General features: G+C 65.6%; 50 protein-coding genes and 1 pseudogene (2 of these 51 running past the window's edge). 13 read left to right on the forward strand and 38 right to left on the reverse strand.

What is annotated here, in order from left to right:
- The 5 genes from WJ542_RS21690 to WJ542_RS21710 form a co-directional block, all read left to right on the forward strand.
- A protein-coding gene (locus tag WJ542_RS21690) for a TonB-dependent receptor (RefSeq protein ID WP_411191543.1) crosses the window boundary here: on the forward strand, nucleotides 1–1,503 show its 3' portion. The gene continues 843 nt to the left of window position 1, outside the view; the window shows 1,503 of its 2,346 coding nt (coding positions 844–2,346); the start codon falls outside the window, past its left edge; its stop codon occupies nucleotides 1,501–1,503.
- Between the two features lie 24 nt (nucleotides 1,504–1,527).
- Complete coding sequence (locus tag WJ542_RS21695; protein WP_411191544.1) at nucleotides 1,528–2,175, forward strand: MotA/TolQ/ExbB proton channel family protein; 648 nt, start codon at nucleotides 1,528–1,530, stop codon at nucleotides 2,173–2,175.
- Complete coding sequence (locus WJ542_RS21700; RefSeq protein ID WP_411191545.1) at nucleotides 2,172–2,570, forward strand: ExbD/TolR family protein; 399 nt, start codon at nucleotides 2,172–2,174, stop codon at nucleotides 2,568–2,570. Before WJ542_RS21695 ends, WJ542_RS21700 begins: the two co-directional genes overlap by 4 nt.
- On the forward strand, nucleotides 2,563–3,324 hold the full coding sequence (locus tag WJ542_RS21705) for an energy transducer TonB (RefSeq protein WP_411191546.1): 762 nt from the start codon (nucleotides 2,563–2,565) through the stop codon (nucleotides 3,322–3,324). The genes WJ542_RS21700 and WJ542_RS21705 overlap by 8 nt, the downstream gene beginning before the upstream one ends.
- A 126-nt stretch (nucleotides 3,325–3,450) precedes the next feature.
- Nucleotides 3,451–4,407 (forward strand): substrate-binding domain-containing protein, encoded by a 957-nt coding sequence (locus WJ542_RS21710; protein ID WP_411191547.1) that lies wholly within the window; start codon nucleotides 3,451–3,453, stop codon nucleotides 4,405–4,407.
- A 41-nt stretch (nucleotides 4,408–4,448) separates the two neighbouring features.
- Here WJ542_RS21710 and WJ542_RS21715 read toward each other — a convergent pair whose 3' ends face one another.
- The 4 genes from WJ542_RS21715 to WJ542_RS21730 all read right to left on the reverse strand — a co-directional run bounded on the left by WJ542_RS21715 (nucleotide 4,449) and on the right by WJ542_RS21730 (nucleotide 9,553).
- Nucleotides 4,449–5,966, reverse strand: a complete 1,518-nt coding sequence (locus WJ542_RS21715; protein ID WP_411191549.1) for an SH3 domain-containing protein — start codon at nucleotides 5,964–5,966, stop codon at nucleotides 4,449–4,451.
- Between the two features lie 427 nt (nucleotides 5,967–6,393).
- The gene (locus WJ542_RS21720) at nucleotides 6,394–7,590 is read right to left on the reverse strand and encodes a hypothetical protein (RefSeq protein ID WP_411191551.1); all 1,197 of its coding nucleotides are present in this window, start codon (nucleotides 7,588–7,590) and stop codon (nucleotides 6,394–6,396) included.
- A 27-nt stretch (nucleotides 7,591–7,617) separates the two neighbouring features.
- The gene (locus tag WJ542_RS21725; protein WP_411191552.1) at nucleotides 7,618–8,763 is read right to left on the reverse strand and encodes a transporter substrate-binding and LysM peptidoglycan-binding domain-containing protein; all 1,146 of its coding nucleotides are present in this window, start codon (nucleotides 8,761–8,763) and stop codon (nucleotides 7,618–7,620) included.
- A 31-nt stretch (nucleotides 8,764–8,794) separates the two neighbouring features.
- The gene (locus tag WJ542_RS21730; protein WP_411191554.1) at nucleotides 8,795–9,553 is read right to left on the reverse strand and encodes a hypothetical protein; all 759 of its coding nucleotides are present in this window, start codon (nucleotides 9,551–9,553) and stop codon (nucleotides 8,795–8,797) included.
- 190 nt (nucleotides 9,554–9,743) lie between these two features.
- Here WJ542_RS21730 and WJ542_RS21735 point away from each other — a divergent pair, with 190 nt between their 5' ends.
- Nucleotides 9,744–9,926, forward strand: a complete 183-nt coding sequence (locus WJ542_RS21735) for a hypothetical protein (RefSeq protein WP_411191555.1) — start codon at nucleotides 9,744–9,746, stop codon at nucleotides 9,924–9,926.
- 242 nt (nucleotides 9,927–10,168) lie between these two features.
- Nucleotides 10,169–10,825 carry a polysaccharide deacetylase family protein gene (locus tag WJ542_RS21740; RefSeq protein WP_411191556.1) on the forward strand — a complete coding sequence of 219 codons (657 nt, stop codon included), beginning with the start codon at nucleotides 10,169–10,171 and terminating at the stop codon, nucleotides 10,823–10,825.
- Here the strand turns inward: WJ542_RS21740 and WJ542_RS21745 are convergent.
- A complete protein-coding gene (locus WJ542_RS21745) occupies nucleotides 10,796–11,776 on the reverse strand; it encodes a phosphotransferase enzyme family protein (RefSeq protein WP_411191557.1) in 981 nt (326 codons plus the stop codon). The genes WJ542_RS21740 and WJ542_RS21745 overlap by 30 nt on opposite strands.
- 10 nt (nucleotides 11,777–11,786) lie before the next feature.
- Here WJ542_RS21745 and WJ542_RS21750 point away from each other — a divergent pair, with 10 nt between their 5' ends.
- Entirely contained in the window at nucleotides 11,787–12,476 is a 690-nt protein-coding gene (locus WJ542_RS21750) for a cephalosporin hydroxylase family protein (RefSeq protein WP_411191559.1), read from the forward strand.
- Here the strand turns inward: WJ542_RS21750 and WJ542_RS21755 are convergent.
- From WJ542_RS21755 to WJ542_RS21790, 8 genes and pseudogenes are all read right to left on the reverse strand, one after another.
- Entirely contained in the window at nucleotides 12,433–13,638 is a 1,206-nt protein-coding gene (locus WJ542_RS21755; RefSeq protein ID WP_411191560.1) for a glycosyltransferase, read from the reverse strand. The two genes, WJ542_RS21750 and WJ542_RS21755, sit on opposite strands and share 44 nt — an antisense overlap.
- Nucleotides 13,639–13,645: 7 nt before the next feature.
- Nucleotides 13,646–14,698, reverse strand: a complete 1,053-nt coding sequence (locus WJ542_RS21760; RefSeq protein WP_411191562.1) for an asparagine synthase-related protein — start codon at nucleotides 14,696–14,698, stop codon at nucleotides 13,646–13,648.
- The gene (locus tag WJ542_RS21765; protein WP_411191563.1) at nucleotides 14,695–15,579 is read right to left on the reverse strand and encodes a radical SAM protein; all 885 of its coding nucleotides are present in this window, start codon (nucleotides 15,577–15,579) and stop codon (nucleotides 14,695–14,697) included. The genes WJ542_RS21760 and WJ542_RS21765 overlap by 4 nt, the downstream gene beginning before the upstream one ends.
- The gene (locus WJ542_RS21770; protein ID WP_411191565.1) at nucleotides 15,569–16,579 is read right to left on the reverse strand and encodes a phosphotransferase enzyme family protein; all 1,011 of its coding nucleotides are present in this window, start codon (nucleotides 16,577–16,579) and stop codon (nucleotides 15,569–15,571) included. The genes WJ542_RS21765 and WJ542_RS21770 overlap by 11 nt, the downstream gene beginning before the upstream one ends.
- Nucleotides 16,580–17,329 carry an FkbM family methyltransferase gene (locus tag WJ542_RS21775; RefSeq protein ID WP_411191567.1) on the reverse strand — a complete coding sequence of 250 codons (750 nt, stop codon included), beginning with the start codon at nucleotides 17,327–17,329 and terminating at the stop codon, nucleotides 16,580–16,582.
- Nucleotides 17,330–17,411: 82 nt separating this feature from the next.
- Nucleotides 17,412–17,534 (reverse strand): annotated as a pseudogene (locus WJ542_RS21780) (hypothetical protein); the annotation flags it as partial.
- Between the two features lie 27 nt (nucleotides 17,535–17,561).
- Nucleotides 17,562–18,323 carry an ABC transporter permease gene (locus WJ542_RS21785; protein ID WP_411191568.1) on the reverse strand — a complete coding sequence of 254 codons (762 nt, stop codon included), beginning with the start codon at nucleotides 18,321–18,323 and terminating at the stop codon, nucleotides 17,562–17,564.
- Nucleotides 18,320–19,324: an ABC transporter ATP-binding protein gene (locus WJ542_RS21790; protein ID WP_411191570.1), complete on the reverse strand. Its 1,005-nt coding sequence runs from the start codon at nucleotides 19,322–19,324 to the stop codon at nucleotides 18,320–18,322. Before WJ542_RS21790 ends, WJ542_RS21785 begins: the two co-directional genes overlap by 4 nt.
- Before the next feature lie 210 nt (nucleotides 19,325–19,534).
- Here WJ542_RS21790 and WJ542_RS21795 point away from each other — a divergent pair, with 210 nt between their 5' ends.
- Nucleotides 19,535–21,439 (forward strand): putative bifunctional diguanylate cyclase/phosphodiesterase, encoded by a 1,905-nt coding sequence (locus WJ542_RS21795; RefSeq protein ID WP_411191571.1) that lies wholly within the window; start codon nucleotides 19,535–19,537, stop codon nucleotides 21,437–21,439.
- A 132-nt stretch (nucleotides 21,440–21,571) separates the two neighbouring features.
- Here WJ542_RS21795 and WJ542_RS21800 read toward each other — a convergent pair whose 3' ends face one another.
- The 14 genes from WJ542_RS21800 to WJ542_RS21865 form a co-directional block, all read right to left on the reverse strand.
- Entirely contained in the window at nucleotides 21,572–23,101 is a 1,530-nt protein-coding gene (locus tag WJ542_RS21800) for a diguanylate cyclase domain-containing protein (protein ID WP_411192517.1), read from the reverse strand.
- A gap of 106 nt (nucleotides 23,102–23,207) precedes the next feature.
- A complete protein-coding gene (locus WJ542_RS21805) occupies nucleotides 23,208–25,547 on the reverse strand; it encodes a putative bifunctional diguanylate cyclase/phosphodiesterase (protein WP_411191572.1) in 2,340 nt (779 codons plus the stop codon).
- A gap of 112 nt (nucleotides 25,548–25,659) precedes the next feature.
- Complete coding sequence (locus WJ542_RS21810) at nucleotides 25,660–26,025, reverse strand: response regulator (RefSeq protein WP_411192518.1); 366 nt, start codon at nucleotides 26,023–26,025, stop codon at nucleotides 25,660–25,662.
- 28 nt (nucleotides 26,026–26,053) lie between these two features.
- A complete protein-coding gene (locus WJ542_RS21815) occupies nucleotides 26,054–26,593 on the reverse strand; it encodes a hypothetical protein (protein WP_411191573.1) in 540 nt (179 codons plus the stop codon).
- Nucleotides 26,590–27,324: a methyl-accepting chemotaxis protein gene (locus WJ542_RS21820; protein WP_411191574.1), complete on the reverse strand. Its 735-nt coding sequence runs from the start codon at nucleotides 27,322–27,324 to the stop codon at nucleotides 26,590–26,592. The genes WJ542_RS21815 and WJ542_RS21820 overlap by 4 nt, the downstream gene beginning before the upstream one ends.
- Nucleotides 27,325–27,342: 18 nt before the next feature.
- On the reverse strand, nucleotides 27,343–29,742 hold the full coding sequence (locus tag WJ542_RS21825) for a Tar ligand binding domain-containing protein (protein ID WP_411191575.1): 2,400 nt from the start codon (nucleotides 29,740–29,742) through the stop codon (nucleotides 27,343–27,345).
- Nucleotides 29,743–30,146: 404 nt separating this feature from the next.
- On the reverse strand, nucleotides 30,147–31,721 hold the full coding sequence (locus WJ542_RS21830) for a methyl-accepting chemotaxis protein (protein ID WP_411191576.1): 1,575 nt from the start codon (nucleotides 31,719–31,721) through the stop codon (nucleotides 30,147–30,149).
- A gap of 51 nt (nucleotides 31,722–31,772) precedes the next feature.
- Entirely contained in the window at nucleotides 31,773–32,705 is a 933-nt protein-coding gene (locus WJ542_RS21835) for an SMP-30/gluconolactonase/LRE family protein (RefSeq protein WP_411192519.1), read from the reverse strand.
- A gap of 46 nt (nucleotides 32,706–32,751) precedes the next feature.
- Nucleotides 32,752–33,825, reverse strand: a complete 1,074-nt coding sequence (locus tag WJ542_RS21840; RefSeq protein WP_411191577.1) for an aldose epimerase family protein — start codon at nucleotides 33,823–33,825, stop codon at nucleotides 32,752–32,754.
- A 48-nt stretch (nucleotides 33,826–33,873) separates the two neighbouring features.
- Nucleotides 33,874–34,866: an aldose epimerase family protein gene (locus WJ542_RS21845; protein ID WP_411191578.1), complete on the reverse strand. Its 993-nt coding sequence runs from the start codon at nucleotides 34,864–34,866 to the stop codon at nucleotides 33,874–33,876.
- A 47-nt stretch (nucleotides 34,867–34,913) separates the two neighbouring features.
- Entirely contained in the window at nucleotides 34,914–35,993 is a 1,080-nt protein-coding gene (gene yjfF / locus WJ542_RS21850; RefSeq protein ID WP_411191579.1) for a galactofuranose ABC transporter, permease protein YjfF, read from the reverse strand.
- Nucleotides 35,990–37,030, reverse strand: a complete 1,041-nt coding sequence (locus tag WJ542_RS21855) for an ABC transporter permease (protein ID WP_411191580.1) — start codon at nucleotides 37,028–37,030, stop codon at nucleotides 35,990–35,992. Before WJ542_RS21855 ends, yjfF begins: the two co-directional genes overlap by 4 nt.
- Nucleotides 37,027–38,541 carry a sugar ABC transporter ATP-binding protein gene (locus WJ542_RS21860; RefSeq protein ID WP_411191581.1) on the reverse strand — a complete coding sequence of 505 codons (1,515 nt, stop codon included), beginning with the start codon at nucleotides 38,539–38,541 and terminating at the stop codon, nucleotides 37,027–37,029. Before WJ542_RS21860 ends, WJ542_RS21855 begins: the two co-directional genes overlap by 4 nt.
- 120 nt (nucleotides 38,542–38,661) lie before the next feature.
- Nucleotides 38,662–39,597, reverse strand: coding sequence for an ABC transporter substrate-binding protein (locus tag WJ542_RS21865; RefSeq protein ID WP_411192520.1), 936 nt, complete (start codon nucleotides 39,595–39,597; stop codon nucleotides 38,662–38,664).
- Nucleotides 39,598–40,013: 416 nt separating this feature from the next.
- Here WJ542_RS21865 and WJ542_RS21870 point away from each other — a divergent pair, with 416 nt between their 5' ends.
- Together WJ542_RS21870 and WJ542_RS21875 are read left to right on the forward strand one after the other, a co-directional pair.
- The gene (locus WJ542_RS21870; RefSeq protein ID WP_411191582.1) at nucleotides 40,014–40,976 is read left to right on the forward strand and encodes a LysR substrate-binding domain-containing protein; all 963 of its coding nucleotides are present in this window, start codon (nucleotides 40,014–40,016) and stop codon (nucleotides 40,974–40,976) included.
- Between the two features lie 216 nt (nucleotides 40,977–41,192).
- Nucleotides 41,193–41,858 carry a DUF3455 domain-containing protein gene (locus WJ542_RS21875; protein ID WP_411191583.1) on the forward strand — a complete coding sequence of 222 codons (666 nt, stop codon included), beginning with the start codon at nucleotides 41,193–41,195 and terminating at the stop codon, nucleotides 41,856–41,858.
- A gap of 50 nt (nucleotides 41,859–41,908) precedes the next feature.
- On the opposite strand, the gene WJ542_RS21880 is transcribed toward WJ542_RS21875, so the two are convergent.
- The 3 genes from WJ542_RS21880 to WJ542_RS21890 are packed head-to-tail and all read right to left on the reverse strand — an operon-like array spanning nucleotide 41,909 to nucleotide 46,361.
- Nucleotides 41,909–43,276: a polysaccharide pyruvyl transferase family protein gene (locus WJ542_RS21880; RefSeq protein ID WP_411191584.1), complete on the reverse strand. Its 1,368-nt coding sequence runs from the start codon at nucleotides 43,274–43,276 to the stop codon at nucleotides 41,909–41,911.
- An 11-nt stretch (nucleotides 43,277–43,287) separates the two neighbouring features.
- The gene (locus tag WJ542_RS21885) at nucleotides 43,288–45,285 is read right to left on the reverse strand and encodes a thiamine pyrophosphate-binding protein (protein ID WP_411191585.1); all 1,998 of its coding nucleotides are present in this window, start codon (nucleotides 45,283–45,285) and stop codon (nucleotides 43,288–43,290) included.
- Entirely contained in the window at nucleotides 45,282–46,361 is a 1,080-nt protein-coding gene (locus tag WJ542_RS21890) for an aromatic ring-hydroxylating dioxygenase subunit alpha (RefSeq protein WP_411191586.1), read from the reverse strand. Before WJ542_RS21890 ends, WJ542_RS21885 begins: the two co-directional genes overlap by 4 nt.
- Before the next feature lie 586 nt (nucleotides 46,362–46,947).
- Here WJ542_RS21890 and WJ542_RS21895 point away from each other — a divergent pair.
- A complete protein-coding gene (locus WJ542_RS21895; RefSeq protein WP_411191587.1) occupies nucleotides 46,948–48,003 on the forward strand; it encodes a response regulator transcription factor in 1,056 nt (351 codons plus the stop codon).
- A gap of 37 nt (nucleotides 48,004–48,040) precedes the next feature.
- On the opposite strand, the gene WJ542_RS21900 is transcribed toward WJ542_RS21895, so the two are convergent.
- Together WJ542_RS21900 and WJ542_RS21905 are read right to left on the reverse strand one after the other, a co-directional pair.
- Nucleotides 48,041–48,511, reverse strand: coding sequence for a hypothetical protein (locus WJ542_RS21900; RefSeq protein ID WP_411191588.1), 471 nt, complete (start codon nucleotides 48,509–48,511; stop codon nucleotides 48,041–48,043).
- A gap of 4 nt (nucleotides 48,512–48,515) precedes the next feature.
- A complete protein-coding gene (locus WJ542_RS21905) occupies nucleotides 48,516–49,709 on the reverse strand; it encodes a cupin-like domain-containing protein (protein ID WP_411191589.1) in 1,194 nt (397 codons plus the stop codon).
- A 279-nt stretch (nucleotides 49,710–49,988) separates the two neighbouring features.
- Between WJ542_RS21905 and WJ542_RS21910 the strand changes: the two genes are divergently transcribed.
- Nucleotides 49,989–50,657, forward strand: a complete 669-nt coding sequence (locus WJ542_RS21910; protein ID WP_411191590.1) for a DUF3455 domain-containing protein — start codon at nucleotides 49,989–49,991, stop codon at nucleotides 50,655–50,657.
- A gap of 684 nt (nucleotides 50,658–51,341) precedes the next feature.
- Here WJ542_RS21910 and sctC read toward each other — a convergent pair.
- The 6 genes from sctC to sctL all read right to left on the reverse strand — a co-directional run.
- Nucleotides 51,342–53,183 (reverse strand): type III secretion system outer membrane ring subunit SctC, encoded by a 1,842-nt coding sequence (sctC, locus tag WJ542_RS21915; protein WP_411191591.1) that lies wholly within the window; start codon nucleotides 53,181–53,183, stop codon nucleotides 51,342–51,344.
- A gap of 78 nt (nucleotides 53,184–53,261) precedes the next feature.
- Entirely contained in the window at nucleotides 53,262–54,722 is a 1,461-nt protein-coding gene (locus tag WJ542_RS21920) for a helix-turn-helix domain-containing protein (protein ID WP_411191592.1), read from the reverse strand.
- A 133-nt stretch (nucleotides 54,723–54,855) separates the two neighbouring features.
- Complete coding sequence (gene sctT, locus WJ542_RS21925; RefSeq protein WP_411191593.1) at nucleotides 54,856–55,734, reverse strand: type III secretion system export apparatus subunit SctT; 879 nt, start codon at nucleotides 55,732–55,734, stop codon at nucleotides 54,856–54,858.
- Entirely contained in the window at nucleotides 55,731–56,237 is a 507-nt protein-coding gene (locus WJ542_RS21930) for a hypothetical protein (RefSeq protein WP_411191594.1), read from the reverse strand. The genes sctT and WJ542_RS21930 overlap by 4 nt, the downstream gene beginning before the upstream one ends.
- Nucleotides 56,234–57,598 (reverse strand): FliI/YscN family ATPase, encoded by a 1,365-nt coding sequence (locus tag WJ542_RS21935; protein WP_411191595.1) that lies wholly within the window; start codon nucleotides 57,596–57,598, stop codon nucleotides 56,234–56,236. Before WJ542_RS21935 ends, WJ542_RS21930 begins: the two co-directional genes overlap by 4 nt.
- A protein-coding gene (gene sctL / locus WJ542_RS21940; protein ID WP_411191596.1) for a type III secretion system stator protein SctL crosses the window boundary here: on the reverse strand, nucleotides 57,595–57,671 show its final stretch. Its footprint extends 784 nt past the window's final position; only the last 77 of its 861 coding nucleotides appear in the window; its start codon lies beyond the right edge, outside the window; its stop codon occupies nucleotides 57,595–57,597. Before sctL ends, WJ542_RS21935 begins: the two co-directional genes overlap by 4 nt.

The raw sequence follows: 57,671 nt of genomic DNA on the forward strand, positions 1-57,671 counted from the left end.
CTCGGCATCGAAGCGCCGACCTCGGACCCGGATCCGCTGCACGATCACACGCGCCAGGGCAACGGTTTCGGCTACCTGTCGTACCTCATCAATCCGCTCACGCGCCTGAGCGTGATGTTCGGCACGGCGGCGAACCAGTTCGAACTGCCGGACACCCCGGGCCTGCCGACCAATTACGCGCTCGCCGGCCACACCACCTTCAATTCCGCGAGCCTGAACGAAACGCAGTCGGAGCTGAACAACTTCGGCGTGGTCGCGCTGCAGGGCACGAACGGCGGCGCGCTCGACTATCAGGTCGCCTTCTTCACGCGCTATACGCGAACGCAGTTCAACCCCGACGAAGTCGGCGACCTGATGTTCAACGGCGTGGCGTCGGACGACTTCCGCAGCAACCAGGCGGAAGGCGTGCAGGTCGATACGACCTGGCGGCTCAACGACGCGCACACGCTGCGCGCCGGCCTGATGGCGCAGCAGGAACACGCGGTGTTCAACGACAGCGTTGCCGTGTTCCCGGCGGACGCGAACGGCAACCAGACTTCCGATGTCCCCTTCACCATCAACGACTCGGGGTCGCAGACCGGCTATCTGTACAGCGCCTATGTGCAGGACGAATGGAAGCTCACGCCGAAGCTCACGCTGAACTACGGCGTGCGCTATGACGGCATGAACGAGTATGTGACCGCCCACCAGTTGAGCCCGCGCGTCGGCCTCGTGTACCAGCCGACCAACGCGACCACGCTGCATGCCGGCTACGCGCGCTACTTCACGCCGCCCGACTTCGAGCTCGTCTCCGCCTCCACGATCACGCGCTTCAACGGCACGACCAACCAGAGCGAGGTCACGACGGACAGCCCGGTCCAGCCCGAGCGCGACCACTACTTCGACGTGGGCATCTCGCAGCGCCTCACGCCCGCGCTCACCGTGGGCGTCGACGCCTACTACAAGATCGCCTCGAACCTGCTCGACCTCGGCCAGTTCGGCACGGCGCTGATCTATACACCGTTCAACTACGCACGCGGCCGCGTCTACGGCATCGAATTCACCGGCAACTACAAGGCGGGCAACATCAGCGGTTACCTGAACGTCGCGCTGAGCCGGGCCCAGGGCGAAGATGTCACGTCCGCGCAGTTCAACTTCGGCGCTGACGAGCTTGCCTATATTTCGAACCACTGGGTATATCTGGACCACGATCAGCGCGTGACGGTCTCGATGGGCGGCGCCTACGACTTCGGCCAAAACACCGTCACCGCCGATGCGATTGTCGGCAGCGGCCTGCGCAGCGGCTTCGCGAACACCGACAAGCTGCCCTGGTACGGCCAGCTCAACCTGGCGCTCATCCGCCACTTCAACGAGCCGATCGTCGGCAAGTTCGATGCGCGCGTCGTATTGATCAACGCCTTCAACAGCGTGTACGAACTGCGCGACGGTTCGGGCATCGGCGTGGAAGCGCCGCAGTACGGGCCGCAACGCGCGGTCTACGCGGGCATCACGAAGCTGTTTTGATAGTGATCCTCAAGGAATCCGGACATGAACGACTGGACCGCCCTCTCCGACTCCGCGCGCCTTGGCGGCTGGGCCATCTACCCGCTCACCGTATTGGCGATCGCGGCTCTCGCCATCACACTCGATCGCGCCTACGCGTTCTGGCGTTTCGGCCGCATGCCGCGCTGGGCCGACGACGCGTCCGCAGCGCCGGCAGGCGTGGACCGCACCAACCGCGTCGCCCAGCTCGTCTCCGCGCTGCCGCCCCGTCACGCGCTGGGCCGCATCGGCCGCCTGCTGACCGACGCGCAAGGGCCGCTCTGGCGCATCGAAACGCGCGTCGAAGCGGCCGCGGCACAGATCGAGCGAGACATGAGCCGCGGCCTGTGGCTGCTCGAAACCATCGTCACCGCGGCGCCGTTACTCGGGCTGCTCGGCACGATCGCCGGCATGATGCACTCGTTCAGGCTATTTGGCGGCAACGGTCTCGTGAATCCCTCGGGCGTCACGGGCGGCGTAGCCCAGGCGCTGATCGCCACGGCGATCGGCCTCGTCATCGCACTCGTTGCGCTGTTCGCGTTCAACTTCTTCTCGCGGCGCATCGACCAGCTCATGGACGAGATCGAGTCGTTCGCCAACGAAGCGCTCAGCGACCTGCGCCTCGCCACCGAACGCGCCGGACTGCCGTCATGAAGCTGCGCCGTTCGCGCCGCTCGAAGCGTGGCCGCATCGAGATCATTCCGATGATCGACGTGATGTTCTTTCTGCTGGCCACCTTCATGCTGGCTTCGCTCGCGATGCAGCGGCTCGACGCCGTACGTCTCGACCTTCCGCAAGGCCACGCCGAAGCGCTCACGCAGGACGAGCCGCTCACGCTCTCGGTCGACCGGTCCAACCAGGTCTTCGTCGACCGGCAGCCGGTACGGCTCGACGAAGTCGCGCCCGCCATTGCGCGCCGTTTGCATCCCGACGGCAACGTGATCGTCGCCGCCGACGATCACGCCTCGCACGGCATCGTGATAGAGGCCATGCTGGCCGCGCGCCAGGCGGGCGCCGTGCACTTCCTCGTCGCCGTGCATCGTGAGTAGCGGTGCCCGCAAGCTGTTCGCGCTGGCCGACCGCGACGCTGCGCGCCTTGCCGCGGCCGTCGTGCTTGCCGCAGCGCTGTGTCTCGCGCTGCTGGCTCATGTGGCGGGCTGGCTCAGCGTGCGCGAACGGGTCGCGCCGAGTCCGGCGATAGAGATGCGCCTCGTGGAAATCGCGCCGCCAGCGCCGGCTCCTGCACCAGTAGCGCGTCCTGCGGCAGAGCCGCCCGCGGCCGTAGTGGCGAAGCATATCCCTGTCCCTACACCAACCCCACCAACGCATGCGGCTGCACCGCACGGCAATCCGCCGCCCGTCATGACCGCGCGCGAAGCAACCCGTGCGGCCAACGCACCCGCTGCGCAAGAAACGCCCGCAACCCCCAGCACAACGCCAACAACCCCGGCGGCGCAAACTGCACCGGCCATAGCGGCCACCGCGGCTTCGTCGAACGCCACCGTATCCGGCAACGCGTCGCCGGGACCGGCCGGCAGCGCGCGGGCCCGCGTGCTGGCGCAGCCCATGCCGGTCCTGCCCGACGATCTGCGCGAGCAGGGCTATGCGCTCACGGCCGTCGCCCACTTCAGGATCCATCCGGACGGCAGCTTCGACGTCGAGCTCGCGAAGCCCACGCAAAATCCGCGGCTCAACCAGATCCTGCTCGAAACCCTGCACCGTTGGCGCTTCTTCCCGGCCATGGAGAACGGGCATCCGGTCGAGAGCGAACAAGACGTGCGGGTGCACTTCGTGGTGAGCTGAGCGGCGTAATGGCCTCCCTGGCGGCGATGTCTGCCAGCGGGCAAGCAGGTATCGCGTGCCGGGGAGTAATCGCTTACACTTTTGGTTCTCCTGACTCTCCCCGCGCGCCCTTCGGGCGACCCCGCCATGCCTCAGCCCACGCGCCGCCGTCTCATGATCGCCAGCGCCCTGGCGGCGGTCGCCGCCGCGTGTCCGGCGGCGCGCGGCGACGAGCGAACCTACAAGATCGGCCTCGTGCTCAAGGGGCTCGACGACCCCTACACGACCGCGATGATTACGGCGGCCAACGTCTTTCAGGCTCACTCGCCCTACCCGTTCACGCTGGTCGTGCGCGGGACCGCAGGACAAACCGATGTCGACCGGCAGATCGCGCTCGTCGGCGCGCTGGCCAAAGCAGCCGTGAACGCCATCGTGCTCGCGCCGACCGATTCGCGAGCCCTCGTGCCCGCGGCCAGCCAGTGTATCAGGCGCGGCATTCTCGTCGTGACGATCGACAACCCGCTGGATACGGATGCGCAACGCACCGCCGGCGTAATCGTGCCGTTCATCGGCCCCGACAACCGCCGCGGCGCGCGACTTGCCGGCAACTATCTCGCCCGCCTCCTGCATCCGGGCGACGAGGTCGCCATCATCGGCGGCGTCTCGACGGACGGCAATGCGCTGCAACGCAACGCGGGCTTTCGCGACGCCATGCAGAGCGCCTCCGCGCGAATCGTGGCGGTCGAACCGGGAGACTGGGAGTACGGCGCCGGGCGGCTTGCGGCGGCAGCGATCCTCGCGAAATACCCGCGCCTGCGCGCCCTGCTCTGCGGCAACGACAACATGGCGCGCGGCGCGGTCGACGCGATCCGTGCAGCCCATCTGAAAGGCCGCGTGCTGGTCGTCGGCTATAACGACAGCGCCGCGATCAAGCCGATGCTCGCCGACGGACGCGTCCTCGCCACCGTCAACCAGTTCGAGGAAAAGCAGGCCGTATACGGAATAGACGTGGTATTGCAGGCGCTCGAAGAACAGCATACGCAGGCAGACCTGCCGGAATTCTTCGAAACGCCAACCGCGCTCGTCACGCGCAACGGGAAATAGCGGTACAGCCTTCCTGCGCAGGCATCGCGAGCACCGGTCTCTCAGCCTGCGGGATTCTCCTCTTCCAGATGCGGTGCCGCGCCTCCGGCGGGCATGCCGATAATGCTGATCTGGAACGTCGATGTGGCCGCGAGCGATTCGAGGCTCGTGTCTTCAGGATACCGAAGCAGCAGCGGCAGGAACACCGACCCGCCGATCACGGCGCGGCGGCTGTTGTCCGCAGGGCGCAGCCCCCAGACGTCCTGGTAGACAAGCGGTACGGTATGGCCGTCGCGCTGCGTGTTGCCGACATAGAGCATGACGTGGCCGCCGATGTAGATGAGCGTGCGCATCGGCTTGCCGTGCCGGGCCAGGTAGTCGAGCCGCGCCGCGGGCGTGAGCGACGAGAGGTCCGTCATGTTGCCGGCGCTCATCTGCGTCGACGAATGGCGCGGCAGCCACACGCCGAAGGCCGCGAAGAGGCTTTGCAGTTCCGCCGAGCAGTCGTTGTCGAAGTTCGTGTTGCCCCAGCCGTACGGACGCCCGATCAGCGCCTTGATGAGCCACGCGAGATGGCGCGGTGTTGCGGCAAGCGGCGCCGGCGCGATCGCCGTATCCGCCAGCGCCGCCAGGCGCACGGCGGCACGGCCGTCCGTATCGCGCACCGGCACCGCGGCAATGCGCGTGCCGGCCGGGGGCGAGCCTTGCAGCGGCAGCAGCGTACCCGCGGGCGCGTCGAAGCGAAACACGCCACCCGTATCCCGCACGCCTGCGAGCGCTGCGATGACGACACCGGGCGTCTGCCGCGTCATGGCGCGCCAGCGTGCGACGAATGCATCGTCGACAACAGCGAGGCCGTCGCTCTTCACCCAGCCCTGCACGTCGGGCGTCTGTACGTAGGACCAACTGCCGTCCGCGCTCGTGCCGAGCACGTAGAGCGGTGTGCCGGGGCGCGTAGCGCTCACCTGCAGGTTGTCGAAGGGATAACCCTCGCCGGCCAGGTGACGGCTATAGAACGACGGATCGAGCGTCGGCAGCTCGCGCACGAGCAGCGCGCTCGTCGCAATGGCGCGCTTCGACGCATCGTATGCCGCCGCGCGCTCGAACTGCGCCAGATCGATCTGCTGCGCGATGGCGTCGATCCATGCCTTCGTATGCGGCCGGAAATTCATGCCGTAGCCGATGCGGCGTGGCGACTGGCCGGTGTTGTCGTAGGCATCGAGCCGGCGTGTCTGCAACGCGGCGATGTCGCTGCCTCCCTCGCTGTACACGCGATTCCGGATATAGGCCGGATTCCACGGCGAAGGATCGTCCGGGCCGTTGCCGAAGTAGCGGGCGTAAAGCGCGTCGAACTGGGCGCGCTGCTCGTCGGACGACAGGAACGGCGTGTCGTAACCGGGGCTCGACGGATCGATCCAGTGGTCGACGTTCTGGTCGTAGTTTTCCAGCGGGAAAAGCGTGATCGGATCGACGGGCGGGGTCGCCGACGCTTGCGGCGCGGCAGCGGGACCTCCGGCGCAGCCGGTCAGCGCGCTGAAAATGACCAGCGCCGCGGCGAGTGCCCAGATTCCCGCGTGCAAGGAGGAGATGCGGCGCGCGGCATTTCCGGAAGAACGATCAGAGGAACGAAAAACGGCGTGCATGAATGACAGGATGTATCGACGAGGTGCCTGACCGCTAGTTTAAGTGGGAGATCGTGTACGGTGTTTCAGGAGGCTCCGGTCGGCCGTTCCGATGGGGTAGTCAAAGTATCCGTGAAGTGATCTCATCCGATGCGCAAAGCGGGCTGACCGGATACTCGTTCTTGTAGTCCGCTCAACGAGCATTCGTGACGTTTGAACTGTCGCCTGCTATCGGTTCGCCGAACGCAACTGAACTCATTCCTGCGCCGATAACCAGAAGCAGCATCCCCACTGGCAACGCACGAGACACGTCTCCCCTCTTTGATATGGGATGGCCAGCGAGGGCTTCAGAAAACCATGCGTAGCCGCGGGCGAGCCGGCGAATTCACGGCACGATCCCCGCCACCACGCCGGGGTGGGCGCGCAGCACCGACCACGGCAGTATCCACGTATTCGTGCATGACTCGATCGCATGCGGCAGCGTGGGCGTAACGCTCATTCCTTTGGGCGTCAGCAACCAGACCGGGAACGTCCAGGTATCCGCTTCGGCGAGCGGACAGTCATCGTCGGTCTTTTTGAAGGTGGCGGGATCGAGCGCGGTCAATTGCTGCAACAACCACGGCGCGAGATAGTGCTGGCGATAGGCGTCGAGCGCATCGAAATCCGAGCCCGGGTCGCCACCCGGTTCAGCAGAGTGGAAGCGCATCGGCTTTCCCGCGCCCACCCACAACACGTCCTCCAGCGTCAGCGCACGACCGTCGCGAACGTCGAGCGTAAGCGGTGCGCTGTCGACGTCCGGATGCGCGCCACCACAAAAACTGTCGGTCGTGATGTCGAGGCTGATGACGCGATCGTTCATGAGGCTCGGCGTGACGGTTTGCTCGACGCTGCCACCGGAGCTGAGCTTGCCCCCCGACATGCAGTCGAAATAGCCGCTGACCTCCTGCCAGAGTCGCGCGCGCAGCACCCGGTTGATCGTCTCGCGCTGCGCGTCGGGATAGCCGTCCTCGACGACGGGAAAGGTGATATGGGACACGGGCTCGACCCGCCATTGCAGCGTGTGCCCCATGAACACGACGCGCTTGCCGTCCTGCAACTTCAAGCCGGCAAGGCGCAGGTATTCGTAGAGATCCTTGTGCTCGAGCATCACGAGATAATCGTCGGCGGGCGCGGTGCCCGGCAACGTGGCCGGCGTCAGCACGACGGGCAGGACCTTGCCGTTGCCGCTCGTCCATTGACCGCGCAGGCTGCCGTCCCCCTGACGGTCAAGATCGATCTGCGATTGGTGCGTGCCGTCCTGATTGTCGTCTTCCGTGAGCGACACGTGACCGTTTTTTTCCTCGCGGCCGCTTAGCGGCAGATCGAACCGAAACTTCGCATAGAAGTACTGTCCCTGCAGCGTGGGCGCGTCGCCATCGTGCGTGAGCTTCATGACGACCGGCTGCTTGCCGATGGTGCCGGTGTAGACGTGTGTCGGTGCCGCGCCGCCCTCCGCGCGCACCGACAGCGGCAGCATCAGGGCCAGCAGGGCGATGCCGACCGTCATCCTCAGGCGGGGGAAAAGCGCGCTGGCGAGAAGCATGGTAAGTGCAGTACTGCAAACCATCCATCAATGAACCGGCAGAACCAGGGTCTGGCCAACGAGTATCAAATTCGGATTCGGAATGTTGTTTCGCTTCTGGATTTCGCGAAACAACTGGCCATTGCCAAGCTGCTTTGCGGCAATCAGATTCAGCGTGTCCCCCGAACGCACGACGTAGGTATGCTCGCCGGCGGTCGCCGTGAGGGTCACGGCCTGATTGCTGATGAAATACTTGCGCAGCAGATCAAGATACGCCGGCGACTCCTTGACCTTCGCGATAGCTGCGTTCAGGTAAATCAGCAGGCTTTGATCCTGTGCCCGTACGCCGATCTTGTAGGCAATGTTCGAGCCATCGAGCTTCGTGACGGCAAACTTCAGATCCGTGCCCTTGATCGAGTCCACCGCGAACGGATAGTCGTAGATGAACGCATCCACCGCGCCGCTATCGATGCTCTTCTGGATAAAGGCCGAATCGGAATCGTCCTCTTCCACGAAGGTTGCATTCGGGTACTGGCTCGTCACGAAGGCGCGCACGTCCGGATCGCCCTTGAGAATCCCCACGCGCTTGCCAGCGAGATCGGCCGTGGTGCGGATGGGAGACCCCGTTCGCACGATCAGTGCATAGCCGAAATCATCCACGTAGGGAATCGAGTAGACGACGCCGGACGGCGTGTTGTCCGGGAACGTGAGCCCATCCATCGCAATGTCGACGACCGGGTTGCCGCCCGAATCCGTCGCGAGCAGTTGCTTCGGTACGCCCGCGTAGGTGTCGACCTCGTGATGCATGTCGACCGTCATCGGCCTGCCGCCCTTGTTGAAGGACGGATCGGCGAACAGGAGCTTCGTGAACTCGACGTTGAAGCCGTGCGGCGGGGCGCCGTTCTCGTCGCTGTAGAACGGAGCACTCGGATTTTCGACCGACACCCGCACGACGCCGTTGTCCAGCATCGCCTTGAGCGTGTCCGCATCGGGCTTGCGATCGCTCGCAACCGCCGGAGTTGGAGTCTGAGCCGGCGCCACCGCATCGACGCCGGTGGAGCCGCTCGCGGCCGAAGCGGCAGCCGTTTGCGGGTTGCCGCCCAGTTTCGAAAAACCGCCCTGCTGCCAGACCCAGGCAGCGGCAATGATCAGAACGAATACGACTGCGCCGAGAAGCTTTCCGATGTTATTCAATTTTTTCCTCTCTATTTCGCCGGACACCGGCTCACTGCTGTTGACGCGGCGACGACGGCAGGCCGACTCGCGGGTCCGCTGCGATGGCGGCCTGCTGCGCCTGCTTGACCTCGGGGTTGTCGAGCAGCGCCGTTTCCATCTGGCTGAAAGCCATATTCACCGATTTCATGACGGAGTCGATCGACGCATCGGTCTTGATCTGCTCGAACGTGTCTCCCGATTGCTGCCCCGCCACCTTGTTCATGCGCTGCGCGGCTTGCGACATGTCCCACATCGCCTTCGCGCGATCGATCGCATGCGCGAAATTTTCGAGTTCCGCGTTCACCTGCTTGTATCGGTCCTCGCGGAAATGCAGCAGTTGCTGCATGGTCTGGAGTTGGGAACGGAAGCGAGGCGCGTCGTCCGGATATTGCTTCTCGAACAGCGAAACCTTATCCTGGAAGTTCTTGACCTCCGTGCGGAACTCCGTGATCCGATCGGCAAAATCGGCGGCGGCGCGGCGCTTGTCCGCCAGTTGATTGAGCAGCGTTTCGATGGGGTTGGACTGGGCTTCGGCAACGATCAGCTTGACCTTCGCATTGCGCAGCTTCATTTCGACGACGGGGCCGAGGTAGATGGCGGAGAGGCCGACCACGCCCGCCACGATCAGGGCCACCAGCCCCTTCAGCAACAACAGCGCCGCCGGGGCCGCCACCGCCACGCCGGCCGCGATGACGAGCCACTTCGCAATCTTCGCTTTTCGAATAGTTTCGGGACTTACGCTGGGAGTAACGGTATTCTGGAAGGTCATCTGTTACCTCGTCCGTGTGGATTCTGCACTTCGCCCCTCTCGTACGGGAGCGATTATCGGCGAAACATGCGAAGCCCGGTGTCTCTTAAAATCGGACCAGGCCGAATCAGGCGAATGCTCATTCTGTCAGCCCGTTTTACGATTTTATTTATGCCAATCCGGGCATGCCCGAAAACCCGCCAAGGATATCATGCCGAGGCGTCGGGTAAACTGGTCCGCCGGCGTGACAGGCGACGATCGCCACGACTACAGCAGCTTCGGCGCGGCCGGCTACATCCGGGAAGTGATTGCCGACGAGCCGGTCCGGATCGGGCGGCAGTGTTATGTCGGCAGGCTTCGCGAGGCAAACGAAGCGGAATCCGCGCAAATGTAATACACGACAGACATAATCGCAAAGACAACGAAACCGCTCACCTCGTGCGTCGCATTACCCCCTGGAATAAGCACATTAGCGCAATCGCTTTGCCCTTCGAATTATTAAAAATGGTTAGTATCGGTCATTCCATGCTGGATCGGATCGCCACCGGCCTCCTGGGATCATGCGCACCGAAAGTCGAGAGAGACAACGGCGCATAACCGCGTTTCTCCGGATCCCCCTTAAATCACCCGCAAAAAATGCATCCCGCCCCTTTCCCTTCCACCGCGAGCCGGATTCCCCCCGCGAGCCTGTCTTTCGACGACGGCCCCGGCCCCTCGACGCCGGCCTTGCTGGACGTATTGCATACCGCCTCGTGCCGGGCAACGTTCTTTCTGCTCGGCAAGAATCTGGAACGGGCGATGGAGATGGCCGCGAGGATGGTGCGCGAGGGCCACGTGCTCGGCAATCACACCTACTCGCACGCACGGCCGGGCGCGTTGTCGGGCGAGGAACTGATCGACGAAATCGAGGCGACGGACGCGTTGATCCGCAACGCCTGCCGGCTCGCCGGTTTCCCGGAGCCGGATACCATTCCCCTGCGCCTTCCGTATGGACTGGGCGCTTACGATAACCGCGAGCGCGTCCTCGCGCGCCTCGGGCGCCGCCATACGGGGTGGACTGCCCTGTTCGACGACTGGCGCCGACCCGCCCCGTCGCCGCAGGCGCTGTTCGAGGCCATGCGCAAGCATGTGGCCGCCGGGGCCGCGCAAGGACAACCCGTGCTGCTGTGCCTGCACGACAGTTCGCGTCATGCCGAAGCGCACCCGGCGACGGTCGACGCGGTGCAGCGGCTGCTGAACGATCCGGACTGCCGCGTCGGTCTGCTAGCGGCCGGACGAAACGCCCGCCCGTAGCTGGCGCAGGCACGCAAGGAATCCCATCCCCGGGCCTGGCGTCCACAGGCCGCGCTGCGCGGCTTCGAGATGAATCAGCGTCTGCTCGGCGCAGAACAGGTCCCTCAACGCGTCGCGGTTCGCGCTCATCCATCGGGGCACGTCGCCCGTTCCCGGCGCGGCGTACGCGGACAGCCCCGCGTCCCACAGCCGGACATCGAAAGCAAAATGATCTTCGACGGTCGTGTCGCGCGAAAGCGCGAACAGCGCAAAGGCCGCTTCGAGTTCATGCGAGCCCTGCCCGACGTCGTCGAAATCCAGCACGCCGCTCACCGTCCGGCCGACGAACAGCAGGTTGCCGGCGTGGTAGTCGCCGTGCAGCCATCGCGCGGACCCGGTCATCCACGCACGGGCCGCCGCGAGCTGTTCGCCGATACGCCGCAGCAGCGGTTCGTAGCACTCGCGCAAACCTGCGGACAACGGCGGAGCCGGGCGGGCAGCAACCCGCGCGTAGCGCTGCTCGATCCAGGCGAGCGGGCCGGATGCACTGGCGGGTATCGTCGCCAGCACCGCCAGCGCCGCGTGCAGGCACGCGAGCGTGCGCATGGCGTCGACGGCGCCCGACTCCGCGTCGCGAGGCAGGCCGGGGCTGCCGTCGATGTGCTCGAACAGATGCAGCCAGCGCCCTTCAGGAGTATTAACGAATGGCTGCGCGGCCAGGGTCGGCCGCAGTCGCGGCAGCGCGGGAAGGTTCGGCGTGGCGCCGAGGCCATCCAGCACCCAGGCCTCGCGCCAAACTTGCGCGGTGGATTTGCCGGGCCACGATACGCGCAGCACCGCGCGGCGCGCAGCGTCCTCGACGAGGTACGTTTTGTTAGTATGGCCCGACGACAACGCCTCGATTCGCGTCGGCCGGATGCCCCAGTGCTCGTGAAGCAGAGGTTCGAGCGTTTCCACGTTACTCCTGTTCATTGCATCGATCATGTCCGAGCGCATCGCAGCCCGCATGCGGGATGTCAATATCGAATGGCTGACCCGCGCGGCCGAATTCGATCACCTGTTTCAAACGCGCTGGCTGGGCGAGCGGTTCTTCCATCTGCCGGGCGACATGCTCGCGATCCAGGAACTGGTCTGGCGGGTGCGTCCCGAATGTATCGTGCAGACGGGCGTCGCGGCAGGCGGCGGCGCCGTGTTCTGTGCGTCGATGCTGGAACTGGCGGGCGGCGAAGGCCGCGTCGTCGCCATCGAACCGCGTCTGCGCGACGAGGTCCGGCAGCGTCTGCAAGCGCACCGCCTCGGCCACCGCATGACGCTGATCGAAGGCGACTCGTGCTCGGACACGACCCTCGCCGCAGTCCGGGAGCGAATCCGCGGCCGCGCTCCCGTGATGGTGATCCTCGACCTCACGCATACCCACGACCACGTCCTGCGCGAGCTGGAATGCTATGCCGGTCTGGCGACGCCGGGCAGCTACGTGATCGTCATGGACACCATCATGGAATACCTGCCCGCGCGGATGTTCGAGGGCAAGCCCTATGGAAGGGGCAACAACCCCGCGACCGCCGTGCAGGCTTTCCTCGCTCACGACGACCGTTTCGAGGTCGACGGCGACATCGAGGACCGCGTGCTCATGACGCTCTCGCCGGGCGGCTTCCTGAAGCGAGCTCGCTGATCCGGCGCGCGGCCTGCGCGGACCCGTCGCGCGCGTAGCTCGTGCGAATCCGCGCGACGCGCTCGCGCAGCGGCCCCGGCCGCAGCAATCCCTCCACCGCATCGGCAATCTCCCGCACGGACGCGCGCTGCAGATCCAGGCAATAGCCCGCGCCGGCCCGCTCGACGAAGTGGGCGGAATGAAACTGGTCGTTGCAGAACGGCGACAGCAGCATCGGCACGCCGCATGCCAGCGCCTCCATCACCGAGTTCGCTCCGCCGTGGCTGATGAACGCGTGCGTGCGGCGCAGCAGCGCCAGTTGCGGCGCGTAGCGCACCGCGACGACACGCTCGTCCGTCGCCGGCAGCAGGTCCGTATCGACCAGTTCGCCCACCGAGAGCACCAGTTGCGCGGACGTGGCGCGCGTGGCCTCGATGACCTTGGCGAACAGATCCGGATGGTAGTAAAGCTGACTGCCGAGCGACATGTAAACGAGCGGACGGTCCGCGTCGATACGCTCCCACGGGAACGGCGTCTCGTCGCCGCGAGGGCCTGCCGGCAGCGCGGGACCGACCAGCTCGACGCCCGGCGGCGGCGGGCCGACGAGATCCTCGGTGGCGAAAGCGAGCGTCAGATGCGGAGACAGGATGTCACAGCCGCGAAAGCGCGCCTCGAGTCCGTAGCGCGCGAACAGCCGGTCGCGTTCGGGCGCCAGCCACCGCACGGTGCGCAGCAGTTCCGAGTCGAGATCGTCCGGCAACACCGGATTCAGCGAGTTCGACATCGCGACCCACGGCAGTTGCTCCAGTTCCGCCGCGATGGCCGATGCGTAGAGCAGCGGATCGATCACCACTACGGCGGGTTGCCAGTCGCGCAGCACGGCGCGAATGCCGTCCACCTGCGCGGGCGTCTCGTCGATCAGCAGCGTGCGGATCCAGCGCCGCAGCCACGCGGCATCGCGAATGTTCGAGGCAAAGGCCGCGCCGCGCGACAGATCGTGGCGTTCGGGCGTGCCCCGCGGCCCGACGAATGCGAAAGCGCCGGCTACGTCGAGCTGCGCGCTGATGTCGGCGGGCGCGTAGAAAGCGATCTCGAAGCCCGCGGCCCGCAGGTGCTGCGCGGCGCCGATGCAGGGGTTGACGTGTCCCTTCTCGGGCACCACGCAGAACAGGATACGTTTCATGGTCGGGTCATGCCGGGCAAGGTGTTGCGCCCAGGTAGTCGAGGATCAGCGTCAGGGTCGTCCACAGCACGCGCTCGGTGTCGGCTTGCAGTGCGGGAGCGGGAAGGTTCAGCGCGCCGGCCAGCGCGCGGATGCGGTCGGGGTCCAGCAGCGGGCCGAGGTCCATCGCCGGAGCCAGCCGGCCGCGCTTGGGGCCGTGCACGAGCCGGTCGGGCAGGTTCAGGCGGGCGCCCAGGTCCCGCAGGCACTGCTTGTCGGGGTCCGGCGCGATCTGCGTCAGGTGCGCGACGACGGCCGCGTCGACGAACGGCGGATGGAGACGCACCGAAGCGGCGTCGAACAACGCATGGCACAGCGGCAGGTAGTTGGCCGACTGGTCGCGGCGTAGCACCTGATCCGCGCCATCCCCCGAGATCGCCAGCTCGATGCCGTCCCCGGCCATCGCTTCGGCAAGCAGCAGCTTGGCGACCGGGTGCAGGTTGAACATCGGTTCCTCGACCGCATGCGTGGTCCTCGGCAGCGCGGCCACGAAGTCGGCTTCGCACGCGCGTACGACTTTCACGCGAGCCTGCATCCGGTTCGCCAGTTCGAGTGCGGCGTCCTCCTCGCAGTAATCGGGCATTCCGGTTGCGAGGATGTACGAGGTCACGTGCTGCTGCGCCCCGAGCTCGCGCAACAGCGCAAGCAGGAGTGCGGAATCCAGTCCGCCGCTCAGCGCGAGCGCGACGCGCTTGCCGCTGTCGAGTGCGCGTTGCAGCGCATCGCGCAGCGCGGTCTCCAGATCGCTGCCCGCAAGCGGATCGCGCGCGGGCCGGACCTCCAGGCCCTGCGGCGAGCGGAACAACGCATGGCCGGGAGGCACGGCCCGGACCTCCCGCAACACCGTGCGGCCAACAAGACGCTCACCGCTCAGGTAGCCGGCGATAGCCTGCGCATCGGCCTCGCCCGCGGCCTGGCCGGCGGCCCTCAGCACGGACAGGATGCTGGTTGCCCACGCGCCGCTGCGCGGGTGATAGTGCAGACGCTCGAAGCCGAAGAGATCTCGTGTGCCTACGATCATGGATAGCGTGCCTTCAAGGTATCGACTTCGATGCGCCTCATGATCCGGTGCGGCGCCTGCGGCGCGCTGCCGCCGTGACAATGCAGGCAAGCCTCGAGCGGCGTTTCCCGCTGCAGGTAGGCGAGCAGCGCGTCGAGCATGCCGCCGTCGTCGCGCAGCGGCAGTCCGTCGGAATGGAAATTCCCGTCGCCGCCGTACAAGGTATGAAAGTGCGCCGGACGCGTGCAAGTGTAGAACATGCCGTCGCGGATCATGTGGCATCGCTCGCGAATCCAGCAGTCCTGATAGATCCGCCGCGCCTCGTCGAGGTCGGTACAGGGCTGCGCGCGGTTCATGACCGTGAACGTGTCCTGCGCCTTCCAGTTCACGCGCACCGAGAAGCGCGCCGCCTGCGTGTCGACGTAGGCGATCAGGTCGGGCGCGAGGCGCGGCTTCGGGTAGAGCGAAATCGTCAGCGCGTCGACGGCTTGCCAGAACGCGTCCGGCATTTCGCCGAGCTTCAGTCCGTTCGTCGTGACGGAGATGATGGGAGCGATGCCGGTGTCGCGCACGCACCCGATGATGTCGACGAGTTCGGGATGCAGCAGGGGCTCCCCGCCCACCAGCTTGAAGATACGCGGTTCCAGGACCTTGACGGCCTTGCTCAGATCGGCGGCCAGCGCATCGGGACTGGCGTGCCACGCGGGCAGCAACGGCGACAGCGAACAGCATTCGGCGCACGTCAGATTGCAGTGGTCGACGATATGCGCCTCCAGCGAACGGGTCTGCACGCGTCCGGCATGGACGCGGTAGCTGCGCTCCATCGGCGGCGGGAACACATGCCGCCGCTCGCCGGCCGGCGCGGCGTTCGAGGGAACGTCCAGGTTCGGATCACGATTCACAGGCACCTCGGCCAGCCGCTTCCATGCAGCGGGAAAAAAAGTCGATCATGCGCCGACGCGCCCCGACCATCGTCGACGCCATCTTCGCCGCCCCATGCAGATGCGACGCAAAGCGCTGCGGGTCGTCCAGCCAGCCCTGCACGACCCAGAGCTTGAGCGCGTGCTGCAGGCAGGCCGCATCGACCGCCCATGCGATGTGTCCGGCTCGAAGCGGCCGGACCCGCAGATACGCGAGCACGAAAACCTCGGCGAGGCCCGGCGCTTCCAGCGGCAGATGATTGAGACAACGAACGAGTTCGAACTCCCGCGGCGCGCCGATCGCCGCCTCCCAATCCAGGATGAGCGGCGGCAGCCTGCCGTCGAACAGGTAGTTGAACTGGTTGTAGTCGTTGTGGATCGGCCGCTGCGGATCGTCGGAGGGAAACGCTTCGACGCTGCCGGGATAGTATTCGTCGATCAGGCGCAGGCAGGCATCGACATAGGCGCGCAGGCACGACGTGTCGCTTGCCGACGGCGCGCGGCCGGGCGCTTCGATCAGACTGCGGCGCACGCGGTCCGCGTCCACGAGGGCGAGCCGCGCCCGGAGCGTGTCGAAGGCCGGTATGCGGAGCCCGTCCAGGCTCAGATGCAAAGCCGCGAGGCTCGCGCCGAGCGCGTCCCATTCGGCCGGAGCAAAGGTGTCGTAGGTCCTGCATCGTCCGGCTTCCCAGCGGGTCGCCATCGCGCAGACACCGTCGCCCGTCCACAGAAGTTCGCCGGCGGCCGTCCGCCGCAACGCCTGGACGCGAAAGCGCGCATCGCCGTGCGCTTGCAGATGCGCGAGCACGGCGGCTTCCTTGTTCGCCCGCTCATGCTGTTCGCTCGTGTAGAGCTTGACGGCCATGCCGCCGCAATCGGTCGGCAGGTGCCATACGCGCTCGCTGACCTGGCGCGGCGGCCCGTTTTGCGTGAGTGCGTAGGCGTCGCGGATCGCGGCAAGGGTGCCGTCCCGGTGGTCCATTCAGATATGCTCGGCAGGCCCGTGGCGATAGGGATGTCCGCTCACGAACGTGTTGTGGCCCACGTAGCGCAGCTTGTACATCGCCGGACGGAACAGGACGGAAGGGTCATTGTTCGCGATGCCGAGAAGCGGATACAGATCCCGTCTCACGAAGAATGCGTTGTTGCCCATGTCGTCGCAGCACACCAGTTCGTAACCCTTGCTCTGGCCGAGACGATGAAGCGACGCCAAGCTGGCGCCGTAATAGGTCGAACCGTCCCATTCGTGATCCGGATTGAAACACATGACCCAGCGCTCGGGCGGCGTGTAGTACGGGTTGTATTCGATGACCACGATCCGGGGCTGGAAGGCTTGCAGGCCGCGCCAGACCCAGTAGTCGTTCCCGTCGATATCGATGGAAAGCAAATCGGGCTCTTGCGGAACGCCGGCGGTGGCGAGCAGTTGGTCCACCGTATCGGGCTGCACGCGCTCGTGGCGCAGGCGCACGCATTGCGCGCCGCCGTAGTTCGCCTCGAGCTTTTCGTAGCGGTAGCGGCTGGCCTCGACCAGCAGGCCCTGCCAGCCGCGCTCGCGCAGCAGCAGCGCGGTATTGCTGTTGCGCAGGCCATCGCTCGCGCCGATGTCGACACAGAAGCGGTGGGCGGGCGCGATGCGCTCCATCACGCGCGACAGGATGCCTTCTTCGCTTCCCTGCGCGTACAGGCTTTGTGCGAGGCCGGACAGGTCGATCGGTGAGGGGGTGTCCTGCATGGCCGTTTGCGATTCAGGTCGAAGGGACGCCGGAGGAGCGTCATCGGACGGTAATTTACCTGAAATCCTGCCAATGCACGCATCACTGTCGCGCGCTCGCCAGCATCGCGTGCAGCCGCGCGTTGGCGCCGGCCTCGGCCCATTCGGGCGTGATCGCTTCGGCCTCGTTGTGGCTCGGCCCCTCCACGCACGGCACGAAGATCATTCTTCGCTATCCCGACCAACCTTTCACTCAGTTTTTCAGCCGGTAGCCGGTTTTGAAGACCCACGCGGTGATCCCGACAAACGCCGCGAGAAAGGCCGCCGTCATGGCGAGACTCACGCCGACATCGACGTCCGCGAGCCCGTAGAAACTCCAGCGAAAGCCGCTGATGAGATAGACGATCGGGTTGAATAGCGTGATCACCCTCCACACCGGCGGCAGCATGTCGACGGAGTAGAAACTGCCGCCGAGGAAAGTCAGCGGCGTGATGATCAAAAGCGGCACGAGTTGCAGCTTCTCGAAGTTGTCCGCCCAGATGCCGATGATGAAGCCGAGCAAGCTGAACGTTACCGCCGTCAGCAGCAGGAACAGCACCATCCACAGGGGGTGCTGGATCTGGACCGGCACGAAGAGCGTAGCGGTTGCGAGGATGATGAGCCCGAGCAGCGTCGACTTGGTCACCGCCGCGCCGACATAGCCAATCACGATTTCGAAATACGACACGGGCGCAGACAACAGCTCGTAGATCGTGCCCGTGAAGCGCGGGAAGTAGATGCCGAACGACGCGTTCGAAATGCTCTGGGAAAGCAGCGACAGCATGATCAGGCCCGGCACGATGAACGCGCCGTAGCTGATGCCGTTCACCTCGCGCACGCGCGAACCGATCGCGGAACCGAATACGATGAAGTAGAGCGAGGTCGAGATCACCGGCGCGATGATGCTCTGCATCAGCGTGCGCCTCGTGCGTGCCATTTCGAAGCGGTAGATGGCGCGAATCGCGTAGAGATTCATAGGGAAGTCACCTGCCCTTTGCCGTTGTCCGCGGCCGACGATGTGGCGGGCAGCGCGGCGGGCAGCAAAGCGGCCTTCGGATCCTTGCTGACGAGACTCACGAAAATGTCCTCCAGCGAACTCTGCCTCGTTTTCAGGTCCGTGAAGCCAATGCCGGCTTCGCTCAGGCTCTTGAGCAGCGCGATAACGTCGTTGCGTTCGCTTTCTGCGTCGTAGGTATAGATGAGCTCGGTGCCGCCGCCGGCCAGTTCCAGGCGCCAGTTGGCCAGCGCGGCCGGAATGTCGGTCAACGGCGCGTCGAGCTGCAGCGTCAGTTGTTTGCGGCCCAGCTTGCGCATCAGGACGTCCTTGCGTTCGACCAGCATGATCTCGCCGGCGTTGATCACGCCGATCCGGTCGGCCATCTGTTCCGCCTCGTCGATGTAATGGGTCGTCAGGATAATCGTTACGCCGTTTGCCTTGAGCCCGCGCATGAGTTCCCACATGTCGCGGCGGAGTTCGACGTCCACGCCCGCGGTCGGCTCGTCCAGAAACAGGACCTGGGGCTCGTGCGCAAGCGCCTTCGCGATCAGCACGCGGCGTTTCATACCGCCCGACAGCGTGAGGATCTTGTTGTTTCGCTTCTCCCACAGCGAGAGGTCGCGCAGCACGCGCTCGATATACGCGGGGTTGGGCGGCTTGCCGAACAGGCCGCGGCTAAACGATACGGTGCCCCAGACCGTTTCGAACGCGTCTGTCGTGAGCTCCTGAGGCACGAGGCCGATCAGGGAGCGCGTATGGCGGTAGTCTGTGACGATATCGTGACCGGCAACGCGTACGCGGCCGTCGCTCGCCTTGACGATGCCGCAGACGATGCTGATCAGCGTGGTCTTGCCGGCGCCGTTCGGTCCCAGCAGCGCGAAAATCTCGCCGCGCTGGATGTCCAGGCTGACGCTCGCGAGTGCGCGGAATCCCGACGCATAGACTTTCGAGAGATTCTCGATGGAAAGTATCGTTTGCATAGATGCGACATTACCAAAAGCGGGCCCATCGCGTGCCAGCGCGACCCGCCGACCCTGGCGCAGAAGCCCGCCGCGCCGCCAGTACCCTCCCCCGCCTGCCGCGTCGCGGCAGGTTTCCAGACCACGCCCTAATTTTTTTGGATTGGACTCGCACGATTAACCGTTCTGGTCTACTCTCGTTCAATCATACGAATAGATCGAGGGGACCCCGTGCTCACGTCCGTCAGGGGCGACAAGGTCTGGGCCACCGGCCTTGTCCGACGCATTTACGTGCTCAGAGCCCTCGGCTACGCGATAGGCTCCGTGCCCGTACTGTCCCTGCTGCATCTGCAGCACGCCTCGACGCTGCTTCTCGTCGGCGTTCTGGCCGTCTGCCTGATCTGGCCGCATGTCGCCTATGTGCACGTGCACCCGGTCGTCGCCCATGCGCCCGGCAGGGAACGGTGGAACCTGCTCTTCGATTCGGCATTCGGCGGCTGGCTCGTCGCGGCCGTTCATTTCGAGCCCGTCGCGGCGGTCGTCATCCTGCTGATGTTTGCGCTCGACACCATGGCGATCGGCGGGTGGCCCCTGTTCGTTGCCGGGATCGGCGCGAGCGCCGCCGGTCTGCTGGCCGGGACCGCCATTTTCGGTGTCGCCTTATATCCGCTGGATGGACGGATCGCCCCGGCATGGCTGCCCATCATCTTCGTCTATCCGCTCCTGTTCGCCAAAACGACCCACGACTTCTCCGTCAAGCTTCTCGATCGCTCGCGCCGCCTGCGCGAACTGAGCGAATGCGACAGCCTGACCGGGCTCCTGAACCGTACGGCGGTCCGCACGAGACTGCAGGCGCTGCTCGCCGACCCTAACCGGAAAGGCGGATCCGTCCATGTCGTTTTCCTCGACCTCGATGCCTTCAAGACCGTCAACGATGCGCTCGGGCACGGCGTCGGCGATCTGCTGCTCGTCGAAGTCGCCGCGCGTCTGCGGGCCTGCGCCCGTCCGGGCGACCTTGTCGGCCGCTACGGCGGCGACGAATTCGTCATCGTCGCGGCGGGAGGACCCGACGACACGGTGCGCTTCGACTTGCCCGACGCCGTGCTTGCGACGATGGCGACGCCGGCACTCGTCGGCGGGCACGAGCTCGTCGTCAGCGCGAGCGTTGGCGTCAGCGTGTATCCCGTGGACGGCAACGACGCGGGAACGCTGATCCCGTGCGCCGACATGGCCATGTACGCGGCCAAGAATCGCGGCCGCAACTGCTGGGAACGCTACCGGCCCGAGATGCGCGCGGACGCCGACGCGAAGCTCATCCTGTCGGCACGTCTGCGAAAAGCGATCGACGCCGGTGCGCTGCGACTGCATTACCAGCCGCAGGTCGACATGCGCAACGGTCGCGTGCTTGGCGTCGAAGCGCTGGTGCGCTGGTACGACGAGATTTACGGCGAGATCGCCCCGGCGGAATTCGTCCCGATTGCGGAAACGTCGGGATTCGTCGCGAGACTCGGCGAGTGGGTGCTACGCGAGGCTTGCCGCCAATCGGCCCTGTGGCGGCGCATGGGGATTCCGCCCGTGCGCATCTCGATCAATCTGTCGCCGCTGCAATTGCAGCGAGCGGATATTGTCGAGACGTTCCAGAGCATCTTGCGGGAGACGGGCGTCGATCCGAACCGCCTCGAACTCGAAGTCACCGAAACGGCGCTGATGCAGCAACCCGAGATCGCCGTGCGCCGCCTGCACGAGTTTCGGCGCGCCGGTATCAGCGTGGCGATCGACGATTTCGGCATGGGCTACTCGAGCCTCGGTCAATTGCGCACGCTGCCGGTCGACCGCATCAAGATCGACCGGGCGTTCATGCCGGGCGCCGCCGTGTATAGCGTCGGGGAAAGCGACACCGGTGCGATCGTGAGGGCGATCATCACGCTTGCCGGAGCGCTGGGCTTGTCCGTCATCGCGGAAGGCGTCGAGACGCTCGCGCAGCAGGAGTTTCTGCTGGCTCTGGGTTGCGTGGAAGCGCAGGGGTACCGTTTCAGCAGGCCGCTCGACGCCGAGAGCATTACGCGCGTGCTCGCCGACGGCGGCCCGCTGCCGCAACCGTCGCTCGCGGCACACGGCGACAAGGTCGTGGTCTGAGCGGCAGGCGGCAGGCGGCAGACGGCAGGAATGGCGGCCGAGTCGGATTCTTATGATGGCCGCGCAGGTCCGCCGCATCAATTATCGCTGCGGTTTCGCGCGGACGCGCGCGCATGCACGCGTCCGCTGCTTTTACAGCATAGCTGCGCCCCTGGAAACGCGATAAGTGCCCTTACCCGCCTGTTTGGCGCGGTACAACGCTTCGTCTGCACGACGAATGATCTGGTCCGAAGCTTCATTCCCGGCAGCGAAGGCAATGCCGATGCTGGTGCCGATCGCGACCGTCTTGCCGGCCGACAGGCGATAGGGGCGCTCCAGTTCGCGAATGAGGCGTTGTGCGGTTGCCGTGGCAGAGGTCAGATCCGTGTACTGGACAACGATGGCGAATTCGTCGCCGCCAAGGCGTGCCGCGAGTTCGTCATGCCGAAGCGCCCGGTTCAGGCGCGCCGCGACTTCCTTCAGTACCTCATCTCCGGCGCCATGGCCGAGTTTGTCGTTGACCTGCTTGAATCCGTCGAGGTCCAGATACATGACGGCTGGCGCGTTTTCGCGTGTGATCGTTGCATGGGCAAGGATCGTGTCGAGCTGGTCGCCGAATTCGCGATGGTTGGCAAGACCGGTGAGTGAATCGTGTCTCGCGAGGTAAAGAATGCTCGCCTCGTTCTGGCGGCGTTCCGTTACGTCTTCGATGATGATCACGGCGGTGCCGTCGGGCAGCGGGTTGCAGGTCATCTCGAGCTGGCGACCATCGCGGAGTTCGAGGTCCAGCGGACTGCGTCCTTCGAGGAGCCACGCAGCGCATCGCTCCGTGATCTGCGAGCGCAGCGTCTCGCCGAACTGCGCGAGCGCGACGTGGCCGATGAACTCGGGCAGCGGCACATTGAGTTTCAGCATTTCGACCGCGGCGCCGAACAGCTCCGCCGTCCGGCGGTTGGCAATGATGACCCTTCCCGCAACGTCAGTCGTACACAGGCCGTGCGGCATGTTGGCCAATGCCGCGTCGAACCGGGCCGCAATTTCCGCATGTTTCTGTTCCGCGCTCATCAACGCGACAAGCCCCTCGTAGTGGCGACGGACAACCGAGACCATGGCGGTGACGTAAGCCGCCAGGGGAGGCACGAGAATCCAGAATCCGCTCCGTGCCGCGAGCAGCGCACCCAGGCCGATCGGCAGCGCGCCCAGAAGAATCTGCGCGATCGCGAGGTAAGGCAGCGCGGCGTTGCGTGACGCGATGCCCCCCAGAACCCCGGCCGTCACCATGATGGCGAGGGCGGCCACCTCCGGATCCGCCGACATCACGCACGCCATCGTGCCGGTACCCAGCAACAGCGATGAGGCAAGCGCGAAAGGCACGTAGGAGATAGCCCACCGGTGCGGATCGACCCCGGCCGCGGGGTGGCGGGACGTGTAGACGTACACCATGCCGAGCCGGGCCGACGTCATGCCCAGATCGGCGGCAAACCATAGCGCGGCCCACCATTGGTGCAACCGCACGAACGCCGTCGCCGCCACGAACGCGCTGGCGATGCCCGCCATGAGCAGCGGACGGAAGTTGTCGAACAGCGTCGACAGCAGCGACGAGCGGATGGATGCGCCAACCGTTTCCCGCTCCAGCGCCGGCGTCGAGAGAGTCAGGTCGAAGGCGGAATATTTCGTGAACATGATGCGGCCGTGGTCGAGGCTCGGCATTCCTGAATTGTGCGGACAGACGATGATCCCGGTTTAACGGCCGCGCAGGCGTTGTGTTGATTGGTGTAAACACGTCCGGTCAAGACGGCGCCAGGTCCCTGAGTGGCGTTATCGACGGGGCATGCCGGTTGATCTGTTCTACCAGGGGCGCATCGCTTTCGCCAGGCAGAGGGCGGCCAAAGAGATAGCCCTGCACCTCGGTGCACCCTTCTTCCGTGATGCGGGCCAACTGCTCCCGGGTTTCGACGCCCTCCGCCACGGTCGTGACCCCAAGGCGCTTGCCCAGATCCGCGATGGCCCTGACCACGGCCGCGCAGTCGGGCCGCGTGACCGCGTCACGGACGAACGAACCGTCGATCTTGATCTTGTCGAACGGGAATGCCCGCACGTGTACCAGCGACGAGAAGCCCGTTCCGAAGTCGTCGAGCGCCACGCGCACGCCCATGTCGCGGAGTGCGCGCAGGTCGGCGACGACTTCGCCCTCGTCATGCAGCAACGCCGTTTCCGTCACTTCGATTTCGAGCCGGTCGGGAGGCAGTCCGGAATCGGCGAGCGCGGCCGCGATGGCGGGGCCGATCGTTGCGCGGCCCAGTTGGGCCGCGGAAACGTTCACGGCCACGCGTGCGCCGTCGCGCCAGTGCGCCGCGTCGCGGCATGCGCGGTTCAGCACGAAGCGCCCGAGCCGGTCGATCAGGCCGCTGTCTTCGGCCACGGGGATGAACTCCGAGGGAGGAATCCAGCCCCGCTTCGGGCTGTGCCAACGCACCAACGCCTCTCTCGCCGTTACCCGGGTCGTCGCAACGTCGACGATCGGCTGGTAAAACACGAAGAGGCCCTGATTCTCCTCGAGCGCCACGCGCAGCTTCGCCTCGAGCTGCAGCCGCTCCTGTGCCCGCGCCTCCATCTCCGGCGAGAACATGCGGTAGGTTCCCTTGCCGGCGGCCTTGGCTGCGTAAAGCGCCATGTCTGCACGCGAGAGCAGCGCCTCCGCGCTCTCGTCGCGATGCGGAGCCAGCACGCATCCAATGGAGGCGCCGATCCGCACCTGCCGGTCGGGCTCGAGGGCATAAGGAGCGATGAGTACCTCCACCAGCCTCGCGGCAATCGAAGCGACCGCATCCGCGCAGGTACCGCGTACGAGCACCGCAAACTCGTCGCCGCCGATGCGTCCGAGCTTCCTGTTCGGCGCGTGCAGACATTCGCTGCGCAGCCGGTTGGCGACCTGCCTCAGGAGTTCGTCGCCGGCGCGATGTCCGCGCGCGTCGTTGATGATCTTGAACCCGTCCAGATCGATGTACAGCAGACCGATGGCCGTGTCCGGCCGCGCAAGGTTCGCCTCCAGTTCGTCGAGGAAGGTGGCCCGGTTCGGAAGGCCGGTGAGCGAGTCCTCGTGCGCGAGCCGGTGGATCCGTTCCTCGGCCTCCGCCTGCTGCGTCACGATCGACCAGGAGAGCATCGGGCCGATATAGTGACCGTTCGCGTTGTTGACGGCCGACACCTGGAGGTCGAGCACCTCCGGTCCAAGCTGGATGCGGGTCCGGTGCGGGAGATTGGCGGGATCGGACAGCAGCCGGCGCTGGTGTTCCGGATGCGGGTGAAACACGTCGATCGAGGTACCCACGATGTCGGCCACCCGGATCGGCAGCAGATGTTCGATGACGTGCAGCGTATGCTTCGACGTTTCGTTGACGTAGTTGATCCTGAAGGTGTCCAGGTCGACGGTCATCACGGCCACCGGCATGTCGTCGATCATGTCCAGCAGGCGCTGCTGGGCCTGCTCCCGGTTGCGCGACTCGCTCCGGGCTTCGATCATGCGTGCGAAGGCTTCGTGATTGACGAAAACCATGGCGATCAGCCCGCCCGACACGAAGACCATGTTGATGGCGGTCGCGACCAGCGTCGGTTCCCCCGTCGAAACAAAGAAGAGCATGAACGGCACGTTCACGATCACCGTCACGATGAGGGCGGCGGAGCGCAGGAACATGAGGCTCAGGATGATCCCGATCACCGTAATCGCCATGTAGAAGGCCACCTGGGCCTTCTCAAACGCATCCCCGTACGGATACAGCAGGAGCGCCCACGTGGTGAAAGCGACGGCGATGACGACGGCAAGGCGGTTCGTGCGCATGAGCGCCCGCGCGGCGGCTTGTGCGGTCGTGTCCGCATGACGCGATTTCCACCAGTAGAGGATGCGTATCGCGCACGTCAGCGTGAGCAGGGCCGGTACGACGACGGTCAGCCAGCCGGGTGCGTGCCCCATGTGCGTGACGGCCACGCTCCAGGTACTGGAAACGAGGATGACGTACATCACGGGAAGCTGCCGCGCGAAGGCCTGGTGTTGCGCCTTGAGCAGCTCCGGATTCTCCGGCGGCACGGCAATCAGCCGGATCAGGCTCGCCAATCGTTGTTTCGGTGTCATGGTGCAGTACTCGGTGAAAACCGTCTGTTCAGGTTGCGTTGTCCGATTGGCTCCAGTACGCGTCTCCTCCGGTTTTCTTGTCGATTGCCCCGGCCGTTTCCCCGCCGCCCGTTCAGCCCGCGAGCTTGCGGAACGTCTCGAGCACCGCTTCGCCCTTGAACGGCTTGACGATCCAGCCCTTCACGCCGGCGGCCTTGCCGCGCTCCTTCATCGCCGGGCTGCTTTCCGTCGTCAGCATGATCACGTTGACGCTCAGGTTCGCAAGTTCGCCGCGGATCTTCTCGACCATGGTCAGCCCGTCCATGTTCGGCATGTTCACGTCGCTGATCACGAGCCGGGTGCCCGGGCTCGTGCGCAGCTTCGCGAGACCGTCCTTGCCGTCGATCGCCGTGTCCACGTCGAGGCCGTTCTTTCTCAGGAAGCCCGCTACCTCGTCGCGTACGGTGCTCGAATCGTCCACCACCAGAATCTTCGCCATCATGCATTCCTCTCGGGTTACCGGGTTGTCAGAAAAGTTCGAGCTCGCCGACGCCCTCGGCAACGTCGGCGACCTCGGCGACGCGCGCCACGAAATCGAGCGGCGCATCGGCACAAACGCATACCGTCGCGCCAAGCTGCACGGTACCGTTAACCGTCACGCAATACGAGGCGAGGAAATCGGGCTTCAGTTGAGCCAGATACGACGCGCAGTGGCCGCTGAGCACGTAGGGCGTCGACATCCCGAGATCCGGAAAGTACTCGACAAGCTGGTGGTTCATCGCGCCACAGCACAGGTTGCAGATTTCGAGCAGCCTTTCCTCCAGCGTCGCCTCCCCGCTGCCGAGGTAGTAGGCGCGTGTGGCCTCGTCGTTGTCGAAACGCAGGACCAGCAGCAACCTGAAAGCGATCGAGGAAATCGTCAGCACGATCAACTCGTCGCCCGACGTGCCCTCATGTCGCGCGCCCTGCACGACTTCGCACGAATCGCCTGCGCTGGCCGTCAGGCGCAGGCGCGCGGCCTGGCGGAAGATCCGCTCGATGCTGTCTTTCGCTGGCTCGCTGATCACGTCGCCGCCTGTTCGAGCCTGAATTGAAGCTGGTTCGCGAGCGCGGCGACGCCGCCAAGCGACGCGACGATCATCTTGCCGCCTGCCTGAATGTCCTGGAAGGTCGCAGTCGTGATCAGGTCGTTGCGATGCAGGCTGTCCCGATAGCTCTTCGACAGTTCCTGCGAGCGCGACGCGAGCGTACGCACCTCGCTCGCCACGACCGAGAAGCCGCGTCCGGCGGCGCCCGCGCGCGCCGCTTCGATCGACGCGTTCAAGGACACGATCAGCACGTGCGCGACAATCGACGACAGCTCCTGGTTCTTGCTGTGCATCTCCTGGTTCTGCGCCATCAGCGAGATCATCTGCTCATGCCAGCGCTCGAACGTTACGGCGAGTGTCTTGAGCCGGGCCGCTTCGTCCGCGATGGATGCCGCCTGCCGCCCGCATTCCCTCTTGAGCTCAAGCACGGCGGCGTGCTCCGCGTGGGCTTCGCCCTCGCTCGCCGAGCGCTGGGCCAGGTCGTCGCGCAGGCTCGCGACGAGCGAATCGAGTTCGCGCCTTTCCTGCTCGATCTGCTCCCGATGCCGGGCATCGGCTTGCGCTAGCGCGGCGCCATGGCGCACCTCGGCATCGGCGCGCTGCTGCGCGAGCGCCTGCGCGCCGCGGCGCCGCTCGAACCACGCCGCCGCGAACGCAGCCAGAAGGCCGAGCGCAAGCACCACAATCAGGATTCCATATCGTTCTGCCACTACCCTTCTCCCGGTGACTCAATCGGACAGCGCGTCGACCTGCAACGGCATCGCTTCCTGCGCCTGCGCCGCGCCGCCCATGCTGTGCACCGCGCACCGCGCCGGCAGGCAGACCACGATCTGGAACAGACGGTAGTCGGCGCCGCGCCGGTCGTCGGTGAAGCGCAACTGGATGCTGCCGTCCTCGCGCTTCAGGAAATCCCGAACCGCATCCATGCCGACGCCGCGCCCGGACACTTCCGTGACCTTTTCAGCAGTCGAGAAGCCGGCGTGGAAAATGAAGTCGGCGACCAGTTCGTCGCTCAATGGCGTGTCGTCATCGAGCCAACCGCGCGCACTCGCGATGCTGCGGATACGCCCGAGCGCGAGGCCGCGACCGTCGTCGCTCAGGGTGATCTGCAGTGCGCCCCTGTCGAGGCCGGCCCGAACGGCGATCGTGCCGGCCGCCGGCTTGCCTTGCGCGACTCGCACAGCCGCGGTCTCGATGCCGTGATCGACCGAGTTGCGAATCAGGTGCATGAAGACGTTCTTCAGGGTGCTGCTCACCTGCTTGTCCACGCGGTAGCCGTCGTCGTCGATGCGCACGACGGGCGGCTCCTTGCCCAGCTCCCGCGCCAGCGACGGCAACGACCCGAGCACGCCCGACAAGGCGTCCTCGATCGTTTCGGTGCCGAGGATGCGCAAGCTCCGGTACAGCGAGTCGCGCATCGTCAGCAGGCCGCGAACGTCGACCGGGTCCACCGCTTCCAGCATGCGCAGGCTCTCCTGGATATGCCCGCGGTCGACCATCAGGTAGCGTTCGGCGCTGCCGTGGCTTCCCGCTTCCTTGCGGCCCAGGCTCACGTCGTTGATCGTCCTGTAGCGCTCGATTGCGGCCTTCACGCGTTCGAGGTCCGCAATCAGCACTTCCTGATTCCACTCTTCGCTGACATCGTTGCGGCGCAGGGCGTCGTAGCGCCGCTCGGTCTCGTGCACGATGCTCGTGAGATGCTGCAGGCTATAGGTTCGCGCATTCCCCTTGATGGTGTGCGCGTTGCGGAACAGTTCGGCAATCGCCGCGCTGTCGGCCTGCGCGTGCTGGCGAATGATCCGCTCATTCTCGTTGACGAAGCCTGTTGCGCTGTCGACGAAATGGTGGAACTTCTCTTCGCTGACCGCGAGAATCTCGCCGATCATCTCCAGCCGGCTCTTCTGCTCGCCCGCCTCGGCGGCAAGCTGCCGCAGCTCGGTCACGTCGCGCACGCAGAGCATGAGGCGCATCACCGTGTCGTTCTCGTCGCTGATCGCCGACCAGCTCAGGTCGAGCGTCTTCACGCGGCCGTCGGGCATCGTCCGGGCAATCTCGTTCACGAGCAGGTGCTGGTTGAACGTAAAGTTGATCGCGTCCTCGCCGATGCAGGCATGAATCGCGGCATCGATCTGCGCGCGCAGGTCGGAGTTCAGATTCGTGTGGTCGAACACGAGCTCCATGACCGGGCGCCCGGCGATCTCCTTCGTCTCGAAGATCGCCTCCAGATAGGCCGAGTATTCGGCGTGCACGAGCGCGCCGTCGACCACCGTCAGCATGCCCTGCTGAATGTTCTGCAGCATCGCCTGGATGTCGGCGGTCTTCTGCTTGAGCAGCGCGGAGCTTTGCTGGATCTTCTCGATCATCTCGTTGAACGCGACGATCGAGCGCCCGATTTCGTCCATCCGCCCCACCGGAACGCGGCGCGTGAAGTCCTGGCTCGATGCGATCTCGCTCATCATCGACTGCATGCGGGCCAGCGGCCGCCCGATCACCGCCGCCAGCGCGGCGCGCGCGCCGAGACCAATGCCGAGCGCCGCCAGCGCGATCACGGCCGCCGCGATCATGAGCCGATGAAACTGCGCCTGCGCGCTGTCGAAGCGCGCCTGCTGGTGATCCACCTGCAACGCTTCAAGCGCGCTCATCGCCCGCTCATATCGGGTGTTGAGCGAATCGGCCTCGCCCCGGGTGTTGTGGAATTTGTAGTAGTCGTTTTGCGAAAGCTGCGCGAACTCCGGCTCGAGCGCCTGCTTGATGAGGGCCGCCCGGGCCACCTGCACCGCGTCGGCGGCGCGGGACTCCTCGGCGTTGCGCGGCTTGGCCAGATACGCCGCCCAGTTGTCGTCGCTCGCCTTGAGCACCGCGCGCGCCTTCGGCAGCAGGTCGTCGCTCGCGCGCCCCATGGAAAACAGTGTCTCGTAGTTGCCGAGCGCCAACTGCACTTGCAGCATCAGCTCGGAACTCGTCTTCAGGTGGGTGAGCGCTACCGTATCGGTCGCGTACGACTGCTTGAGTGCATCGTTGCTCTGCTTGAGACCCAGCACGGCGACTAGCATCGTGGCGATCAACGCGAGCGTATAGCCCGCAATCGTGAGCGTGAGCCCATTCTGTATCGTTAAGCGTTTGAACATATCGTCGCGCGCGCGAGTTCGCATTGGTGCGAACAGGGCTCGCTACCCTCCGTTGTGGTGTGGTGATACGCGCATGGACGATTCTCTGCCGGAATTTTTTGTCCATTTCTACGATATCGGTTTGGTTTGGCAAACCTTTAGCGACCGGCCACAACGGTATTCCCTACCCCCATCGATATGGTATGGCTTCCTATGTATAGATCAGGGTTTCTACCCAAGCCCCGGGTGCGAGCGGCGAATTTAAGGAAATCCTTACATGTAAACCCGCAGTTCCTCAGGGAACTCTCCGCCGGTCCTGATGGAGGCGCCTGCGAGAGTCACCTACGTTGTGCTCTACGGACGGCGGAGGGGACAGCAATGGCAGTACAGCGGTCGTTACGAATGACAGTCGGCATCCGGAATCCTTACCATGAATGAGGAATAGCCGGATCCGTTGCAATCTTGAATTCCGAAACGACGTCGTCCAGCAGTGCTGCCTGCTCCTTGAGCGATTGGGCCGCGGCGGCGGCCTGTTCGACAAGGGCCGCATTTTGTTGCGTCGTTCTGTCCATTTGCACGACCGCGTCGCTCACCTGCCTGATCTCGTGGCTCTGCTCCTCGGTGGCCCGATGGACATCGGCCATCAAGCCGCTTACCGCGGTAACGGACGATACCACCTCGGTCATGATGCTACCCGCCCTCTCCGCGAGCAAAGAACCCTCTGTCATTTTTCCGACCGTGGCGTCGATCAAATGCTTGATCTCCTTTGCGGCCTGAGCGCTTCGTTGGGCGAGACTTCTGACCTCACTGGCCACGACGGCAAATCCGCGCCCGAGCTCTCCTGCGCGAGCGGCTTCGACGGCCGCATTCAGCGCGAGTATGTTGGTCTGAAAGGCAATACTTTCAATCAGGCTCACGATCTCCGCCACCTTGCTGGAATGGATAGAGATCCCTTGCATGGTCCTGACGACCTCCTGAACCGCATCCCCTCCGGCAGAAGCGGTTTGAGAGGCCATCAGCGCTTGTCGGCTCGCGGTATCGGCTGCCTCCGCGTTCTCCTTGACCACCCGCGTCAGTTGCGCCATGTTTGCTGCCGCAAATTCGAGCGATGCCGCCTGATGCTCGGTTCGCCGGGACAGATCCGCGCTCCCCGAGGCAATCTCCTGCGCTCCGAGATTGATGGTCTCCGTACCGCTGCGAACGCTGCGAACCGTTCGCACCAGCGCCTCCTGCATTGTCCGCACGTCGGCAAGGAGCAGTCCCATTTCGTTCCGGTACCCGACCAGCACCTCGCCTTGCAGATTGCCCGAGGCAATGCGGGCGAGGTGCGTCTTGATTTCGACGATCGGGCGCACAATGATCCCCACCAGGATCAGCCTCGCAATCACCCCCACGGCAAGCGCGACTATCGACATTCCCGCCAGCACGATCACCATCGAATGAAAGCGGGACTGTGCTTCGGCATAGCGCTTCCGCTGCGAGTCGATAACGGCGCTCTCGCGTTCCTTCATCGAACTCTGATAAGACGCCACCGCTTCCTGCGTGGCCTTCCCCTGAAGCTCCTTGAAGCGGCCGAAGTCCATATGGCCGAGCGCAACCGCGGCCGGAAGCACCGACTTGTCGAGAACTATCCGGCGGCGCGCGGCCAGTTGCCGGACGGCAGCCGAATCGGCGTTCTGCGGCTGCAACGAAAGATAGGACGAGAACTCCGTTTCGGAATCCTGCAGATCTCGACGGGCGCCGTCGAGCAAGGCGGGCTCCGGGTCGCCCAGCCCGTAAAGCGAGAGGTAGCTGTCGAGCGAAACGCGGGCACGCTGAAGGAGGGCGTCGCTGGTCTTCAGCGCGACCAGCGCATGGGTGTCGACCTCATACATCGCACGCAGCGCATCGTTGTTCAGCTTCAGCGCGACAATTCCCGCGGCACTCACCACGGCAAGGATCGCGACAAATACGAGAATCACCCCCGTCAGCCCGCTTCGGATCGTAAGACCTTTGAGCATACTACCCCCGCAACATTATCTTTTGAAATTGACTCGATACGTACAACCCAACTATTTTCCGGCAGCATCTTTATGGAATTCGAACAATGGCTCCGCGATGCCCGAGATACCCGGCTCAGCAACGAACACGCCGCCGGCACCGGCCGAGCGGCTGGCGTCATCCTCGTCAAGGCCGCAGTGCGCGCTGGTCACGTACAACGTATTCAGCGCCAGCCCTCCAAATGCGACGCATGTCGGCTGAGTGACGGGCAAATGAATACGCTTTGTTTCGCGGCCGTCCGGCGCATGACGCACAACACAGGAGCCGCCCCATCGCGCACTCCAGAGTCCGCCTTCGCTGTCCACCGCGGCCCCGTCCGGAACCCCTTCTTCGCGCCCCAACCGGATAAACAGGCGGTCGTTCCGACATGAGGGATAGTCGCAAATCCGGATCTCCCGCGAAGGCGAGTCGCAGTAGTACATGGCGAGTCCGTCCGGACTGAACGCGATGCCGTTGGCGATGGCGCACGCCGGCAACGGTAATCGCTCCAGCGATAAATCGCGATTCAACCGGTAGAAGCCACCTATGGCCTCGGGACAATCCACGTCGTGCTTCGTCCCAAACACGAATCGCCCCTGGCGGTCGCAGCGACCGTCATTGAGGCGCGTGGGCAGATCCGGCTCGACCTCCACGAGGCTCGTGATGCTCCCTGCAATCATGTCGAACAAGGCAAGACGTGTTTCGAGCCCGAGCAGCAGGTATCGCGGGTCCTTGCATAGGGCCAGGCAGGCAAGGCGCTCGGGCATCTGCAACGAAGTGCTCCACGCCTTTCTGGAGTCGTAGATCCAGAGCACCGCGCCATCGATATCGGCCCAGAACAACCGTCCGCTTCGGGCGCACCAGGTAGCGGCTTCGCCGAGACTGCATCGGCTGTTGATCTTCAGCTCGACGCGCGCCGGGTCGCCTGCCTCGCTTGACCCGGCCAGGGACCGCGAAGAGGTCAACAAGCCGATTTTCCGGGTCGCTTCTGCAGTAACGCCGCGCGCCATCTCATTGGCCCCCCGCTTCGCTGCCCGGCTTCGCCACGCCTGCGCGATACACCGTCACCTGCCGGTATGGCTTCCCGCCCGTCACAATCGTTGCAGGACTGTCCGGCATATTGATCTGGTCGGGAAAGCCGCCTGCCTCGAGACACAGTCCCGAATGCCGCCGGTACGCCAGGCCACCTCGCCCCCGCAGCCCTTCCAGCCGGTTTCCGCTATAGAATTGCAGCCCGCGCTGGTCCGTCTCGACAGACAGCACACGCCCGCTTTCGGGCTCTACGACCGTCGCTACACCACGCACTTTCGGCGTGCCGTTCGCTCCCGCCTTTTCGGCCCCGCTCGCCTCGCCATCCAGCACGTAACAGTGGTCGAAGCCTTGGGCCAGTTCGAACTGAGGATGCGGAACGCGAAGCCTGGAACCGATGACGGCGTCCTCGCGAAAATCGAACGGACTGCCGCTCACCGACTCGCGCCGCTGCGGAATCAGTTCATCGTCGATTTCGAAATACGCGCCGGAATCGATCATCAAGCGATGCTGCAGGATGTCGCGACCCGGTTGTCCCGACAAATTGAAATAGGGGTGACTGGTCAGGTTCACCGGGGTCGGGCGGTCGGTCTGCGCTGCGTATTCAATGGTTAGCGCATGATCGTCGCTCAGCGTATAGCGCACCTCCACCTGCAGGTTTCCCGGAAAGCCGCCGTCTCCATCGGGAGACTCCAGCCGCATAACCACGGAATCGCGGTCCTGTTCTGCTTTCCATAGCCGCTGGTGAAATCCGCCGGGTCCGCCGTGCAGCAGATTTGCCCCTTCGTTCGGCGTCAGGGCATATCCGACGCCATCCAGCGTGAAATGCGCACCGGCAATCCGGTTGGCCCAACGCCCGACAAGCGCGCCCATATAGGCGCCCGATTTGAGGTACTCCTCCGGCGTGTCGTGTCCCAGCAGGATGTCCCCACCCATGCCATGCTTATCCGGTGCAATCCACGACACCAGTGTTGCGCCGAGGTCGCTGATGCGTACGCAACCGCCTTGCGAATTCGTGAGGAACCAGGTACGCACGCTTCTTCCGTCAGGAAGCATTCCCAGAAGGCAACCTTGATCATTCTTTTCCCTTGTCCGGACCGCGGATTATTTCGAAGGCTTGCGCGCCGTTCTGGTCAGCGATCCAAGACGCTCGACGGCAAAACGGGTCCGGCGCATCAGCGTTTCCCGGGCCGCCAGCACCGTCAGCCCGCACAGATCCCCGGCATCCTGAACGCGGCAGCTTTCTGCCCGGTCATTGGCCACCTCGAAGGAGAACGAGTCCTCTCCCGGAACGGCATGCAGGCGATAACTATCGGTATTGGCCTCGATCACCAGGGAGAACTGGCGCGCGGGCCATTCGACCAGCGTCTTCCCTCCCCAACCGGTAAATGCGTGGTCGATCTTCGTCGCGGGTAACGGGTAGGTCACCCCGAATTGCCATGGGGATGGCGTCGGGATGAATCCCGCGCTCTGCCCCGCTCTTCCCTCGATCCACAGCCCGCTTGCCGGCGCACTGAGCCAGGTATCCGGATCGCGCACGATGACCGGATGAATACCGATTCCGCACGCCAGCGAACCGGGACTCATGTTCTCGACTTCGACGGTCATTTCCAGTGTGGGTCCGTCAATCCAGTAGGTCTGACTGGCCCGGTAAAGATCGGTGCATGCCGCTTTCAGACGGACCATCTTTTCTTCCACGACGTCGACCGTCCAGTCCTCTCCGGGAAGCGCACAGGCCCCCTCGACCGGATTCGTCATCCGGTCCGGCAATGCGACGCCGCGGGGCAACGCCGAGGTCCGTATCGCGTTGCCCGGATCCGCGATCTGGATGAGGGGATAACACGACAATGGGCCGAATCCCGGGCGATCACCCTGCCCATGCGCCCGCCGGAACACGGACGCCCATCTGCCCCGGTCGTTCCAGTCAAATCGTGCCACCCCGCCGCGCTTCCCCGACACGATCTCGACGTTCAGATACGCGTTGGAAAACGTCTGCCGGTGAAGCCCTCTTTCCGCCGCACCGCGCTCACGTCCGGCAACTCGCTCGACCTGCGCCGATCTGCCTCGTAGCAGATCAGCCTTCCGGGTATCGAACATGTCGTTTCCCTCCCCGATCAGACAGATGGCATCTCAACCGCGCGTCGTCACGTAGCTCTGGCAAGGTCGCCGCGCTCACCCGTATCGGGCCTGCGCTGCCCGCCGGCCGATGGCGCATTCGGCTTCGAGTCGAGACCGGCGCCACCCGCGCGACGCCGCCCCGCATGCCGCTCGATAACTCGCTGCAGGAGGCAAAACACGCAGAGCAGCCCTCCAATCACGATACGCGTCCACCACGAGCTCAGCGTACCGTCGAACGTGATCAGCGTCTGGATGGTGCCGAGAATCCCGACGCCGAACAGCGAACCGATTACGTAGCCGACTCCGCCGGTCAACAGCGTTCCCCCGATCACCGTCGCCGCGATGGCGTCCAGTTCCATCCCCTGCGCCTGCAGCCCGTACCCGGAGAGCACATACAACGTAAACACGACCCCTCCCAGCGCCGAACAAAAACCGCTCAATGCGTAAACGCCGACCTTCGTGCGCGCGACGGGCAAACCCATCAGCAACGCCGAGCGCTCGTTGCCGCCGATGGCATAGACGTTGCGTCCGAAGCGGGTGAAGTGGGCGATGAAAATCGCGGCAACGAGTGCTGCGATGCCGACAAGCGCACCCGCATTGAGCGAACCGCCGCCGACCGGGATGCTCAACGCCGCTACGGCGTGGAAGGTCGGCTCGTTGATCGTGATGGACTCGGTCGTAATCAGAAAGCACGCGCCACGGGCCAGAAACATCCCGGCGAGCGTGATGATGAACGGTTGCAGCCGGAAATAATGGATCAGCGCCCCCATCGCCGCGCCGTAAAGCGCGCCGAACGCCAGCACGATCGGTACGATGATCCAGATAGGCCAATGCAGCCATTCCGCGCCGACGGCGCACAGTATCGTGGTCAGCGCAACAACGGCGCCGACCGACAGGTCGATACCGCCGGCCAGGATCACGAACGTCATGCCAATCGCCACGATCAGCAGGAAGGCGTTGTCCACGAACAGGCCCGTGAGTACCTGCATCGAAAAGAAGCCGGTATACATCACGGAGCCGAATCCGAACAGCGCGGCAAACAGCACGATCGTCGCGACGATGGGCAAGGTTCTTGGGTCGGCCAGCCGGCCGGTCAGCTTCTTCATGATGGGGTCGTTCCGGAGGATGCGCGTGCAGGCGCCGAAGAAAGAAGGTGTTTCATGTGTTTGAACAACACGGCGCGCGCAGCCTCCGACTGGATCACGCTGACGACGATCACCACGACCGCCTTGACGACAAGCGTGGCCTCCGGCGGCACGCCGATCGAATAGGTCGTATAGGTCAGCGTCTGGATGATCAATGCGCCGAGTACCGTGCCGGCGAGACTGAAACGGCCGCCCAGCAGCGATGTGCCGCCCAGCGTCACCGCGAGAATCGCGTCGAGTTCCAGCAGCAGCCCGGCGTTGTTTCCGTCTGCACTCCGTACGTTCGAGCTCGTGATGATCCCGGCAATCGCGGCCATCAGTCCGCAAATCACATAGACGCTGAATACGATCGCACTCGAACGCAGCCCGACCAGGCGCGAAGCGACGGGATTGATGCCGATCGAACGAACGAAGAGTCCCAGAGCCGTGCGGTTGACCAGAAGCGCGAGCGCGAGCGTCACGACGACGGCAATCCAGACCGAGCAGGGAACCATGGCCAGATAGCCGTCGCCCAGCCGGAGATAGCCCGGTGCGCCAATGGGGATGATCTGGCCGCCGGTGAGCAATTGGGCGACGCCGCGGCCGGCGACCATCAGGATCAGCGTTGCGATGATCGGCTGCATGCCCACGAACGCGACGAGCAGGCCATTCCACATGCCGGCCAGCAAGCCCACGGCAAGGGCGGCAGCCAGCGCGATGCCGACGTGCGACGGAGCCGCCGCGAGAATGATCGCGGCGGCCGCGCCGGCGATGGCCACCGTTGCCCCGACCGAGATGTCGATCCCGCATGTCGCAATGACGAGCGTCATGCCCAGGGAGACGATCACGAGCGGCGCGGCGCGATTCAGGATATCGATGGGCGCGCCGAACAAATGACCGTCCAGTACCGTGATGGAAAGAAAGCTTGCGCGATGGGCGAGATCGAGCAGAATCAGCATGACGAGCGTGAGGACCGGCCAGATCAGCGGATGCCGGAACGCGGCGCGGATTCGCTTCATGACTGGCCTCCGGCAATGAGTTGGTACACCTGATCCTCCGAGAGAGCTTCTCCGGAAATTTCCGCCACCTTGCGCCGGTCGCGCAAGACGGCGACCCGGTGACTGATACGAACGACCTCGCTCATCTCCGACGAGATGAAGAGGATCGAGAGGCCTTTCGCGCACAGCGCGCGCACGCGATCCATGATCTCGAACTTCGCGGCGACGTCGATGCCTCGCGTCGGCTCGTCCATGATCAGCAGTTTCGGATCGGTCGCCAGCCAGCGCGCGAGCAGCACCTTTTGCTGGTTGCCCCCCGAGAGCAGCCCGATTGGCTGTTCGGCGTCGCGCGCCTTGATACCGAGCTGGGCGATGTAGTGCTCGGCCATTTCGCGTTGACGGGCGCGGCTGAGCATGCGCCACCATCCGCGTCGGGCCTGCAGCGCAAGAATGATGTTTTCGCGAATCGACAACGCCGCGACGATGCCTTCCTTCTTGCGATCCTCCGGACAATAGGCAATCCCGTGGCGAACCGCGTCGCGCGGGGAAGCGAGCTTCGCACTGCGCCCGTTGATGATCATCGCGCCGGTATCCGCGCGTTCGGCGCCGAACACCAGCCGTGCGATTTCGGTGCGGCCGGACCCGAGCAGCCCGGCAAGACCCACGATCTGCCCGGCGCGCACGTCGAGGTCGACGGGGCTCATCAGCCCCCGGCGGCCCACACCCTGCATGGAAAGGAACGGCATGGCCGCCGCGTCTTCGGGTGGAGCGCCCGATGGCCCGGCCTTCATGGCTTCGCCCATGCCCTCGCGGCCGGTCATCTTCGCGACCAGCAGCTCGACGGGCAAGTCCTTCGCCAGATACTCGCCTTCGCGCTCTCCGTTGCGCATGACGGTGATGCGATCGGATACGGCATAGGTCTGCTCGAGAAAGTGCGTGACGAACAGAATCGCCATGCCCGACTCCTTCAGCCTGCGCAGCACCGCAAAGAGCCGCGCGACCTCGCCGTCATCGAGACTCGACGTGGGCTCGTCGAGAACGAGAACCCTCGCATCGACCGACACGGCGCGCGCAATCGCCACCATTTGCTGGACTGCGATCGGATACGAATCGAGCGAACGCGTCACGTCGATGACGAGATCGAGACTCGCCAATGCCTCCCGGGCGCGTTCGTTGATCGCCGCCCAGTCGATCACGCCGCGCTTTTTCGGCTGCCGGCCGGCGAAGATGTTTTCGGCCACGGAGAGGTTCGGGCACAGGTTCACTTCCTGATAAAGCGTCTGGATTCCGGCGGCCTCGGCTTCCAGGGGCGCGGCAAACCGCACCGCCTGCCCCGCCAGGCTGATCTCGCCGCGATCGTGCCCGAACACGCCGGTGAGCACGTTGATGAGCGTGGATTTACCTGCGCCGTTCTGGCCCATCAGCGTATGAATCTCGCCGGGAAACAGCCGAAAATCGACCTTCTGCAACGCCTTGACGCCCGGGAACGTCTTGTCGATGCCGGTCATTTCGAGAATGGGTACGTGGGTCATGGTCTTCGCGAGGCCATCGGACAGCCTCGCCAAAATGGTCAGGGACGGCGACGCCGCGGTCCGGAACGAGGCTCCGGACCGCGACGGTCGGCGGCACCGTATGAATTGCCGATCAATCGATCAATACTTGCGGGTCGGCATGACTTCCGCTGCGACGTTCATCGGGAAGATGCCCTCGTCGGTCACGATGCGCCGCGGCACCTGCTTGCCCGCCACGATATCCTTGACCGCGGCCATCAACTGCGGGCCGAGCAGCGGGCTGCATTCGACATCCACATTGATCTTTCCGTCCACCATGGCCTGGAAACCGCCCTTCGTCGCGTCGAAGGAAACCACCGTGACGTCCTTGCCCGGCTTGATGCCCGCTTCCTCCATGGCCTGGATCGCGCCAAGCGCCATATCGTCGTTATGGGCATAAACCACGTTGATCTGCTTGCCGTACGTCTTCGCAAACGCCTCCATCACCTGCTTGCCGCCGGCAAGCGTAAAGTCGCCGCTTTGCGACGCGATGATCTTGAACTTCGGATCGTTCTTGATCACTTCCATCAGGCCGGCATGGCGATCGTTGGCCGGCGCCGAGCCCACCGTGCCCTGCAGTTCGGCAATGTTGACGGGGCCCGGATCGTTCTTGTAGTGGTCCTCAAGCCAGTGGCCCGCGCGCCGGCCCTCCTCCATGAAGTCCGAACCGATCATCGTCGTGTACAGCGAAGGATCCTTCACGTCGATGGCGCGATCCGTGAGAATCACAGGAATCTTCGCGCGCTTCGCTTCTTCGAGCACCGGCTCCCAGCCGGACTCGACAACGGGCGAAAAAGCGATGACGTCCACCTTCTGCGCGATGAACGAGCGAATTGCCCTGATCTGATTCTCCTGTTTCTGCTGCGCGTCCGAGAATTTCAGATTGATGCCGGCGTCCTTCGCCGCCGTCTTTACCGAGACCGTGTTGGCAGTGCGCCATGCACTTTCGGCTCCCACCTGGGAGAACCCGAGCGTGATCTGTTTTTCCTGCGCAAATGCGCTGGTTCCCGCAGCCAGTGCGAGTGCCGCGCCAACCATCGTGCCGAGTGCGATTTTCCTGACAAGCTTCAATTTCTGTCTCCTGTGCCTTGACTTTGTAGCTGCTATTTCTCGTGATCACCTGAACGTACGGGAGTTACTTTCGTTCGACCTCCTTACCAGTTATCGGTTTTTCTGTAAAATAGTTTGTATACCTATGTATTTCGCACCGGCGGCAGCGCGTTGAAGCCGCCTTCATCGTCCGTGGTCTTGTGCGGCAAACCGAAGATCTTGTCCTTCCCGAATCCGCTGGTAAGCAACCGCTGAATGCCGGCATCGTCAGGTAATCAGATTCAGGATTCGGGACAGTCTACGAAGGTTTCTGATACCCTTCCAATGAAAATACGGCCGCCTCTGATATCAAGTCAGGCATTGGTGTAAATACTAAGAAACCGTTGCGGGAGTCAGGAAAAGACATGCTAGATACGAGCCCCTGGTACGTTCGGACCCGGCTGAAAACGCGGCAATTGCTCCTTGTCGTCGCCCTGGCTGACGAAGGCAATGTTCACCGCGCCGCGGTTGCGCTGAACATGACGCAGCCTGCCGCGTCGAAGCTGCTGCGCGAGCTGGAGGAGATGCTCGATGCGGTGCTCTTCGAGCGGCTGCCGCGCGGCATGCGGCCCACGCTATACGGCGAGGCGCTGATCCGCCACGCGCGCGTGGTGCTGGGCAGCCTCGACCAGGCGCAGGAAGAGTTGAGTGCGTTAAGGGCCGGCCGGCTCGGCCACGTCGCCGTGGGTGCGATCACGTCGCCCGGCGTGCGTTTGCTACCGGATGCCGTCGCCGCGGTCAAGCGTATGCACGCGAAGGTACGCATCTCGGTCGAGATCGACACCAGCAACGCGCTGCTCGAACGATTGGCGCAAGACAAACTCGATATCGTGATCGGACGCCTGTCGGCAGAACACGACAAGCTTCAGCTTCGCTACGAACCCCTGGCCGGCGAACCCGTTCGCGCGATGGTTCGGCGGGGCCATCCACTGCTGGGCGCGGCACCGGTTGGGCTGCCCGACGTCCAGCGCAGCGCGTGGATCGTACCGCCGCCCGGCAGTGTCCTGCGGCATCGCTTCGAACTCATGTTCCAGCGCGAAAGCCTGGCCCCCCCATCCAACGTTGTGGAAACGTCCGCACTCCTCTTCATTACGCGCACGATCGAGAAGACTGACATGATCGCGCTGCTCGCGGAAGACGTTGCGCATTACTACGCCCATCACGGCATGGCGGAAATCCTGCCTTTGCGGATGGAGTGCAGCATGGACGACTTTGGACTGATCACCCACGCGGACAAGTTGCTTTCGCCTGCCGCCGTGTTGATGATCGACGCACTGCGGGAGGCAAGCCGCGAGACCTATGACTCTCCCGGCCGCGATCATGTGTGAAATAGCGTCTTCTCGAAGCCCCGGAGCATAGCGGATTAAAGCAGCCTCTGGACGCGATCCCTGCGCACCGCTATCCGGCGCTTCGTGTCACCGCGGGCGCGGGAGCGCCGGATCGGGTCTGATAGCAGCATCGCCTGTTGGCACTCCTGATCCGCCTGTCCGGTCCCTCGCCCGATGAAAGCCCTTCGCGAACACGCCCGCCGCCGTCGATCCGCCGTGTTGTCCGGCGTACTGCTGTCGAGTCTCGGCGCATTGCTCGCGCTCGGCGGCTGCACGCCGCCCGTCCCGCCGACCGCGAACGCATCGCTGCCCGCGAACCTTCAGGCCAGCCCTGACGAAGTGCTGCAGGAAGTCGCGACGACATCGCAAGGCGACGAAAGGTACATCTGCCGCCGCACGCCGCCGTCTCCGGCCAGTTTCGCGGTACCGCTCCCGCCCGGCGCCGCCGCCGACGGCACGCAGTTGTTCTGGGAGGAAGACGGCTCCGAGGCAAAGCTAGTCGACGCCGACGGCGAAGGCATCGGCACGGTGGCGCCCGCCTGCCACTTCCTCGCGTACGACGGCAGTTACGTGGTCGGCACGCCGTTCGCGCAAAGCCAGGTGAAGCCGGACACGTTGAACTGGACACGCTATACGGTGAAGTTCGTCGCAACGCCGCGCCGCGGCGACGGACGCTTCGCGAACGTGAGCTCGATCCAGCGCATCGACACGACGGGCGGGCTGCCGTCGCAGCCCGAATGCACACAGGAAGGCGAGCATCTGTACGTGCCGTACCAGGCGACCTACATGATCTACCGCACGAAAGGGCAGGCACCGGCCGCGGCCGTACAGCCGGTCCCGATGCCGCAGCCCTCGTCCGTCGCCGTGCTGCCCACGCACTGAGCCGCCGTCGCGTAGCACGCCTACGGCAAGGCAAGGTGGTATGGAACCGGTCAGGCCAGATCCGACACCGCCTCCACCACCTGCGCACCCATCTCGTCGAAGCGCATACGCTCTGCCCGTGCGTACCGGTCAAGCGCATCGGCCAGCGCCGTCCGCAGCGTCCCCTGCTCCAGCATTTCGATGCGCGCGAGACAGCGCCGCACCGCATCGTCCGCATCGCACCGCGCATGCCATTCGCCGCAGCCGGCCTCATCGAGGAGGCGGTCGATGCGCGCATCCATCGACAGCCCGAATACCGGCACGCCGTGCGACATCGCGAGCACCGCGGCGTGATAGCGCGTCGTGACGACGCAGTGCGCGTGCGCGACTGTCGCGGCCACCGCGTCGAGCGCGTGTGCGCCGCGCACGACCCGATCGATCGCGAACGGCACGCGTGCGGCAACGTCGGCGCACGCCGCGCTGTCGAGTCGCTCCATGCCAACCAGCACCGGCGTGTAGCCACGCTGCCGCAAGCCAGCCGCGATCGCCGCATAACGATCGAGATACGCGTCGTACGCCGTTGCACGCTGCGCATCCCAGCTCTGGAAATGCAGCGGCCCGTATCGATGCGGCGACGTTCCGCCGCTCGCGTCGAGCGCGCGGGCGCGCGCCGCGTCGGCTCGCACCGGCCACCAGCACGGGTTGTTCGGACACAGCACGGCGATGCGTGCGGCCCCGTCCGCGCGCGGCGGCGCGGGCGCGCGCCAGGTCCACGCGGTATCGCTGCCGCGTGTCGTGCTCACGCCCAGCGCGTCGAGCTGCGTGCACGCCGCGTCGTTGCGGCAGATCACCCGGGCGCCGTGCGAGGCATTGCGCCGTACGAAGCGCGTCAGCGCTTCGCTCATCGCTCCACTGTCGACGCCGTAGGCAAGCGCCGGACGCCCATGTGCGCGCGCGAGCGCGATGCCGCCGACCAGCACCCCGGCGAGCGAGTCCGAGAACTTCGACGTGTAGGTGGACCCTTCGACGTTGAGCACCACATCGGCGTCGCGAATCGCCGCATCGAGCGCATCGGGCAGATACGGCAGCGACGGCACGAACTTCGGCGTAGCGGCGAGCAGCGGATGGTCGAAGCAGTTGCCGAGCGCGAACAGCGTCAGCGCGACCTCGCGCGGCGCGAACAGGCGGCGCAGCTGCGCGATGGTTTCAATCGTGCGCAGATCGGCGCCGGTGTTGCCGGCGCCGGTATAGCCGAGCAGCAGCACACGCAGCGCGCGTCCATCGCTCGCGCGCCGCGCTTCGTCGTGCCCGGCCCGTCCGCGATGCGCGGCGTCGATGCGCGCCTGCATGTCGTCGAGAAACACTTCGTCCGGCTGCGCGGCGCTCGCATAACGATGCAGCGCGCGATACGAGCGGCGCACCGGGTCGTCGTCATCCATCGGCCGGTCCATCATGCGGCTCCGACCGCGCGAGCGAGCTGCGCGATCTGCGCGATGCCGGAATGGGCGTCGACCACGATCTCGACGATCGTCACGCCCGCGTGACGGCGCGCATCGTCGAGCGCCGCATCCAGCGTCGCGCGGCTGTCGGCGCGGCGATGCGCGAGACCGAAGCCCTGCGCGAGCGCCGCAAGATGCATCGCATACGGATTGCGGATCGCGCGCCGGAAACCGGCTTCGCGCGCCACCGGCAAAAAGTCGAAAATCGCGCCGCCGCCGTTGTCGATCACGCAGACGCACGCGGGCGTCGTCACCCGCTGAGCTGCCGCGAGCGCGGACAGATCGTGCACGAACGCCTGATCGCCGAGCACCAGCAGGCCCGGCTCGCGGCGCGCGAGCGCCTCGCCGACGAACGTCGACAGCGTGCCGTCGATGCCGCTCACGCCGCGGCTCGCGTAGACGTCCTGCGGCCCGGCGCGCAGGTCGTAGCCGATGTCCGCGTGGCGCATCGGCATCGAGTTGCCGATGTGCACGAACGCAAAGCCGCGCGCCGCGAGCACGCGATGCACCGCAACCACTTCGCCCCAGCCGAGCGCGGCGACGCACGCGCGCCGCTCGCGCGCCGCCTGCGCGGCGACGTTCGCCCAGCGCTCGCGCCACGCGGTGCGCACCGCGGCGCGAAGGTGAGCGGCAACATCGGCGTCGGCGTCAGCGTCGGCATCGACGGCCGCGGCGCGGCAAAGGCCGTCCGCCAGAACGCCGAGCGCGTCGGCCGCCGGCGCCACCAGCACATCGCGCGGATCGAGCCCGCGATGCAGATAGTCGTAAGCGATGCGTTGCGGGGAGATGCGGATCGTCGGCGCGTCGCCGTGCGTTTCGAACCATGTGTGCAGCGTCGGCAGCACCGGCGCCAGGCCAAAGCGGATCACAAGCTCGGGATGCGCGCGCGCGAGTCGGCCGGCGCCGAGCACGTCGAACGCACTGACGATCAACGCCCCCGCTTCGCCGCGCAATGCCGCGTCGGGCGACAGCGCATCGTGTCCCGCGCGCAGGCCGCTCGCCACGTCCGCGAGCACCGGAAAGCCGGTGCGCCGGGCGAGCGCACATATCGCCCGCAACGGCACCGCCGGTTCCGGACCGACGACGATGACACCGTCGATGCCCGCACGCGGTGACTGCTCGGCGCGCGCGGCCTTCACCCGCGCCATCACGCGAGCGACGATCCCGGGCACAGGATCTGAGCCGGCATCGCACCGCGACGTATCAGACGACGAGCACGATGAGTACGACGCCCCTTGCGCGGCCGGCAGCGCCGCGCAGGTGCGTGCGGCGCGCACGGTATCGGCCGACACGGCGTGCGTCTCCACCGCGTCGTACACGCCCGTAAGCGGCACGTTCACATGCACGGGCCCGCGCGTTGCACGACGCGGCGACGGCAACGCGTCGATGCGCGGCAACGGCAACGCATCGCCCGGCACCCGACCCAGCATCGCCGCGAGCGCCTGCGTGACCTGAGCGCGCATCGCGAGCACCGCGCCGGCCGAATCGCACGGATCGTCGAGGTCCGCCTGCGCGCGCACGAACGCGCGGGTCGCGCCGAGATGATCGGCCATCTGCCCGAAGCTCGCGCCCCGCAGCACGCGCGGCCGGTCGCAACTGATCGCGACGAGCGGGATATCGCTCGCATCGGCTTCGGTCAGCGCGGGCAAAACGTTGGCGATCGCGGAGCCCGACGTCGTGACGACCGCGGCCGGCGTGCCGCCCGCCTTCGCCAGACCGAGCGCGACGAACGCGCCGCTGCGCTCGTCGGTGCTGACCATCTCGACGCTAATGCCCGGATGCGCGTCGAGCGCGAGACACATCGCGCTCGCACGGCCGCCCGGACACAGCACCGCGTGCCGCACGCCGGCCGCAACCAGCATCTCGACGACGCACGCCACCCACACCGCGTTCAACGACGCAGCGGCCGAATCGCGCACCTCCGGCGCTTCGAGCGGCGTCGCCATCATGCCGCCGCGACGGCGGACCCCAGCCGGATCGCGCGCGCCTCCCGCGCGTCGCGCTCGCGCGCAAGCAGCCTTTCCATGATGCGGCGCGCGCGGATCGCGCCCTGGTCGATGGGCAGCAGCGCGGGCTGCGCGGCCCAGAAATCCAGTTCGCCCAGATTGCGCTGCTGCGCTTCGAGCATCGGCAGATCTTCGAGCTCGAACGGCTTCATCAGTCCGTCCACCGCGTAACGCACCAGCTCGCGGCCGGCGTCGCCCATCTCGTCCGGCAGGCCGAACGCGAAGAAGTAGTGCGTCGTGCGCCCGGTCTCGGGCGTGAGCCAGTGCGCGGACGGTGCGATGCGGCCCGCCTCGCGCGGCATCCCCGCTCCGGTCACGCCAACCACGATCGTGAGCAGCCCGGGCGGCACCCACTGCACATCCATCCAGCGATCGACGCGCATGCCCTGCGGCACGCCGAAGCCTTCGGCAACGAATGGCTGCAGCGTTTCATCGAACGTCGAGCGACGCACCCAGACCGTCGTGGCGGCACTGCTCGTCTCGACATCGCCGCGCGCAATCGCTTCGCTGCCGAGCGTGTCCGGATGCAGGAACTGGAAGTGACTCAGATCGAGCAGGTTGTCGGCGCTTAGCTGATAGTGGGCACAGGTCTTCAGATAGCCGTGATGCGTGAGATTCGTCCGCGGCTCGACGAAGGGGAACGCGGGCAGCAGCGCCGCATCGGCGCGCCCCGGGTCGCCCGGCCAGAACCAGATCGCGCCGAAGCGTTCGAGCGCCGGATACGCGCGCACCTGCGCCTGCGACGGCACGCGCCCGTCGCCATGCGGGTTGTGCACGCAACGACCGTCGCCGTCAAAACGCAAGCCGTGATACGGACATTCGAGCGCGCCGTCGACGACGCATCCCCGCGACAGCGGCGCGAAGCGATGCGCACAGCGGTCGTCGAGCACGCGCGCGCGGCCCTCGCCGTCGCGGTACAGCACGACCGGCCGCCCGAGCAGCGTACGCGCAAGCGGCTCGGCGCCGGTGACCTCATGCGCGAACGCGGCGACATACCACGTGTTCAGCAGGAATGACATCGATACACCCGGACAATGGACGGATTGAAAGCCGAAAGCCGCGGCAATGCACCCGATCGGCGCGGCCGTTCGCAACGGTGAGCCAGTATTTAAAGCGGGGTTAAAGCGCGAATGACGAACGCCGTTTGAAGCGAGTCTAAATAGACCTACGTCACGGAGTTTCAATTAAGCTCATGCCGGTGCGAAAAAGCGCCCATTGAAGCGCACGGGCAATGCTCAAAAAATCTGAAACTGGCTTGCAGATCCGTAAGGTCGGGAAATGCCTTGCAAGACAGGTGATTACGACGAATGCGAGTCAAGCTTACCGTCTATGCTCAATGACACCGAAATTAATACCGACTTGCGCGCCCATAATCGCTTGCGCCCGTACGGCGGCCATTTCAGCGCGTATCGCTTTTAAAATGCCGCTTTAACGATGCACCCTGTCGCCATGACGCCGACTGGCAGCGCTTCCATCGAAACAATTCGTTACAACCCTGATTTATGAACATCCGTAGCGTTCGATTGCGCGGCTGGCAACCGCACTGGGCAAACTAACGCGCAACCTTTGGCGTTGTCCTTGGAGAACGAATTGAAATTCGCCGTGATGACTACCAACAGCAGCCTGTTCAATCTGATTTGCCTGTGCTTCAGCGACGAGACGATCGAGTGCTTCCGCTTCAATGACGACGTGGCGCTGTCACGCGCAATCTACCGCGAGGAGTATCACGCGATCATCGTCGATGCGGCGAGCGGCATCGACGCCAACTGCGCCGTGTTCGCACGCCGCGAATGCTATGGCGACCGGCGCGCGCCGCTGATCGTCGTCGGCGCGTTCGACGGACGCGACGGTATCGAGCAGGCCTTCAACGCGGGTGCCGACGACGTCGTGCGCGCGCCCGTCGACCGCAACGAGCTTGCGGTGCGCATCCATCGCGCGCTGCGGCACTTCCATTTGCCCACGCCGCCGCGCTCCGACGACTGGGTCGAGTACGGTCCCTACCGGCTCGACCGCCGGGCCGGCTCGGTGCTGCTCGACGATCGCGAGATCCGCCTGACCGTGCGCGAGTTCGCGATCGCATGGCTGCTGTTCTCGCATGCCGGCGAGTATGTGAGCCGGCGCACGATCGCGGGCGCGATCTGGAGCAGCAGCGAGGACATTGTCGGCCGCACGCTCGAACAGCACATCTACAAGCTGCGCAAGAAGCTGAACCTGAACGGCGCGAACGGCGTGCAGCTGCGCACGATGTACGCGCACGGCTACCGGATCGAGCAGTATGACGGCCGGCAGGAAGCGGAGCAGCCGACGCAGGCGGAGCCTTCGCTGCAGGCGCAGCCGCGCGCCGTACCGCTGCACCTCACGAGCGGTCCGCTCGCCGCGGCGCGCGATGCGAAGGGCCGTGACACGCAACCGCATCAGACGGGTGGCAGCACGCTCGCACCCGCGCCTCGTGCGGGCCGGGCGCGCGGCGTGCACGCCGAAGACAGCGAAGCGGCCTGCAACGCGTTGCCGTGGTCGCATTACGCAACGTTGTGGCACAACGGCACCCCGCATCCGGCCGGCGCGACCTGTGCCACATCCGGCAAGTCCGCCGACACGAACGCCGTGCCGTCGTTCCCGGTGTCTGCGGCGTTGTTGATCCATTCGCGTCAGCGCAACTGACGCGCAGCCGTCATCGGCGCGGCGCTCGCAGGCAGCTTCACCGCCCGATGGCGTAGTCGAATCCGTGCGTTTCGCAGTATTGAATATATTTCGCATAGATCGTTTGAGCCGGGACCGTTGCATACGTGCCGTAGATGCCGTCGACCAGCAAGGTCGCCGACCATATGGCCCGGTCGCGCTCCGCCGTCGACCGGGACCCGGGTTCCTCGAGCCTCGTCAGTTCCTGTTGCCGCGAGACGCCCGCATCGCGATCCTCCGCGACGGACCGTGCCCGCGCGGCACGGGCGGCGCAGTCGTCCGCATGGGGTGCCTGGTGTGTCACTTGCCCGCTGGTATCGGCGGCCGTGGGAGTGGCGGCATCGATACCCGCGCGATAGCCGTGATGTCGAACGGCGAAGGCAGCCAGCGATGCTGCGATCAGGAGGCCGCCGAAAACGGAGCGCCGGCGCAACCAGCCGCTGCGCCGCGGGAAGCGGCCGCCGGGGGGCGGGTTGACGAACCGGTTCATCGCGTCAGGCCGTGACCGCAACGGCGGACGGATGCGGCAGTCCGACCGTGTGCGCATGGCTTTCGATCGCCGCATCGCCGGCGAAGCGGCTGATCGACAGTGTCGCGCCCTTCGCCCATACGCAATGGAACCAGCCGGTCGGAATCACCAGCAGGTCGCCCGGCTCGATCACGACTTCGACGAAGCGTGCCTTGGCGAAGCGGGGAAAGCGGCTCAGGTCGGGGGCGCCGGCGTCGACACGGCACGGCCGGTAGGTGTTGAACGCGTCGAGCGCGTACACGTTATGCTCCTCGTGCGGCGCAAAGAGCCGCACGCGCTTGCCGCCATGCACCTGCGCGAGAAACGAGTTCTCCAGATCGCAATGCAGATGGGTGACGAGCGTGTCCTCGCCGTGCTGGCCGAACCACAACTGCGCCGGGCCGAACAGCGTAGCGGGCAGCCGCGGCACGCGGAAGCGCGCGTCCCACGCGCGCGGCGTCGGACTGCCGCCGGTATAGGTCGCCTCGACCGACGTCGCCGCACCGGTCTCGCCGAGCGCCGTCATGAAGTCGCGGAGCGTTTGCGCGCGTCCCGTGCGCGGGTCGTCCCGCAGCACCACCGCGCCGTCGCGCTCGCGCCATTGCGCGAGTGTCCAGTTCACTTCCGGCCAGTCGAGCGCGGCGCGCACCCGCAGCGGCAATCCGGCAAGAATCGATGCGACGATCCGTTGCGGCCATTCGCGGGTCTCGCGCGCGTTCACGCTACTCACACCGTGCAGCGACGGTAGCGTTCTCGCACGCGCCCGCTCAAGCGCCGCCACACCTTCGGACGTGGGGCGCTTCAGCAACTGCAGCCAGTAGGCCGCGAGCCGCGGCGAACCGCCCATGCGCACGCCGCCGAGCGCCGCGATCTCCGCACTGCGCGGGTCGAAGCGGGTCGGATTGGCCAGCATGCTGTCCAGCGCAGCGGACGTCATCGTGATGCGCGCGGCCGGTGCGTCGCCGGAGGCATCCGGATGCGTGCAGCCGATGGTATCGCTCAACGTGAAGCGCCAGCGTGCCGCGGGCCGGTCGGCAATGCACAGATCGACGCAGACTGGTCTCGCGACGGGCACGTAGTGTTCGGCGAGAAGCGCGACGAGTCCTTCCGGCGAGGCGCCGCTCAACGGGGCGACGGTCGGGAATCGAGCGCCGCGGGACGGGGCTAAAGCGTGACGCATGAGAGTTCGGGCAGACGACGCAATGAGTGGCCAGTATGACGCGCCGATGTCGAACGGACCGGCGCGTTAGCGAAACGCGGCACGCGAACCCGAAGCCGTTGCCGGTATCAGGAGCGGAACCCGCCCCCGAACCGGAGCCACGCGCGGTCCGATCGATGCGCCGGCCCGTTCGACGTTTCGCATTCGCCGCCGCCGCTGCCTGACCGATGCGGTTTAATGCGGAGTGCCCAACAAGCCAACTCCACCCCGAGCGACGCCACCCCGACCGACCCCGCTCCGATGAAGCGACTCCCTTTTTACGTGTATGCAGCGCCGCTCGCCTTCGTCCTGGGCGTGGGCAGTCTGGGCGGCTGCGCGACGAGCGCGCACACCCCTGCGTTGACCAACGCGACCTTGCCCGGCGAACTGCGAACGGATCCGGACCAGACGCTCGATCAGGTTCTCGTCACCCGCGGCGACGAGACCTGGCGCTGCGAACGCGACGACACCGACGCACCGGGCAGCGCGACGGCAACCGGTGGTGGACTGCGATGGACCCAGGAAGGCTCGGCGGGCACGCTCGTCGATCGCGCTCGGCAGAACGTCGGCACCGTGCTGCCGGGCGGCTACTTCGTCGCGTACGACGGCAGCTTCGTGAAAGTACAGGTGGAGCGCCAAAGCCAAGTCGACGCGAATACGCTGACCTGGGCACGGTACGACGCGCGGCGCGACGGGAGCTCGCCTGGTTCCGGACGTTTTGCGCGGATCTCGTCGATCGAGCGTATCGATACGGTGGGCGGCTTGCCGCCGGAACCCTATTGCCGCCACGAAGGACTGCGTCTTCTCGTGCCCTATAGCGCGACTTATCTGTTGTACCGTACGAGCTCGGCGGGGGAGCGGCTGGCGTCGCCCGATGCAACAGAGAGCGCCGCGGCGGCGGCGGGCGCGGTGCAGGCAGCCGCCAAATAAAAGCGGGCGCTGGCCTATCCGGGACACTCTCTGGGAGTGTTTTGAAATTCGATTGCTGGGTTTTTTTTCGTGGGTTTAGTTAGTTGGCCTTTCCTTGTGTTCGTGGTGGTATGCCAGGGTTGCCCCTGTGCGGGGCGGCACCTACTTTCTTTGCCGCGGCAAAGAAAGTAGCCAAAGAAAGCCGCTCACACCGCTAATGCCAGCCACCATTCACCCCGCACCACAATAGCCAGTGGCTCCGGAGCGTCTGTCACCTCGCACCCTTCACGTTAGTGACAAAGGGCTCATACCTCCTGCTGCGCGCTACGCGCGCCGCAGACAGGTCTGCAAGGGAAACCGGCCTTGCTGCGGAGCACTTCGGCATACGTACCGCTGGTTTAAGTTATGCCCTTCGGCGCGCGCAGCGCCGCCGGAAGAATGAGCCCCTTGTCACTCCGGCTAGCGGCGAGTGATGACAGACGCTCCGGAACCACTACCAACAATGGCGAGTGGCGGACGGCGTCACACTGGCGGGGTGAGCGGCTTTCTTTGCCTACTTTCTTTGCCGCGGCAAAGAAAGTAGGTGCCGCCCCGCACAGGGGCAACCCTGGCACACCACCACGAAAACAAGGAAAGGCCAACTAACTAAACCCGCAAAAAAAAACCACCGCGCCCAAACACCCGCAGACAAATCTCAAACACCTCTCAGAAATCAACAATCCGAGGCGTCAGCAGAAACACCCGCTCAAGATGCGCCCGAGAGTCATCGTTATTGCGGAACAGCGCGCCGATCAGCGGAATTTTCGACAGGCCGGGAACGCTCGTCACGCCATTGGACTTGCTGTCCGAACTGTAGCCGGCAATCAGCAGGCTGTCGCCTTGAGCGACCAGCGCCTGCGTACTGATATCGCTGGACGTGATGACAGGCAGGTTATCGACGGTCTGTCCGCTCGCGATCTGGCCATCCTCGATATGCACGTTCAGCTTGATGATGGTTTTGCCGTTCTCGTTGATCACCAGCGGCAGCACGCGCAGCGACACGCCGGTCGAAACGCTGTACAGGTCCGCCGCCGTATAACCGGAGACGCTCACGAAGAAGCTCGTCTTGTTGTCCATCACGGCCTCGACGTTATCGAGTGTCGCAACCTTCGGCGTGGCGTCGATCTTCGCCAGCGTGTTCGACTCCGCGGCATTGACGCGCGCGAGCAGATACCGGCTCGCGCTGCCCAGCACCCCCGTCACCGAAGCGCCGAGCGGCGTGGCGCTCACCACGGTGGTGCCGTCCGAGAGCGTCGTCGTGCCGAAGTTCGGGTTGATGTTGCCGTTATAGCTGTTCTGCTGGGCCGTGCCCGAGCCGGTCTGCAGATCGAGGTGGCTGTTGTGCGCGCGCCAGTCGATACCGATCTGCTGCAGGAAGTTGTCGTCGATCTCGATGATGTGCGCTTCGATCTCGATCACCTTGGGCCGTACGTCGAGTGCGTCGACGAGCGACGCGTATTGATCGATCCGCTGCGGCACGTCGCGCACCAGCACCGAGTTGGTGATCGGATCGGCACGAATCACCGGCAGCGAGGAATCGGCGCCGCTACCGCCGCCGCTGCCGCCGCTCGACGCCCCATAGCCGCTACCGCCGCGCGCGCCGGCGCCATTGCCCCCGCCACCGCCCGAGGCACCGAACAGGCTGCCGTACGAAGCGTTGCCGCCCATGCCCGGCGGCAGCGGCGGCATCACGGGTTGCGCGCCGTTGCCCGAATCGGAGTTCGCGAAGCCCCCGCCCGTGGTCTGGCCCGCAACGTCCGGCATCTGCTGCACACGCTGGATGTTCGGCGATCCGGAGGGCGCGCCCGAACCGTTCTCGCCGCCGCCGCCGCCGCTGCCGCTGCCGTTACCGTTGCCCGTTGGATGATAGAGACCCGACAGCACGCTCGCGACACCCTTCACGGTGATCGTGTCGTTGTCGAGCTGCACCTTGTGGTCGTCCGCCCACGCGTGCTGCAGCTTGAAAATGCGCACCACCGAGCCGCTGCTGCGGTCCTCGCTCTCGTCGAGCTTCTGCGCGACCGACTGCACGATCTGCACATAGTCGGGCGGCCCATTGACGAGCACCGTTCCCGCCGCGTCGTCATAGGTCACGGGAAAACGCGGATCGTTGAGCCGCATCGCATTGAGCGCGGAGACCAGTTGCTGCGGTGTCGCATGCGACAGATGCACCACCTGGCGCGTGACATCGTTCGCATTGCTGATGGACAGGATGTTGCCGTCGTAGAACCACACGAAGCCGAACGTCGACGCGAGCGTATCGAGGAAGCGCTGCGGCGACATGTCGAACTCGCCGCTCACGGTGCCCTGCACGTTGCCCGCGATCGCGGCCGTAATCCCCTGGCTCGCGGTGAAATCCCGCAGCACGTCGGTAAGGCTTTTGCCCTGCACCTCGATATGCACGGTCTGGTTGCGCCAGCGCACAGGCGCCGCGTCGGTCCACGAGGGGATGGCGGCGGCGATCAGCGCGCCGATGACGATGTCCCTGATGAGGGTGCCGGGTTTCATGTGGGATTGGATGGCAGAAATCAGCGATGGAAGATGACAACGGCAAGCGGCCACAAGCAGCGACGCACGCGGCCACGGTCATGCGCAGCGTTCGAGCGTTTCCGAAGGCGCCTCGTGGAACTGCTTGCGATAGCCGTGCACGAGCGTCGAGCGGTTCTCGACGCCCCAGCGGCTCGCCGCGCGCAGCACGCTGCCGTCGCCCTGCGCCGCGCCGTTCATCAGTTCCGCCCGGATGCGCTCCATCCGCTCGCGGCGGATCAGTTCGCGCGGCGACAGGCCGAGCAGGCTGCGGAACGCGTTCTGCAGCGCCCGTTCGGTCACGCCGATCTCGGCGGCCACTTCGCGCACCGACAGATCGCGCCGGTTCAGGTTCTCGAGCACGAAGTGATAGGCGCGCCGGTACTTGCCCGTGAGCCGCGCGCCCACGTCGTCCAGTTGCGACGACACCCGCGCCACGCGCTCGACCAGCGGCCGATGCAGATGCGAGTTGTCGCGCAGGCACTGCATCGCGACGAGCGTGTAACGGCTGTATAGCTGCCAGGCTTCCTGCGCGCGCCCCTGGTGCTGGCGGGTCTTCGAGAGGCAGTACAGGTATTCGATCTGCCGTTGCCCCGTGAACGGCTGCGGCGCGCACTGGTTGACGAGCGGATCGAGCACGGTTTCGGCGAACTGCGGCGCGGCGCCCGCGAGCGCGGCGAGCGCTGCTTCGAGCCGCGCGGTGCGCAGATAGTCGGGGAGCTTCTCGTCGCGCGCCCAGTTCAGATGTTCGAGCAGCCCGCCGAACGCGGAGCGGTCGCCGCTCGCGGCGGCGCGCTGCGTCTTCAGCGCATCGATGCGCAAGCGCAGGAGCGGCGACTTCACGCGCGATACGGCGTCGAGCAGTTGGTCGCAGTCGAGATACGGCACGCCGTCGCCAAGGCTCGACTGCCAGAACACGTGGTCCTGCAACGCGCTCGCCGAGCGGATTTCCGCCTGCACCGCGAGATCGAATGCGAGCGTGTCGTACAGTTCGCGCCAGAGCTCGCGCGAGGCGGAGCCGAGCGTGTCCAGATGCTCGCGCAGATCGGCAAGCGCCCCGGCAGCCTGCGCGGTCTTGCCGAGTTCCTGCAGCACGCACACCATTGCGAAGCGCGCTTCCGCGCCGCGCTCGGGCGCAACCTCGGCCTCTTCGGCAAGCCGCGAGAAACAGGCGAGCGCCGAACCCAGGCGATTGCGGAACAGCGCCTGCCACCCCGCGTTGCGGCACGACGCGATGCGCAGCGCCATCGACGTACGGATCATCTTCTGCGCGCGCCGGTAGGCATCTTCCGCGCGCACCTCGACGCGCGACATCAACTGTAGATCCGCATGCCGCTGCACGATATACGCCGCGTCCTCGCTCGTTCCCGGATCCTGTCCCCAGCGGCTCGCAAGCGTACCGGCAAGCACCAGCTCGCCATCGATCACGGCTTTCCGGAAACGCTCGGCGACGTCGCGACCGGCATCCGGCCCGGGCGTGGCGATCGCGGAAATCAGCGGGAAATAAAGTGTCGAGAACACGGCTGTACTCCTCGTGAGGCGTTGCACACGGCGCGCATCGCGTTTGGATGACAGCCAATTTATCAGGCGAAATCCGGCATATTCTCAATAAACCTGAGATTCACGCTTCTTTTGAGAAACCGTTGAGCATCGGCTAGCGGGCGCCCGATGCGGTGGTAGAGGACGCGCTTCGGCCGGATCCGTCCTCGTTGCCGCCGGCATGCGCCGCGTCGGGCGACGCAAGCTCCCGCATGCGCGCGGAGAGATCGCGCAGCGTGATCTGCCCGGTCACCTGATCGACGAAGAGGCCGACGAACAGCGCGAGCATCAGCGCGGCCAGCGCGCCCTTCACAGGCTGGCTGAGCGTCATCAGGTCGAGCTTCGACGCGGACCGCGCGGCAAAGCCGAACGAGAAGTCGACCAGCAACAGCAGCAGCACCATCGGCGCCGCGAGCTTCGCGATCGACTGCATCAGCGAATCGGTCTGCTGGATCACGAATGCCTCGATCACGTTCGCCATGTTCGGCCCGTGCGCCGACAACGGCCACCAGTGATACGACTCGTACACCGCGCCGAGCAGGAACGTCATGCCGCCCAGCGCCCAGAACGCGGTGATCGCGACCTGGCCGAGCAGCGTGCTGATGAACGTCGTGGTTTCCGGGCGCGTCGGATTGGTGAGCTGCACGTTGTTGTAGCCGGTCAGATCGTCGACGTAGGTGCCCGCGCCCTCCGCGACCCAGAACACGACCGACGCCGAGAAGCCGATCACGAGACCGATCAGCGCCTCGCGCAGGCCGATCTCCATCAGGATCGCGCCGTGCAGCGACTGGACGAACTCCACCGGCTGCCCATACGCCACGTAGCCGCTGAACATGATCACGAGCGCATTGCGCACCACGCCCTGCATCACCATGTCGCTCGTGGGCGGAAACACGAACATCGTGACGAACAGGCGCAGCGAGCACAGCCCGGTCGCCGTCAGATAGCCGGAGATCAGCCCCGAAAGCTGCGGCAGCACCTCGAGCGAATTCATGCGGCGCGGCTCCGTTCGCGCAGCAGGCGCGCGGTCGCGTTCTCCTGCGCTTCGTCGTCGGCGGCGTCGCTCTCCCGATTGTCGAGCTCGCGTTCGATCGACCGCGCGCGTTCCTTGATGAAATCCATGCGGGCTTCGTTGGCCGCGATGCTGCGGCGGGTCTGCAGCATCGCCGCCTCGCGCTCCGCGAGCAGCGCCTGCTGCCGCTCCCGTTCGGCGGCGCACGTGCGCTGCCGCTCCGCCACCACTTCCATGTATCGGCGCACCTCGTTGAACACGTCGAGCGCGAAGGGCTCCGCGCCGCACGCCATCGCATCGAGCCGCATCGCGCAGGCCCGCAGCGCTTCGTTCGCTTCGTCGAGGCGCGCCGCGCAGAGGCGGCACTGTTCGGCCTGCGCGTCGTACTCGCGCCGCCGCACGTCGAGCTCGCGCCGCAGCGCGTCGCCTAGCCGCTCGCAGCGCCGGATCGATACGCGCAGCGCCGCCATGCGCCGGTCCTTCATCCGCGCGCCCCTGCCAGCGCGAACAGCCCGGCCTGCGTGTCGTCGAGCGTCGCGAAGTCGTCGGTGCCCTGCGAGAGGAACGCATCGATCGCGTCGCGCTTCGCAATCGCCTCGTCGGCAACCGGATTGTTGCCCTGCTGATACTCGCCGATCTGCAGCAGCATTTCGACGTCGCGATAGCTGGCCATCAACTGGCGCACGCGCGCCGCGGCCTCCAGAGACGCCCGCGGCATCACGCGCGGCATCACGCGCGACAGGCTGTTCAGCACGTCGACAGCCGGATAGCGGTTTTTCGCGGCGATCTCGCGCGACAGGATCATGTGGCCGTCCAGAATGCTGCGCACTTCCTCCGCGATCGGGTCGGTGCCGCTCTCGTCCTCCACAAGCACCGTGTAGAGCGCGGTGATCGAGCCGCCCGGATGCGTCGCGGCGCCCATGCCGGCACGCTCCAGCAGACGCGGCAGCTCGGCGAAGATCGACGGCGGAAAACCGCGCCGCGCGGGCGGCTCGCCGGCCGCCAGACCGATCTCGCGCGCCGCGCGGGCAAAGCGCGTCAGCGAATCCATCATCAGCAGCACCCGTTGGCCGCGATCGCGAAAGTGCTCCGCCACCGCCGTCGCGACATAGGCCGCCTTCATCCGCTCCATCGACGAGCGGTCCGAGGTCGCGCAGATCACCACCGCGCGCGCGAGACCCGCGGCGCCGAGAATCTCCTCGATGAACTCGCGCACTTCGCGGCCGCGTTCGCCGATCAGCGCGATCACGCTGACGTCGCATTGCGCGCCGCGCGCGAACATGCCGAGCAGCGTGCTCTTGCCGACGCCGGCCGGCGCGAAGATGCCCATGCGCTGGCCTTCGGCGAGCGTCATCAGCGCGTCGACCGCGCGCACGCCGGTGATCAGCGGCGCCGAGATCGGACGGCGCTGCATGGCCTGCGGAGGCGGTGCGAACACCGGCTGCGTCGCGCGGGTCTCGATCGGCGGGCCGCCGTCCATCGGCTGGCCGAGGCCGTCGATCACGCGCCCGAGCAGCGCGTCGCCAACCCCGATCTCGAGCGCCCGGCCGAGCCCGAACACCTGCGTCGACCGCGACACGCCCGCAAGCTGCGAGAACGGCGACAGCAACGCGAGATCACGCGTGAAGCCGACCACTTCCGCAAGCTGAATGCCGGACGTCGCCGGATTGCGCAGTTCGCACAGGTCGCCGAGCGACACGTCGAGCCCCGCGACCTTGATCAGCGTGCCGACCACTTCGACCACCTTGCCGCTGCGCACGACGTTCGATGCCGCAAGCAGTTCGCGTTCGATCTCGTCGGCGAAGAAACCGAAATCGGCGTTGGACGGAAGCCACGGCTGGTTCATGTATCGGCCTTCGAGGCGGCCTCGTGCGCGGACCCGGCGTCGCGCCCGGGATCGGGATCGGGCCTCTCGTCGG

The sequence above is a fragment of the Paraburkholderia yinzeri genome (assembly GCF_046581065.1).
Classification (GTDB): Bacteria; Pseudomonadota; Gammaproteobacteria; order Burkholderiales; family Burkholderiaceae; genus Paraburkholderia.

Bases quoted from the DNA above. Each gene is read 5' to 3' on its own strand.
- sctT (WP_411191593.1), bottom strand. From the start codon at position 55,734: ATGAATTCGCTCGAGGTGCTGCCGCAGCTTTCGGGGCTGATCTCCGGC.
- WJ542_RS21745 (WP_411191557.1), bottom strand. From the start codon at position 11,776: ATGAACAGGAGTAACGTGGAAACGCTCGAACCTCTGCTTCACGAGCAC.
- WJ542_RS21735 (WP_411191555.1), top strand. From the start codon at position 9,744: ATGCCGAGGCGTCGGGTAAACTGGTCCGCCGGCGTGACAGGCGACGAT.
- WJ542_RS21870 (WP_411191582.1), top strand. From the start codon at position 40,014: ATGCTAGATACGAGCCCCTGGTACGTTCGGACCCGGCTGAAAACGCGG.
- WJ542_RS21830 (WP_411191576.1), bottom strand. From the start codon at position 31,721: ATGCTCAAAGGTCTTACGATCCGAAGCGGGCTGACGGGGGTGATTCTC.
- WJ542_RS21800 (WP_411192517.1), bottom strand. From the start codon at position 23,101: ATGTTCACGAAATATTCCGCCTTCGACCTGACTCTCTCGACGCCGGCG.
- WJ542_RS21890 (WP_411191586.1), bottom strand. From the start codon at position 46,361: ATGTCATTCCTGCTGAACACGTGGTATGTCGCCGCGTTCGCGCATGAG.
- WJ542_RS21855 (WP_411191580.1), bottom strand. From the start codon at position 37,030: ATGAAGCGAATCCGCGCCGCGTTCCGGCATCCGCTGATCTGGCCGGTC.
- WJ542_RS21860 (WP_411191581.1), bottom strand. From the start codon at position 38,541: ATGACCCACGTACCCATTCTCGAAATGACCGGCATCGACAAGACGTTC.
- WJ542_RS21895 (WP_411191587.1), top strand. From the start codon at position 46,948: ATGACTACCAACAGCAGCCTGTTCAATCTGATTTGCCTGTGCTTCAGC.
- WJ542_RS21750 (WP_411191559.1), top strand. From the start codon at position 11,787: ATGTCCGAGCGCATCGCAGCCCGCATGCGGGATGTCAATATCGAATGG.
- WJ542_RS21760 (WP_411191562.1), bottom strand. From the start codon at position 14,698: ATGATCGTAGGCACACGAGATCTCTTCGGCTTCGAGCGTCTGCACTAT.
- WJ542_RS21845 (WP_411191578.1), bottom strand. From the start codon at position 34,866: ATGTTCGATACCCGGAAGGCTGATCTGCTACGAGGCAGATCGGCGCAG.
- WJ542_RS21740 (WP_411191556.1), top strand. From the start codon at position 10,169: ATGCATCCCGCCCCTTTCCCTTCCACCGCGAGCCGGATTCCCCCCGCG.
- WJ542_RS21695 (WP_411191544.1), top strand. From the start codon at position 1,528: ATGAACGACTGGACCGCCCTCTCCGACTCCGCGCGCCTTGGCGGCTGG.
- WJ542_RS21810 (WP_411192518.1), bottom strand. From the start codon at position 26,025: ATGGCGAAGATTCTGGTGGTGGACGATTCGAGCACCGTACGCGACGAG.
- WJ542_RS21905 (WP_411191589.1), bottom strand. From the start codon at position 49,709: ATGCGTCACGCTTTAGCCCCGTCCCGCGGCGCTCGATTCCCGACCGTC.
- WJ542_RS21700 (WP_411191545.1), top strand. From the start codon at position 2,172: ATGAAGCTGCGCCGTTCGCGCCGCTCGAAGCGTGGCCGCATCGAGATC.
- WJ542_RS21930 (WP_411191594.1), bottom strand. From the start codon at position 56,237: ATGAAGGACCGGCGCATGGCGGCGCTGCGCGTATCGATCCGGCGCTGC.
- WJ542_RS21790 (WP_411191570.1), bottom strand. From the start codon at position 19,324: ATGCAAACGATACTTTCCATCGAGAATCTCTCGAAAGTCTATGCGTCG.
- WJ542_RS21720 (WP_411191551.1), bottom strand. From the start codon at position 7,590: ATGCTTCTCGCCAGCGCGCTTTTCCCCCGCCTGAGGATGACGGTCGGC.
- sctC (WP_411191591.1), bottom strand. From the start codon at position 53,183: ATGAAACCCGGCACCCTCATCAGGGACATCGTCATCGGCGCGCTGATC.
- WJ542_RS21935 (WP_411191595.1), bottom strand. From the start codon at position 57,598: ATGAACCAGCCGTGGCTTCCGTCCAACGCCGATTTCGGTTTCTTCGCC.
- WJ542_RS21770 (WP_411191565.1), bottom strand. From the start codon at position 16,579: ATGGACCACCGGGACGGCACCCTTGCCGCGATCCGCGACGCCTACGCA.
- WJ542_RS21775 (WP_411191567.1), bottom strand. From the start codon at position 17,329: ATGCAGGACACCCCCTCACCGATCGACCTGTCCGGCCTCGCACAAAGC.
- WJ542_RS21885 (WP_411191585.1), bottom strand. From the start codon at position 45,285: ATGATGGCGACGCCGCTCGAAGCGCCGGAGGTGCGCGATTCGGCCGCT.
- WJ542_RS21880 (WP_411191584.1), bottom strand. From the start codon at position 43,276: ATGGATGACGACGACCCGGTGCGCCGCTCGTATCGCGCGCTGCATCGT.
- WJ542_RS21900 (WP_411191588.1), bottom strand. From the start codon at position 48,511: ATGAACCGGTTCGTCAACCCGCCCCCCGGCGGCCGCTTCCCGCGGCGC.
- WJ542_RS21785 (WP_411191568.1), bottom strand. From the start codon at position 18,323: ATGAATCTCTACGCGATTCGCGCCATCTACCGCTTCGAAATGGCACGC.
- WJ542_RS21755 (WP_411191560.1), bottom strand. From the start codon at position 13,638: ATGAAACGTATCCTGTTCTGCGTGGTGCCCGAGAAGGGACACGTCAAC.
- WJ542_RS21840 (WP_411191577.1), bottom strand. From the start codon at position 33,825: ATGCTTCCTGACGGAAGAAGCGTGCGTACCTGGTTCCTCACGAATTCG.
- WJ542_RS21805 (WP_411191572.1), bottom strand. From the start codon at position 25,547: ATGACACCGAAACAACGATTGGCGAGCCTGATCCGGCTGATTGCCGTG.
- WJ542_RS21910 (WP_411191590.1), top strand. From the start codon at position 49,989: ATGAAGCGACTCCCTTTTTACGTGTATGCAGCGCCGCTCGCCTTCGTC.
- yjfF (WP_411191579.1), bottom strand. From the start codon at position 35,993: ATGAAGAAGCTGACCGGCCGGCTGGCCGACCCAAGAACCTTGCCCATC.
- WJ542_RS21730 (WP_411191554.1), bottom strand. From the start codon at position 9,553: ATGACCTTCCAGAATACCGTTACTCCCAGCGTAAGTCCCGAAACTATT.
- WJ542_RS21865 (WP_411192520.1), bottom strand. From the start codon at position 39,597: ATGGTTGGCGCGGCACTCGCACTGGCTGCGGGAACCAGCGCATTTGCG.
- WJ542_RS21825 (WP_411191575.1), bottom strand. From the start codon at position 29,742: ATGTTCAAACGCTTAACGATACAGAATGGGCTCACGCTCACGATTGCG.
- WJ542_RS21710 (WP_411191547.1), top strand. From the start codon at position 3,451: ATGCCTCAGCCCACGCGCCGCCGTCTCATGATCGCCAGCGCCCTGGCG.